The sequence below is a fragment of the Hydrogenophaga sp. LT287 genome, assembly GCF_055702805.1.
On record NZ_JBVPZC010000008.1, the window covers coordinates 55923 to 112427 of the forward strand.

General features: G+C 65.7%; 50 protein-coding genes (2 of these 50 running past the window's edge). 16 read left to right on the forward strand and 34 right to left on the reverse strand.

Annotated features, from left to right (window positions below; genetic code table 11):
* Both AC0GNR_RS08695 and AC0GNR_RS08700 read right to left on the reverse strand, forming a co-directional pair.
* Window positions 1-728: the 5' portion of a branched-chain amino acid ABC transporter permease gene (locus tag AC0GNR_RS08695; protein WP_304749072.1), read on the reverse strand. The gene continues 175 nt to the left of window position 1, outside the view; only the first 728 of its 903 coding nucleotides appear in the window; the start codon lies at window positions 726-728; its stop codon lies off the left edge, out of view.
* Window positions 729-852: 124 nt separating this feature from the next.
* Complete coding sequence (locus tag AC0GNR_RS08700; RefSeq protein ID WP_304833843.1) at window positions 853-2052, reverse strand: amino acid ABC transporter substrate-binding protein; 1200 nt, start codon at window positions 2050-2052, stop codon at window positions 853-855.
* A 198-nt stretch (window positions 2053-2250) separates the two neighbouring features.
* Here AC0GNR_RS08700 and AC0GNR_RS08705 point away from each other — a divergent pair, with 198 nt between their 5' ends.
* Window positions 2251-3219, forward strand: a complete 969-nt coding sequence (locus AC0GNR_RS08705) for an AraC-like ligand-binding domain-containing protein (RefSeq protein WP_472900566.1) — start codon at window positions 2251-2253, stop codon at window positions 3217-3219.
* 1 nt (window position 3220) lies between these two features.
* On the opposite strand, the gene holA is transcribed toward AC0GNR_RS08705, so the two are convergent.
* The 7 genes from holA to AC0GNR_RS08740 form a co-directional block, all read right to left on the reverse strand.
* Complete coding sequence (gene holA, locus AC0GNR_RS08710; protein ID WP_472900567.1) at window positions 3221-4273, reverse strand: DNA polymerase III subunit delta; 1053 nt, start codon at window positions 4271-4273, stop codon at window positions 3221-3223.
* A 20-nt stretch (window positions 4274-4293) separates the two neighbouring features.
* Entirely contained in the window at window positions 4294-4833 is a 540-nt protein-coding gene (locus tag AC0GNR_RS08715; protein WP_472900568.1) for an LPS-assembly lipoprotein LptE, read from the reverse strand.
* A gap of 11 nt (window positions 4834-4844) precedes the next feature.
* On the reverse strand, window positions 4845-7532 hold the full coding sequence (gene leuS, locus AC0GNR_RS08720) for a leucine--tRNA ligase (protein WP_472900569.1): 2688 nt from the start codon (window positions 7530-7532) through the stop codon (window positions 4845-4847).
* A 138-nt stretch (window positions 7533-7670) separates the two neighbouring features.
* Entirely contained in the window at window positions 7671-8126 is a 456-nt protein-coding gene (locus tag AC0GNR_RS08725) for an ExbD/TolR family protein (protein ID WP_472900570.1), read from the reverse strand.
* Window positions 8127-8131: 5 nt separating this feature from the next.
* Entirely contained in the window at window positions 8132-8803 is a 672-nt protein-coding gene (locus tag AC0GNR_RS08730) for a MotA/TolQ/ExbB proton channel family protein (protein WP_439114839.1), read from the reverse strand.
* Window positions 8804-8816: 13 nt separating this feature from the next.
* Window positions 8817-9638: a 4-hydroxy-tetrahydrodipicolinate reductase gene (gene dapB / locus AC0GNR_RS08735; protein ID WP_472900571.1), complete on the reverse strand. Its 822-nt coding sequence runs from the start codon at window positions 9636-9638 to the stop codon at window positions 8817-8819.
* Complete coding sequence (locus tag AC0GNR_RS08740; RefSeq protein ID WP_472900572.1) at window positions 9635-10234, reverse strand: outer membrane protein assembly factor BamE; 600 nt, start codon at window positions 10232-10234, stop codon at window positions 9635-9637. The genes dapB and AC0GNR_RS08740 overlap by 4 nt, the downstream gene beginning before the upstream one ends.
* A 191-nt stretch (window positions 10235-10425) precedes the next feature.
* Between AC0GNR_RS08740 and fur the strand changes: the two genes are divergently transcribed.
* Window positions 10426-10860, forward strand: a complete 435-nt coding sequence (gene fur / locus AC0GNR_RS08745) for a ferric iron uptake transcriptional regulator (RefSeq protein WP_439114842.1) — start codon at window positions 10426-10428, stop codon at window positions 10858-10860.
* A gap of 300 nt (window positions 10861-11160) precedes the next feature.
* On the opposite strand, the gene hprK is transcribed toward fur, so the two are convergent.
* The 4 genes from hprK to AC0GNR_RS08765 form a co-directional block, all read right to left on the reverse strand.
* A complete protein-coding gene (hprK, locus tag AC0GNR_RS08750; RefSeq protein WP_439114843.1) occupies window positions 11161-12111 on the reverse strand; it encodes an HPr(Ser) kinase/phosphatase in 951 nt (316 codons plus the stop codon).
* Window positions 12112-12275: 164 nt separating this feature from the next.
* Window positions 12276-12746 (reverse strand): PTS sugar transporter subunit IIA, encoded by a 471-nt coding sequence (locus AC0GNR_RS08755; RefSeq protein ID WP_322305180.1) that lies wholly within the window; start codon window positions 12744-12746, stop codon window positions 12276-12278.
* A gap of 136 nt (window positions 12747-12882) precedes the next feature.
* Window positions 12883-13212, reverse strand: coding sequence for a ribosome hibernation-promoting factor, HPF/YfiA family (gene hpf, locus AC0GNR_RS08760; RefSeq protein ID WP_304833866.1), 330 nt, complete (start codon window positions 13210-13212; stop codon window positions 12883-12885).
* Between the two features lie 152 nt (window positions 13213-13364).
* Window positions 13365-14588: an MFS transporter gene (locus AC0GNR_RS08765; RefSeq protein WP_472900573.1), complete on the reverse strand. Its 1224-nt coding sequence runs from the start codon at window positions 14586-14588 to the stop codon at window positions 13365-13367.
* 94 nt (window positions 14589-14682) lie between these two features.
* Here AC0GNR_RS08765 and AC0GNR_RS08770 point away from each other — a divergent pair, with 94 nt between their 5' ends.
* The gene (locus AC0GNR_RS08770) at window positions 14683-15921 is read left to right on the forward strand and encodes a patatin-like phospholipase family protein (RefSeq protein ID WP_472900574.1); all 1239 of its coding nucleotides are present in this window, start codon (window positions 14683-14685) and stop codon (window positions 15919-15921) included.
* Window positions 15922-16129: 208 nt separating this feature from the next.
* Complete coding sequence (gene corA, locus AC0GNR_RS08775; RefSeq protein ID WP_472900575.1) at window positions 16130-17116, forward strand: magnesium/cobalt transporter CorA; 987 nt, start codon at window positions 16130-16132, stop codon at window positions 17114-17116.
* A gap of 120 nt (window positions 17117-17236) precedes the next feature.
* On the opposite strand, the gene AC0GNR_RS08780 is transcribed toward corA, so the two are convergent.
* The 4 genes from AC0GNR_RS08780 to AC0GNR_RS08795 form a co-directional block, all read right to left on the reverse strand.
* Window positions 17237-17989, reverse strand: a complete 753-nt coding sequence (locus tag AC0GNR_RS08780; protein ID WP_472900576.1) for a 5'-methylthioadenosine/adenosylhomocysteine nucleosidase — start codon at window positions 17987-17989, stop codon at window positions 17237-17239.
* Window positions 17990-18053: 64 nt separating this feature from the next.
* The gene (locus AC0GNR_RS08785; protein ID WP_472900577.1) at window positions 18054-19742 is read right to left on the reverse strand and encodes a long-chain-fatty-acid--CoA ligase; all 1689 of its coding nucleotides are present in this window, start codon (window positions 19740-19742) and stop codon (window positions 18054-18056) included.
* Between the two features lie 225 nt (window positions 19743-19967).
* Window positions 19968-21389 (reverse strand): Re/Si-specific NAD(P)(+) transhydrogenase subunit beta, encoded by a 1422-nt coding sequence (pntB, locus tag AC0GNR_RS08790; RefSeq protein WP_472900578.1) that lies wholly within the window; start codon window positions 21387-21389, stop codon window positions 19968-19970.
* Window positions 21390-21446: 57 nt separating this feature from the next.
* The gene (locus tag AC0GNR_RS08795; RefSeq protein ID WP_472900579.1) at window positions 21447-23078 is read right to left on the reverse strand and encodes a Re/Si-specific NAD(P)(+) transhydrogenase subunit alpha; all 1632 of its coding nucleotides are present in this window, start codon (window positions 23076-23078) and stop codon (window positions 21447-21449) included.
* 487 nt (window positions 23079-23565) lie between these two features.
* Between AC0GNR_RS08795 and AC0GNR_RS08800 the strand changes: the two genes are divergently transcribed.
* Window positions 23566-24051, forward strand: coding sequence for an NUDIX hydrolase (locus AC0GNR_RS08800; protein WP_472900580.1), 486 nt, complete (start codon window positions 23566-23568; stop codon window positions 24049-24051).
* 10 nt (window positions 24052-24061) lie between these two features.
* On the opposite strand, the gene arfB is transcribed toward AC0GNR_RS08800, so the two are convergent.
* Window positions 24062-24475: an alternative ribosome rescue aminoacyl-tRNA hydrolase ArfB gene (gene arfB, locus AC0GNR_RS08805; protein ID WP_472900581.1), complete on the reverse strand. Its 414-nt coding sequence runs from the start codon at window positions 24473-24475 to the stop codon at window positions 24062-24064.
* Between the two features lie 195 nt (window positions 24476-24670).
* Between arfB and AC0GNR_RS08810 the strand changes: the two genes are divergently transcribed.
* Together AC0GNR_RS08810 and mnmA are read left to right on the forward strand one after the other, a co-directional pair.
* The gene (locus AC0GNR_RS08810) at window positions 24671-25930 is read left to right on the forward strand and encodes an FAD-dependent oxidoreductase (RefSeq protein ID WP_472900582.1); all 1260 of its coding nucleotides are present in this window, start codon (window positions 24671-24673) and stop codon (window positions 25928-25930) included.
* 64 nt (window positions 25931-25994) lie between these two features.
* On the forward strand, window positions 25995-27113 hold the full coding sequence (gene mnmA / locus AC0GNR_RS08815; RefSeq protein WP_472900583.1) for a tRNA 2-thiouridine(34) synthase MnmA: 1119 nt from the start codon (window positions 25995-25997) through the stop codon (window positions 27111-27113).
* A gap of 25 nt (window positions 27114-27138) precedes the next feature.
* On the opposite strand, the gene AC0GNR_RS08820 is transcribed toward mnmA, so the two are convergent.
* The 3 genes from AC0GNR_RS08820 to ssb all read right to left on the reverse strand — a co-directional run bounded on the left by AC0GNR_RS08820 (window position 27139) and on the right by ssb (window position 29724).
* Window positions 27139-28482: a DUF3422 family protein gene (locus AC0GNR_RS08820; RefSeq protein WP_472900584.1), complete on the reverse strand. Its 1344-nt coding sequence runs from the start codon at window positions 28480-28482 to the stop codon at window positions 27139-27141.
* 170 nt (window positions 28483-28652) lie between these two features.
* Window positions 28653-29009, reverse strand: a complete 357-nt coding sequence (locus AC0GNR_RS08825) for an HPF/RaiA family ribosome-associated protein (RefSeq protein ID WP_472900585.1) — start codon at window positions 29007-29009, stop codon at window positions 28653-28655.
* A gap of 211 nt (window positions 29010-29220) precedes the next feature.
* Entirely contained in the window at window positions 29221-29724 is a 504-nt protein-coding gene (gene ssb / locus AC0GNR_RS08830) for a single-stranded DNA-binding protein (protein WP_472900586.1), read from the reverse strand.
* 146 nt (window positions 29725-29870) lie between these two features.
* Here ssb and AC0GNR_RS08835 point away from each other — a divergent pair, with 146 nt between their 5' ends.
* Window positions 29871-31256 carry a chloride channel protein gene (locus AC0GNR_RS08835; RefSeq protein ID WP_472900587.1) on the forward strand — a complete coding sequence of 462 codons (1386 nt, stop codon included), beginning with the start codon at window positions 29871-29873 and terminating at the stop codon, window positions 31254-31256.
* Here the strand turns inward: AC0GNR_RS08835 and AC0GNR_RS08840 are convergent.
* A complete protein-coding gene (locus tag AC0GNR_RS08840; RefSeq protein WP_472900631.1) occupies window positions 31242-32456 on the reverse strand; it encodes an MFS transporter in 1215 nt (404 codons plus the stop codon). The genes AC0GNR_RS08835 and AC0GNR_RS08840 overlap by 15 nt on opposite strands.
* 511 nt (window positions 32457-32967) lie before the next feature.
* On the opposite strand from AC0GNR_RS08840, the gene AC0GNR_RS08845 reads away from it, so the two are divergent.
* The 3 genes from AC0GNR_RS08845 to uvrA all read left to right on the forward strand — a co-directional run bounded on the left by AC0GNR_RS08845 (window position 32968) and on the right by uvrA (window position 37507).
* The gene (locus AC0GNR_RS08845; RefSeq protein WP_472900588.1) at window positions 32968-33369 is read left to right on the forward strand and encodes a GreA/GreB family elongation factor; all 402 of its coding nucleotides are present in this window, start codon (window positions 32968-32970) and stop codon (window positions 33367-33369) included.
* The gene (locus AC0GNR_RS08850; RefSeq protein WP_472900589.1) at window positions 33353-34270 is read left to right on the forward strand and encodes a universal stress protein; all 918 of its coding nucleotides are present in this window, start codon (window positions 33353-33355) and stop codon (window positions 34268-34270) included. The genes AC0GNR_RS08845 and AC0GNR_RS08850 overlap by 17 nt, the downstream gene beginning before the upstream one ends.
* Window positions 34271-34525: 255 nt before the next feature.
* Window positions 34526-37507, forward strand: a complete 2982-nt coding sequence (gene uvrA, locus AC0GNR_RS08855) for an excinuclease ABC subunit UvrA (protein ID WP_472900632.1) — start codon at window positions 34526-34528, stop codon at window positions 37505-37507.
* Window positions 37508-37972: 465 nt separating this feature from the next.
* On the opposite strand, the gene AC0GNR_RS08860 is transcribed toward uvrA, so the two are convergent.
* From AC0GNR_RS08860 to AC0GNR_RS08880, 5 genes are all read right to left on the reverse strand, one after another.
* On the reverse strand, window positions 37973-38785 hold the full coding sequence (locus AC0GNR_RS08860; protein ID WP_472900590.1) for a DUF3800 domain-containing protein: 813 nt from the start codon (window positions 38783-38785) through the stop codon (window positions 37973-37975).
* On the reverse strand, window positions 38782-41850 hold the full coding sequence (locus AC0GNR_RS08865) for a type ISP restriction/modification enzyme (RefSeq protein WP_472900591.1): 3069 nt from the start codon (window positions 41848-41850) through the stop codon (window positions 38782-38784). Before AC0GNR_RS08865 ends, AC0GNR_RS08860 begins: the two co-directional genes overlap by 4 nt.
* Window positions 41851-41959: 109 nt before the next feature.
* Window positions 41960-42778: a MipA/OmpV family protein gene (locus tag AC0GNR_RS08870; RefSeq protein ID WP_472900592.1), complete on the reverse strand. Its 819-nt coding sequence runs from the start codon at window positions 42776-42778 to the stop codon at window positions 41960-41962.
* 55 nt (window positions 42779-42833) lie between these two features.
* The gene (locus tag AC0GNR_RS08875) at window positions 42834-43358 is read right to left on the reverse strand and encodes a hypothetical protein (RefSeq protein ID WP_472900593.1); all 525 of its coding nucleotides are present in this window, start codon (window positions 43356-43358) and stop codon (window positions 42834-42836) included.
* A 13-nt stretch (window positions 43359-43371) separates the two neighbouring features.
* Complete coding sequence (locus AC0GNR_RS08880; protein ID WP_472900594.1) at window positions 43372-44544, reverse strand: DUF4382 domain-containing protein; 1173 nt, start codon at window positions 44542-44544, stop codon at window positions 43372-43374.
* Between the two features lie 140 nt (window positions 44545-44684).
* On the opposite strand from AC0GNR_RS08880, the gene AC0GNR_RS08885 reads away from it, so the two are divergent.
* Both AC0GNR_RS08885 and AC0GNR_RS08890 read left to right on the forward strand, forming a co-directional pair.
* On the forward strand, window positions 44685-45737 hold the full coding sequence (locus tag AC0GNR_RS08885; protein WP_472900595.1) for a CYTH domain-containing protein: 1053 nt from the start codon (window positions 44685-44687) through the stop codon (window positions 45735-45737).
* Between the two features lie 87 nt (window positions 45738-45824).
* Window positions 45825-46271 carry an acyl-CoA thioesterase gene (locus AC0GNR_RS08890; RefSeq protein WP_472900596.1) on the forward strand — a complete coding sequence of 149 codons (447 nt, stop codon included), beginning with the start codon at window positions 45825-45827 and terminating at the stop codon, window positions 46269-46271.
* A gap of 28 nt (window positions 46272-46299) precedes the next feature.
* Here AC0GNR_RS08890 and AC0GNR_RS08895 read toward each other — a convergent pair whose 3' ends face one another.
* Both AC0GNR_RS08895 and pyrF read right to left on the reverse strand, forming a co-directional pair.
* Window positions 46300-46917 (reverse strand): glutathione S-transferase family protein, encoded by a 618-nt coding sequence (locus AC0GNR_RS08895; protein ID WP_472900597.1) that lies wholly within the window; start codon window positions 46915-46917, stop codon window positions 46300-46302.
* Between the two features lie 178 nt (window positions 46918-47095).
* A complete protein-coding gene (gene pyrF, locus AC0GNR_RS08900; RefSeq protein ID WP_472900598.1) occupies window positions 47096-47935 on the reverse strand; it encodes an orotidine-5'-phosphate decarboxylase in 840 nt (279 codons plus the stop codon).
* 88 nt (window positions 47936-48023) lie between these two features.
* Between pyrF and AC0GNR_RS08905 the strand changes: the two genes are divergently transcribed.
* Window positions 48024-48902, forward strand: coding sequence for a DMT family transporter (locus AC0GNR_RS08905; protein ID WP_472900599.1), 879 nt, complete (start codon window positions 48024-48026; stop codon window positions 48900-48902).
* Window positions 48903-49009: 107 nt separating this feature from the next.
* On the opposite strand, the gene AC0GNR_RS08910 is transcribed toward AC0GNR_RS08905, so the two are convergent.
* From AC0GNR_RS08910 to tsaB, 3 genes are all read right to left on the reverse strand, one after another.
* Window positions 49010-49834 (reverse strand): uracil-DNA glycosylase, encoded by an 825-nt coding sequence (locus tag AC0GNR_RS08910; protein ID WP_472900633.1) that lies wholly within the window; start codon window positions 49832-49834, stop codon window positions 49010-49012.
* 104 nt (window positions 49835-49938) lie between these two features.
* Window positions 49939-50445, reverse strand: a complete 507-nt coding sequence (gene rimI, locus AC0GNR_RS08915) for a ribosomal protein S18-alanine N-acetyltransferase (RefSeq protein WP_472900634.1) — start codon at window positions 50443-50445, stop codon at window positions 49939-49941.
* Window positions 50446-50594: 149 nt separating this feature from the next.
* Window positions 50595-51389: a tRNA (adenosine(37)-N6)-threonylcarbamoyltransferase complex dimerization subunit type 1 TsaB gene (gene tsaB, locus AC0GNR_RS08920; RefSeq protein WP_472900635.1), complete on the reverse strand. Its 795-nt coding sequence runs from the start codon at window positions 51387-51389 to the stop codon at window positions 50595-50597.
* A gap of 182 nt (window positions 51390-51571) precedes the next feature.
* Here tsaB and dacB point away from each other — a divergent pair, with 182 nt between their 5' ends.
* Together dacB and AC0GNR_RS08930 are read left to right on the forward strand one after the other, a co-directional pair.
* The gene (gene dacB / locus AC0GNR_RS08925; protein WP_472900600.1) at window positions 51572-53080 is read left to right on the forward strand and encodes a D-alanyl-D-alanine carboxypeptidase/D-alanyl-D-alanine endopeptidase; all 1509 of its coding nucleotides are present in this window, start codon (window positions 51572-51574) and stop codon (window positions 53078-53080) included.
* Between the two features lie 229 nt (window positions 53081-53309).
* Window positions 53310-54446, forward strand: coding sequence for an SGNH/GDSL hydrolase family protein (locus AC0GNR_RS08930; protein WP_472900601.1), 1137 nt, complete (start codon window positions 53310-53312; stop codon window positions 54444-54446).
* Window positions 54447-54458: 12 nt separating this feature from the next.
* On the opposite strand, the gene AC0GNR_RS08935 is transcribed toward AC0GNR_RS08930, so the two are convergent.
* Window positions 54459-55466, reverse strand: coding sequence for an L-threonylcarbamoyladenylate synthase (locus AC0GNR_RS08935; RefSeq protein ID WP_472900636.1), 1008 nt, complete (start codon window positions 55464-55466; stop codon window positions 54459-54461).
* A gap of 19 nt (window positions 55467-55485) precedes the next feature.
* Window positions 55486-56505: the 3' portion of a 5-(carboxyamino)imidazole ribonucleotide synthase gene (locus AC0GNR_RS08940; RefSeq protein ID WP_472900602.1), read on the reverse strand. The gene runs 222 nt beyond the window's last position; only the last 1020 of its 1242 coding nucleotides appear in the window; its start codon lies beyond the right edge, outside the window; the stop codon is at window positions 55486-55488.

Sequence of the window (56505 nt, forward strand, 5' to 3'; positions counted from 1 at the left end):
CCGCCGAGCGTAATGACGATGAGCGCGGTAACGGTGTAGGGCTCGCCCATGGACGGGCTGATGGTGTAAGACATGGACAACAGCGCACCGGCCACGCCCGACAGGCCCAGGCCGATACCGAACATGAGCGGGTGCAGCCGCTGCGTGTTGATGCCCATGAGCTGCGCGCCGGTGGGCGACTGCATGAGCGCGCGCACGCCCTTGCCCAGCAGCGTGGTGCGCATGAGCACGATGAGTGCGCCCGAAAACAGCAGGGCCAGCGCAAACACCAGCAGCTTGTTGCCGGCGAACTGCGCCGTGCCATCGGGCAGGGGAATTTGCACCGGCTCGGTCAGGAAGTCGTAGCCGCGCAGGTCGCCGCCCCACATCCACGACGCGAAGTTTTGCACCAGGAACATGAGACCAAAGGCCACCATGAGCCCGCGCGCTTCAAAGATGTCGAGATTGGGCGACGTGACGGTGAGGCGGCGGAAGCACAGGCGGTGGATCAACCAGCCCAGCACAAACAGCATGCCGAACGACACCGGCACCATGAAGAGCGGATTCAGCCCGAGCGAGGTCTGCGCCATCCAGGTGAGGTAAGCCCCCACCATGAGGAACTCGCCGTGCGCGATGTTGAGGATGCGCATCAGCCCGTACTGCAGGTTCAGCCCGAGCGCGACGAGCGCGTAGATGCCACCGGTGATGAGGCCGGAGGCGAGGAGTTCGAGCCAGGCGGAGAAGGACATGGGATTTGGAGGGCCGGAAACACAACCCCGTTCGCCCTGAGCCTGTCGAAGGGCTCACGCGAACGGTGTGGGGATGGGCTTCGACAGGCTCAGCCCGAACGGATGTACGTGTAAACGAAGGCTCTTATTTCCAAACAGGCTTGCTGGGGTTGAGAGCAGCGGTCGCCACCGACTTCGGCCACACCACCTCAAACTCCCCGTTTTGCCACTGCCCCACGGTGCCGGGCGTGCCCACGTTTTCGCTGCCGTTGAACTTCACATCGCCAATGATGGTTTTGTGCGTGGTGTTGGCCACGTAATCGCGGATCGCTTTGCGGTCCAGGCCCTGGGCCTTCACGGCGTTGGTCAAAATCTCCAGACCGGCCCAGCAGGCGCCGCTGGCCCAGCGGTCGGGTTCCTTGCCGGCGAACTTCTTGGTGTGTGCATCGAAGTAGGCTTTGGCGCCCGGGCTGGTCTTGCCGTTCCACGAGCCCATGCCCAGCACGCCTTCGGCGCCGGCGGGGGTCATCACGTTGCGGTAGAGCTGGAAAGCGGTACCCACCGACGCGTAGAAGAACTTCGGGTTGAAGCCCACTTCCTTGGCCTGGCGGCTGGCCAGAATGGTGTCGGGCGGGTAGGTGAAACCCACAAACGCGTCGGGGTTCTTGTCCTTCATGGAGCGCAGCACCGGCGAGAGGTCCTTCACGCCGCCGGGGTAGCTCTTGTCTTCCACCATGGTGATGCCGCTGCCCTGCAGCGCCACCTTGAAGGCGGCGTAGTTTTCCAGGCCGAACAGGTCGTCCACATAAATCAGCGCCACGGTCTTCACGCCGTTGGCCTTGAGCATGTCGACCAGCGCGTTGGTCATGGGCGCGGGCTGCTGCAGCAGCAAGAAGAAATACGGCAGGCGCATCTCCACCAGACGGCGCGAGAGCGCGGTGGGCGCCAGGAACGGGTATTGAAAACGGTTGGCCAGCGGGGCCACGGCGAAGTTGGCGTTGGAGCCCCAGGGCGGCAGCACCAGGTCGACCTTGTCGCTGCCCATGAGTTTTTCGTAGGTCCGCACCACGGTTTCGGTATCGCTGCGGTCGTCGCTGCTGATCAGCTCAATACGGCGCTTCACACCCTTCACATCCAGACCACCCGCCGCGTTTTGCTGCTCGGCCCAGAGCAGGTAATTGGGCTCCTGGCTCACCTGCGCGCCGCCCGTCCAGGGGCCGGTGCGCGACATCGAATAGCCGATGCGCACCGGCGCCGACTGCGCCATGAGCTGGGGAGCGAACGACATGGCGCCCACCGCAGCGGCGGCGCTCTTGATGACCAGACGGCGATTGGCTTGAACCATGGTTTGTCTCCTGTGGTGTTCGAGAAATACGGACCACTGAATACTAGGCAGGCCCTGCCCCGGGCGCTTTGCTGGCTGCGCACAAGCGGGTTGTCTGAGCGTGCACACGGATGCGGGATAACCCTCAACCATCCACCCCCCAAGGGCTCAACAGACCACCCATAATTTGCGTTCCGCACCCCAGAGCCAGAACCCACCATGAAATCCGCGCCCCTGATGACCACCGACGCTGTCGCCCCGGGCGAGCGCGCTGCGGCTTGGCGCGACTGGGTGTGGACGCACTTCGGCGGACTGGAATCCGATCTGTACGGCGACACCGGTTTTGACGGCCACATGAGCGCGTCGCAGGCGGGTGACGTGGTGCTGACCAAGCTGGAAGCCAACCGACACCGCGTGCTGCGCAGCCCCCGCCTGGCACGCGCCAGCGACACCAGTTACCTGAAGATCGTCGCGCCTTGGCAAGGCAGTGCGGCGGTGGAACAGCAAGGCCGCCAGGCCTGGGTGAAGCCCGGTGGCTGGGCCATTTACGACACCGCGGGCAGTTATGAAATTGCCAACCCGGAGCGGGTGGAACACCTCATCGTGATGCTGCCCAGAGAACAACTGGCCGAGCGCGGCCTGCGGCTGGAGCCTCTGATGGCGCGCCACGTGGGCGGCGCCAGCGGCATTTCACGCGTGGCGCTCGAAGCCATGCGCAGTACCTTTCAGGAGCTGCCCGCCATGAACGCCACAACCGCGCGCGGCGCGGGTGCCATGATCATCGAACTGGTGCGGCTGTCGTTGCAGGAACTGGCCGGGCGCGAGAGCGCCACCACCCAGCTCGAAGCGTTTCGCGACCGCATCCGCGAGCACATCGGCCAGCACCTGCGCGACCCCGGTTTGTCCATCGACCGCATCGCGCAGTCGCTCAATTGCAGCAAGCGCCACCTGCACAACGCCTTCAGCGCCGAAGACGACACGCTGGCGCATTACATCTTGCGCCGGCGGCTGCAGGCCTGCATGCGCGAGCTGAAAAACCCGGCCCAGGCACAGCGCACCATCACCGACATCGCGTTTTCCTGGGGTTTCAACAACGGCGCCCATTTCAGCCGCGTGTTCCGGGAGCACGCCGGTCTGTCGCCCAGCGACTTCCGGGAAACGGCGCTGCGCCAGTCAGCCGCTGTTTGATTCAGCGCAGCGCGCAGCCTTGCGACACGCGCAGGGCCAATTGCTGCAGCGCCACCCACGGGTCGGCTGGCCAGTCGGGCTGTTTGAGGCCTTTGACGATGCCGTCCACCGTGTGCGCGTCGCGCAGCCAGCGCGTGAGGGTGGGCGTGGTCAGCTGCGGCAGCACACGTTCCATGAGCTTTTCTTTGGCGCCCCACACCCGGTTTTCACGCAAGGCCATGGGCAGCGGGCGGCCCCCGTCCATGGCCCGGCGAATGCGGTTGAGCGTGCGGATGTCCTCACTCAGCGCCCAGTGCACCAGCACCGCTGCCTCGCCCTCGGCCTGCAGGCCGTCCAGCATGCGCTGCACGCGCAGGCTCTGCCCACCCAGCACCGCTTCGGCGAGCTTGAAGGCGTCGTAACGCGCCACATTCAGCACCGCCGCTTCGACCTGGTCAAAACCCAGCTCACCGGCGGGGTGCAGCAGCGCCAGCTTCTGAATTTCCTGGTGAGCGGCCAGCAGGTTGCCTTCCACCCGGTCGGCAAAAAACTGCAGCGTGCGCTGGCCTTCTTCGCCCGCGGCCACGCGCTGGCCTTGCTGCTGCAGGCGCTGGGCAATCCACTGCGGCAGGGCTTTGCGGTCCACCGGGTCCACGCGCACGGTCACGCCAAAACTGTCCAGCGCAGCGAACCAGGCACCTTTTTGCGTGGCGGCGTCCAGGCGCGGCAAGATCACCAGCGTGAGCATGCTGTCGCTGCCTTGCGAAGCCTGCGCCAGTTGCTGCAGCACCTGCGAGCCGTCTTTGCCGGGCTTGCCCGACGGGATGCGGATTTCGATCAGCTGCTTGTCGGCAAACAGGCTGAGCGAGCCGCCGCTGGCCAGCACCTCGCTCCAGTCAAAGTGCGCACCGGCCACGGTGTGCACCGTGCGCTCGGTGTAGCCCTGCTGGCGCGCCACGGCGCGCAAGGCATCGGCGGCTTCCTGGATCAGCAGCGGCTCGTCGCCGTGCAGCGTGTACAGGCTTTTCAGGCCACGTTGCAGCTGGGCATCGAGTTGGGGGGCAGCGACTTGCATGGGCAGGGATCAGACCGTGCTCAAAGCACTTGCACGGCGGCCAGGCGGCGCATGACCTGCTGCACGATGTCGCTTTGCATGTCGCGGTACAGCAGCGCTTCTTCGGCCTCTTTGGCCAGCACGGCGGTTTCGGTGAAGCTGATGTCGCGCTCCAGCAGCAACTCGGTGTTGTCGAGCAAGCTTTTTCCGGCCGCCGTGGCCAGGCGAAACGCGAAGCGGGTGCGCAACTGCATTTCACGCACCTGGCCGGCAGCGGTCTGTCCCACCACGGTTTTCTCGCGCTGGTCGCTGACCACGGTCATCACCACCTGGCCGGTGTCGCCCTCTGGGCTGGCGGGAGTGTCTGAGGTGAACACGCGCAGTCCCGCGCTTTCAAGCGCCCGGCGCAGTTCGCGCGCCACGGGCGTGGCTTCGCTGCCCTGCAAGCGCACGGACTCAAACGCGAACTTCGGCGCACCACGCAAGGCAAAGCCACAGCCCGAAAGCACCGCGGTGCACGCCCCGGCCAAGGCACCAAGCCACACGGTGCGGCGGGACAAAACGGGGCGGTTGCCATGCATGGTGTGGGGCCTCAAATCACGATGTTGACCAGCCGACCGGGCACCACCACCACCTTTTTCGGGGTGGCGCCATTGGCCTGCTTGATGAAGGCTTCGCTGGCCAGCGCGGCGGCCTCAATGGCGGCCTTGTCGGCGCTGGCGGGCACGGTCACGCTGCCGCGCAGCTTGCCGTTGATCTGCAACACCAGCTCCAGCTCGTCCTGCACCAGGGCTGACTCGTCAACCAGCGGCCACGGGGCGTCGAGCAACTCGCCAGCGGCGGCGGAAAAACCCAGTTCAACCCAGGCCGCATGGGCCATGTGCGGGCATGCGGGGTAGAGCATGCGCAGCAGCAGCGACATGCCCTCGCAGCGCAGGGCGTTGTCGCCCACGCTGCCGTCGAAAGCGAAATCTTCCAGCGCGTTGAGCAGCTTCATGCAACCCGACACCACGGTGTTGTATTGCATGCGCTCGTAGTCGTAGCTCACCTGCTTGAGCACCAGGTGCATCTCGCGGCGCAGCTTTTTCGCCTCGGGGCGCAAAGCGGCGCTGGACAGGTTGCTGGCCGTGGCGAGGCGCAGCGCGTCGGCATGTTTGGCGCCAAAGCCCCACACGCGTTTCAAGAAGCGGTAGCTGCCCTCCACCGCCGCGTCGTTCCACTCCAGCGTGGCCTCGGGTGGCGCGGTGAACATGGTGTACAGGCGGGCCGTGTCAGCGCCGTACTTTTCGATCAGGTCCTGCGGGTCCACCCCGTTGTTCTTGGACTTGGACATGGTGCCCACGCCCTCGTAGTCAATGGCCGTGCCCACGGGCAACATGCCGTCGCCGCTGGTGGCCGGGTTCTTCAGCTGGGCGCCCACCACCTTGCCGGCTTCGTCGAGTACATGCTCCACGTCGTGCGGCCAAAAATAGTCTTTGCCGCCCTTGGCGGTGCGCCGGCTGTAAATATGGTTGAGCACCATGCCCTGCGTGAGCAGCTGGGTGAAGGGCTCGTCCACCTTCACCAGGCCCAGGTCGCGCATCACCTTGGTCCAGAAGCGCGCGTACAGCAGGTGCAGGATCGCGTGCTCGATACCGCCAATGTACTGGTCCATCGGCATCCAGTAGTCCGCGCCTTCGGCCACCATTTTCTCGGTGTTGGCCGGGTCGCAGTAGCGCATGAAATACCAGGACGAATCCACAAAGGTGTCCATGGTGTCGGTCTCGCGCCGCGCGGGTTTGCCACAAACGGGGCAGACCACACCGGCGTGGAAACCTTCGTGCTTGTGCAGCGGGTTGCCCGAGCCGTCGGGGATGCAGTCTTGCGGCAGCACCACCGGCAGGTCCTTTTCAGGCACGGGCACCGCGCCGTGTTCATCGCAGTGGATGATGGGAATCGGCGTGCCCCAGTAGCGCTGGCGGCTCACACCCCAGTCGCGCAGGCGCCAGGTGGTTTTTTTCTCGCCGAGGCCCTTGGCGGACAGCAGTTCGGCCACCCGGTCGACCGCGCCCTTCTGATTCATGCCATCGAGATCGCCTGAGTTCACGCACACGCCGCTCTGCTTGTCGCCGTACCACTCTTGCCAGGCACTGTCGTCAAACGACTTGCCTTCAACCGCCACCACCTGGCGGATCGGCAGCGCGTACTTGAGCGCAAACGCAAAATCCCGCTCGTCGTGCGCGGGCACACCCATCACCGCGCCGTCGCCATACGACATCAACACATAGTTGCCCACCCACACAGCCACCTGCGCGCCAGTGAGCGGGTGCGTGACGAACAGGCCGGTGGCCATGCCCTTTTTTTCTTGCGTGGCCAGCTCGGCTTCGGTGGTGCCGCCGCTCTTGCACTCTTCAATGAACGCCGCCAGCGCCGGGTTGCTCTCAGCCGCATGCTGCGCCAGGGGATGCTCGGGCGCCACGGCGCAGAAGGTCACGCCCATGATGGTGTCGGCGCGCGTGGTGAACACGTACATCTTGCCCTCACCGATCAGCGCACCGTCGGCACCCGCGATGGTGTGCGGGAACGCAAAGCGCACGCCCTGGCTCTTGCCGATCCAGTTTTCCTGCATCAGCCGCACCTTGTCGGGCCAGCCGTTGAGCGTGGCCTTGGGGTTGCCGATCTGCACATGGTCCAGCAGCTCTTCGGCGTAGGACGTGATGTTCAGGTAGTAGCCCGGAATTTCGCGCTTTTCCACCACCGCACCCGTGCGCCAGCCCTTGCCGTCGATCACCTGTTCGTTGGCCAGCACGGTCTGGTCCACCGGGTCCCAGTTCACCACCTGCGTCTTGCGGTAAGCAATGCCCTTTTCCAGCATCTTCAAAAACAGCCACTGGTTCCACTTGTAGTAGCTGGGGTCGCAGGTGGCCACCTCACGGCTCCAGTCGATGGCCAGGCCCATGGCCTGCATCTGCTGCTTCATGTAGGCGATGTTTTCATACGTCCACTTGGCGGGCGGCACACCATTTTTCAGCGCGGCATTTTCAGCCGGCAGGCCAAACGCGTCCCAGCCCATGGGCATGAGCACGTTGAAGCCCTTCATGCGCAGGTGGCGCGTGAGCATGTCGTTGATGGTGTAGTTGCGCACATGGCCCATGTGCAGCTTGCCGCTGGGGTACGGCAGCATGGAGCAGGCGTAAAACTTCTGCTTGCCCGCGTCTTCGGTCACGCGGTAGGCGTCGGTGGCGTTCCAGTGGGCGTGCGCGGCGCGCTCGACTTCCTTGTGGGCGTATTTTTCTTGCATGAAGCGGGGACCGGGCGAGCGGTAAGGAGGACTGTCGGGAAAGAGGGTTCGGGGACGGGGTTGGGCACACAGCGATCGGCCCGCAACCGCCCAAGACGGTAACCCACAATTTTAGGCCTTGGGAACCCCCGGCGAAATTCAGCGGGCTGGCACGGGCACCGAGGCGGCCACCGTCGATGGATCGGCCACAAAACCGATGCGCGACAGACCCGCCGCCTGGGCCAACGCAATCAACGCCACCACGCGGCCATAGGGCACGGCGGTGTCGGCGCGCAGCTGCAGTTCGGTGGCCGGGTCGCGCTCGGCGGTGGCTTGCAGACGCTGGCGCAAGGCGTCAGCGTTCAGGGGCTGGTCATCCCAGTAAACCTGGCCTTGCGCGTCCACGCTCAGGGTCACGAAAGCGGCGGGTGCGTCCGGGACCTCTGTGCCGGCCGCTTCGACCTGGGGCAGCTCCAGCGCCAGTCGGCTGGCCATGAGGGGTGCAGCCAAAATGAAGATCACCAGCAGCACCAGCATCACGTCCACCAGCGGGGTCACGTTGATGTCGCTCATGGGCCGGTGGCCGGCGGGTTTTTCCAGTCTGCCGAAGGCCATGGTGCTCAGGCCGTGGGCGCTGGCTGTGTGCCCGTGTGGCACAGCAGTTCGCGCAGGTCGCGCGCAAAACCTTCCAGCTCGGCCTCAATCTCGGCCACCTTGCGGCCTAGCACGTTGTAGGCCAGTACCGCCGGAATGGCCACGGCCAGGCCGGCCGCGGTCATGACGAGGGCCTCGCCCACCGGGCCCGACACCTGCTCGATGCGAAAACCGCCGTCGAGCCCGATGCTGGTGAGCGCGTGGTAGATGCCCCAGACCGTGCCCAACAGCCCCACGAAAGGCGCCGTAGAGCCCACCGTGGCCAACAGCACCTGGCCGTATTGCAGCCGGGCCAGGACGCGGTGCAAAGCGTCGCGCAGCACGCGGGTGAGTTGCTGCGAGCGGTCGCCGGCGGCGGCCAGCGTGTGGGCCGGGGCGCCGCCAAGGCCGCGGGCGGCGCGCAGCAGCGGCAGCAGCAACTGGCGGGCGTCAAAGGCTGCGAGCCGCTTGTCGGCGTCGTCCAGGTCGCTGGCCTGCCAGAAGGCGGCGGTGCTCAGCCGCACGTCGTGGGCTGCGCGGTGCAGCAGCCAGCTCTTCCACACAATCACCACCCAGCTGGCCACCGACATGGCCAGCAACAGCAGGGCCACGGCGCGACCGAGGGCGTCGGCTTGCGCCAGCGTGTCCAGAATGCCCATGGGTGCAGACCGCTCAGCGCAAGCCGAGCACGTCGAACATGTCGTACAGGCCCGCGGGCTTGCCCGCCAGGAAGCGCACCGCGCGCAGGCTGCCCTGGGCGTAGGTGGCGCGGCTGCTCGACTTGTGCGTGACTTCAACGCGCTCGCCGGTGCCGGCAAACAGCACCGTGTGGTCGCCCACGATGTCGCCACCGCGGATGGTGGCGAAACCGATGCTGGACGGATCGCGCTCACCGGTCACGCCCTCACGGGCGTACACGGCGCAGTCTTTCAGGTCGCGCCCCAAAGCGTCGGCAATCACCTCGCCCATTTTCAGGGCCGTGCCGCTGGGCGCGTCGACCTTGTAGCGGTGGTGCGCTTCGATGATTTCGATGTCGTAGCCAGTGGACAGCGCCTTGGCCGCCATCTCCAGCAGCTTGAGCGTCACGTTCACGCCCACGCTCATGTTGGGCGCCATGACGATGGCGATGGACTTCGCGGCCTCGGCAATTTCGGCTTTTTGCTCGTCGCTGAAACCGGTGGTGCCGATGACGGCGTTCACGCCGTGCTTCACGCACGCACGCAGGTGAACCAGCGTGCCCTCGGGTCGGGTGAAGTCGATCAGGCACTGGCTACCGGCCAGCCCCAGGTCCAGATCGGCGGTGATGTTCACGCCGGTGGACTGACCGCCAAAGGCACCCGCGTCCTGGCCCAGGGCTGGGCTGGAGGCGATGTCGAGCGCGCCCGACAGCGCGCAGTCGCCGCTGGCACGCACCGCGTCCACCAGCATCTGGCCCATGCGGCCACTGGCGCCGGCCACACAAATGCGCAGCGGGCTTGAAGTGGTGGCGCTCATCGGGCAGCTCCCGGGGTTTCCAGGGGCGGGTAGCTGGTGCCGGGCGCCACGGTGGGCGGCGTGGGTGGGGTTTGCGCGGTCTTGGCGTTGCGTTCCTGAAACGCTTGCAGCTGCGCTTCGGTGGCCTGCAACACAGGCGGCTTGTCGGACTTGCGGCGCACGTCCAGCGAGGCCACAAACTCGGCCTCGGTGGGCAGCTCGTCGCCTTCAAAACGCTCCATCACCTCGCCCTTGAAAAACACCGCCAGCTTGCGCTGCTGCGGCGGCTGGCCTTGGCGCTTGAAGGTGAACACGTAGTCCCAGCGGTCGGCGTGGAACACGCTGGTGAGCAGCGGCGAACCCAGAATATCGCGCACTTGCAGGCGCGACATGCCAGGCTGCAGCGCCTGGGCCTGCTCGCGCGTGACCACGTTGCCTTGCTGAATGTCGATCTTGTAGGGCGTCACCAGGCTGCCAATGCTGGGCATGCGGTCACCGAGGCTGGAACAGGCGGTGAGCGCCAGCACGGCGCTCAGGGCGCACAGCACACGGCCCGGGCGACTGAGACGCGGCAGGCGCTCATATAAAGAAGAGCGAGGAGGTGTGAGGTGATGCATGTGGGCAAACCGTGAAAGGCGCGTGGTACAGCCACCAGCAGTATGGCCATGCTGCACATCGCGCGCGCTGGCGATATGATCCAAACATTGTAGCCCCGGGGTACAGCAGCCCGCAGGCCCGGCCCCCACACGCCGGCAGCCCGGCGGCCCTGCCGCTGGCGGCCACCCCACCCCTTGCACCCTGCCCTCCCATGACCAACATCGAAGAACTCAAAAGCACGGGGCTCAAGGCCACGCTTCCGCGACTGAAGATTCTGGAGGTGTTTCAAAACGCCAAGCAGCGCCACATGACCGCCGAGGATGTGTTTCGCGTGCTGCTGGAAGACCGCTCCGACATCGGGTTGGCCACCGTGTACCGCGTGCTGATGCAGTTTGAACAGGCGGGTCTGCTCACCCGCAGCAACTTCGAGTCGGGCAAGGCCGTGTTTGAACTCAACGAAGGCCAGCACCACGACCACCTGGTGTGCCTGGACTGCGGCCGCGTGGAAGAGTTTTTCGACGAAGAGATCGAGAAACGCCAGCACCTGGTGGCCAAGACGCGTGGCTTTGTGCTGCAAGAGCACGCGCTCTCGCTTTACGCCAACTGCACCAAGACCGACTGCCAGCACCGCACCAAAAGGGCCTGAGAGAGCAGCGAACCACGGGAAGCGGGCAGCCCGGGGGCAGCAGTCCTCAGCGCCGGGCCGCCCCAAGCAAGGCCAGCCCCCCTCGGAGGGCAGCGAACCGCACGCAGTGGGGAGCGTGGGGGCAGCAGGCCGCAGCGCCGGGCCGCCCCAAGCAAGGCCAGTCCCCTCGGGGGGCAGCGAACCGCACGCAGTGGGGAGCGTGGGGGCAGCAGGCCGCAGCGCCGGGCCGCCCCAAGCAAGGCCAGCCCCCTCGGGGGGCAGCGAACCGCACGCAGTGGGGAGCGTGGGGGCAGCTGCTCCTCACTCTCCCCGCGACATGGCCGCGCGGTGGCGCGAAACGAACTCCTGGTAGGTGTCAATGCCACGCAACTGCAAAATGGTGTTGCGCACCGCCGCTTCCACCAGCACCGCGATGTTGCGCCCGGCCACCACCTGAATCACCGCCTTGCGCACGGGAACGCCCAGCACGTCCTGGTACAGCGGCTCGTGCGGCATGCGCTCGTAGTCGCGCTCCATGGTCTCCTTGCGCACCAGGTGCACGATCAGCGAGAGGCGCATTTTGCGGCGCACGGCGGTTTCGCCAAAGATGGCCTTGATGTCGAGCAGACCAATGCCGCGCACTTCCAGCAGGTTTTGCAGCAACTCGGGGCAACGGCCTTCGATGCTGGTCTGGTTGATACGGTACAGGTCCACCGCGTCGTCGGCCACCAAGCCGTGGCCGCGTGAAATCAGCTCCAGCCCGAGTTCGCTTTTGCCCAGACCCGACTCGCCCGTGATCAGCACACCCATGCCCAGAATGTCCATGAACACGCCGTGCATGGAAGCGCGGTCGGCAAAGTGGCGCGAGAGGTAGGCGCGCAACACATCGATGACAAAGGCCGCCGATTCGGTGGTGGAAAACATCGGGATTTGAGCCCGTTCGCACATGGCCAGCAGCGCATCGGGTGCGGTCTGGCCGTCGGCCACCACCAGCACCGGCGGCTCCAGCGTCACGATGCGCGAAACCCGGCGGCGGTTGTCGTCGTCGTTGGCGCTCGTGAGGTAAGCCACCTCGCGCTCACCAAACACCTGCACCCGGTAGGGATGGATGTAGTTGAGGTAGCCCACCAGGTCGGCACCCGAGCGGGCCTCGCGAATGGCCACCTCATCAAAGCGCCGCTCAGAGGCGCCCAAGCCAGCCACCCACTGCCACTTCAGGGCTTCGCGGTGGTCTTCAAACAGGACGTCTGCGCTGACGACGGTGGGTTTCATGTCAGATCACTTTCACTCAAGGGCAGACAGTTACCGCCAGCGTGTTGAGCTTGCGCGGTGCCGCACAAGGCAAAACAGCCCCATGCAGGGGCTGTTGGTGTGGATTCGGCACGCCAGCCGGCTTCGCGCGCGGCCTTGCAGCACGCAGCAGCGAAGCGCCACGTTCAGGCGGCGGCGTGTGCCGACTGCCAGGACGTGATGAGACCGTGCAACGCCGCTGCTTCGCCAGACGTTTTCATCTGCTCGCGCAGGGCGCTGTCGCTCAACAGCTCGGCAATTTCGGACAGGATCTCCAGGTGTTTCTGGGTGGCCGCTTCGGGCACCAGCAAGAAGATCATCAGCTGCACGGGCTGCTCGTCGGGCGCGTCAAACCCGATGGGGCTGCCCAGCTGGAACACCGCAGCCAACGGCTGCTTAAGACCCTTGATGCGGCCGTGGGGAATGGCAACGCCGTGGCCCAGACCGGTGGAGCCCAGGCGCTCGCGCGCAAACAGGCTGTCGGTGATCAGGGCGCGGTTCAGGCCGTGCAGGGTTTCAAACAGCAAGCCCGCTTCTTCAAACGCACGTTTCTTGCTGGTCGCGTCGACGCTCACAAGCACTTGCGCGGCGGGCAATATGGCAGATAGTCGGTTCATGTGGGCCTCTTGGACCGCAAATTATGCCGAGTTGAGCGGCGTTGGCTAGACTCTGGCAACAAAAAAGCCGCTTGACTTTTCAAGCGGCTTGCTGCAGTGCAACATAAGAGCCGCTTCTAGCGGCCCTTCGCGGGGTTTACATCAGGCGCTTGGCGGCCTCGTGGTGGTGGTCTTGCGCCTTGTCCTTGTAGCGCAGCACCTGGCGGTCCAGCTTGTCGGCCAAGTCGTCCACGGCGGCGTACAGATCGGCGTGGGCACTTTCAGCGAACAGGTCTTTGCCCTTGACGTGGATGTTGCACTCGGCGCGCTGGCGCAGGTCTTTTTCTTTGAGGTTGTCTACCGTGAGCAGCACCTTGATATCGACCACCTGGTCAAAGTGTCGGGATATGCGTTCGAGTTTGCTGGTGACATAACCGCGCAAGGCGGGGGTGACTTCGAGGTGGTGACCGCTGATCGTCAGGTTCATACATGAGCCTCCTTATGCTCCGGGTTGACACAAGCCGCCGGGTGGGCAGACCTCCCGGCGGCGACGGGGATGCCTTGAATCCACTATGCCCATGAACGGGGTGCAGCGCAAGCTTGCAGTGCAACAAAGCGTGAAAATGCGAACCTTGTCATTCAGCTAGGGGCATTGGGCGTGCTGTGCACCTTGAGGCGGCGCGACATGACCACCGCCGCCAGACTGGCGCACACGCCAAGCAAGCCCGCCACCCAGTAGTACTGCACCAGGCCATTGGCATCGCGGCTGATGATGAGACCGCCCAGAAACGACGCCAGGCCCATGGCCGCAGACTGCACCGATGCATTGAGCGCCATGAAGGTACCGCGCAAGGCCGGTGTGGCCGCACCGGTGACCAGCGCCATACCGGGAATCATGCGGCCGCTGAGCAACACAAACAGCCCCGTGGACGCGGCCAGCACCGCCCACAGCGGCAGGGCGGGCATGAGCGTGATGGCCATGATAGGCACGGTGACCGCCAGGGCCAGCCAGCGAAACAGCCGCACCTTGCCCATGCGATCGGTCAGGCGGCCAAACACCCGCGCCGTGATCAGCGTGGCCGCCCCACCACACAGATAAATGTACGGAACCTGATCGGGGCGCACACCCACATTGGTCTCCATGTAAATGGTGATGAAGGGAATGATGGTGAAGCCGGTGAACATGAGCAGCGCCGAAAACGCAAACGCCCGCTGGTGGTTGCGCTCGCTCAGCACCATACCGATGCCGCGCCAGATGGACGGCCGACCTTTCACCAGCAGGTGCTGGTTCAGCCTGGGCAGGGTCAACGCGGCACCCACGGCCAACACGCCACTGAGCGCAGCGATACCGATAAACGGCGCTTGCCAACCCAGGCGCGAGGCGAGAAACAAGCCAATGGGCACACCGGCCACCGTGGAGAACGAGAACGACGACATGACGATGCCCATGGCGCGACCGCGGCGCTCGAACGGCACCACGTCGGCCACGATGGTTTGTGAGAGTGCCGACAACACGCCGCCAAACATGCCCGCCGCCACGCGCGCCACCATCAGGAACCCATACCCCGGCGCCAACCCGCAGGCCAGCGTGGCCAGCGCAAACAGGACGTACAGCGTGAGCAGCAGGCGCTTGCGGTCAAACCGGTCCACGTAGGTGGCGGCCGCCAGGCCTGAAATACCCGCCGACAAGGTGTAGGCCGAGACCAGCAAGCCAAACTGCGCGTCGGTGATGCCAAACAGCCGCGTGAATTGCGGCCCGAGCGGCATCATGATCATGAAGTCGAGGATGTGGGTGAACTGGATGCCGGCAATGGTCAGCAACAGCCAGCGTTCGCGGCCAGGGGTGAGATGAGAATGTGTCATGATTTTGGGTAACAACCCAATGTATCCGAGGCGCCGCTGGCGCCGGGTCACCAGGCCAACCACGTTGTCACTCGATACCCTGATCTCACGCAACATGTTGGCAACCGAACAGCCCGGCTTGCAGGTCGACGGCTGTGCGCTGGTGCTCATGGGTGGTGGCGCCCGCACGGCGTACCAGGCGGGTGTGTTGAAGGCGCTGGCCGCCATGCTGGGTACCACCACACCCAGCCATGCTGGCGCTGTAGCGCCGTTTCCATTTCGGTGCTTGTTTGGCACCTCGGCGGGTGCGCTCAATGCCGCCTACCTGGGTAGCCACGCCGCGCTGGGCCTGGCAGCGCTGCCGCAGCTGGCAGGCTTCTGGCGCGGCCTGCGCTCCGAACAGGTGTACCGGCTGGACGCACCAGGCTGGGTGCGTGCCAACCGCCTGGTGGCCGGCTGGACGCTGGCGCGCCAAGTGCGCCGCCACCGCGCCCTGCTGGACACCCTGCCCCTGGTGAACACGCTGCACCAGGCCATCAACCTCCAAGCACTGGAACAGGCGCTGGAGCAGCGGCACATCGACGTGCTCGGCGTCACCGCCTCCAGCTACACGTCAGGCGAACACTGGACCTTTTGCCAAACCCGCACGGACAGCCCGGTGCAACCCTGGCACCGCCCGGGCCGGCGCGCCGACTTTCAACCTATCACCATCGAACACCTGATGGCGTCCAGCGCCATCCCCTTCCTGTTTCCGGCCGTACCACTGTGGGTGGACGGGCACAAAGAACACTTTGGCGACGGCTCCATGCGCCAGCTGTCTCCGCTGTCACCCGCCATTCACTTTGGTGCCCGGCGGGTGCTGGTGATCGGCGTGGGCCAACCCACGCGCTCGGGCATGGCCGCCCGGGTCAGTAACGAACCCACCGCCGGCACCATTGCGGGCCACGCCATGGCCAGCGTGTTTCACGACACGCTGCAGTCTGACGTGGAGCAAACCCAGCGGGTCAGCCAGACGCTGGCCCGGCTGCCGCCCCACCTGGCGGCGGCGCTGCCCTACCGCCCGGTCGAGGTGCTGGCGCTGCAGCCCAGCTTTTCGCTGGACGAACTGGCCCACAAATACATGGGCTCGCTGCCCCGGCCCACGCGCAACACCCTGGTGGGGCTGGGTGCGCTGGACACCGGGCGGGGCGCTGCCGGCAGCGCCGCTGCGCTGGCGAGCTACCTGCTGTTTGAGCCCGACTTCGTCACCGCCCTGATCGAACTTGGTGAGGGTGACGCCTGGCGGCGCAAAGACGAATTGATGCTGTTTCTGAACGCACCGCCGAGCCACAACCAGCGGCCTGCAGTGCCATAATCGACGGCAGTTTTCAACCCAGCGACACCCCATGGACAGCACACCTCCCAGTTGTGTGCTTTCAGCTCCACCCGCTCCCGTCTGAGCCCCGCCCAACGCGCGGACGCTGAGGTCAGGCGAACGGCCGGCTGAAAGCGCCACCCCACCCGCCCCGGGGGCGCACGAGCGCCCCGCTTCCCTCAGACCCTCTCACGCCGGGAGCGCCCACATGCTCAACGTATTTACCCTGGCCAACGGCCGCCTGTTTCAGGAAGAAATCGAGTCGCTCGAAGAACTGGCGCAGTTCAAGCCCATCTGGGTCGACCTGGAAGCCCCCACCCCCGAAGAGCGGCGCTGGGTGAAACAGCACTTTGGCCTGTCGATTCCCGAAGACGCGATGGACGAGGACATCGAGGAGTCGGCCCGCTTCTTTGAAGAAGACAACGGCGAACTGCATGTGCGCAGCGACTTCTTGATCGACGATGAAGAAGACCCACGCGCCATCCGCGTGGCGTTCATCTTGAACGAGCACAACGACTCGCTCAAGAGCAAAGGCGTGCTGTTTTCCATCCACGACGAAGACGTGCCGGTGTTTCGGCTGCTGCGCATGCGCGCACGCCGCATGCCCGGCCTGATCGAAGACGCCAAAGACGTGCTGCTGATGCTGTTTGACGCCGACGCCGAATACTGCGCCGACACGCTGGAAGACATTTACGACGAGATCGAGACGGTGAGCAAAAAGGTGCTCAACAGCAACGCCTCGGACAACCTGCTCAGCGAAGCCCTGTCGGCCATCGCGCGCAACGAGGACATGTCGGGTCGCATCCGCCGCAACGTGATGGACACCCGGCGCGCCGTGAGCTTCATGATGCGCAGCCGCCTGCTGAGCGCCGAGCAGTTTGAAGACGCACGGCAGATTTTGCGCGACCTTGACTCGCTGGACAGCCACACCGCTTTTCTGTTCGACAAGATCAACTTCTTGATGGACGCCACGGTCGGTTTCATCAACATCAACCAGAACAAGATCATCAAGATTTTCTCGGTGGCCAGTGTGTCGCTGCTGCCGCCCACGCTGGTGGCCAGCAGCTACGGCATGAATTTTCGTTTCATGCCCGAGCTGGACTGGGCTTATGGCTACCCGCTGGCCATTGGGCTCATGGTGTTGTCGGCCATCGTGCCCATGGTGTATTTCCGCAAGCGGGGCTGGTTGCGGTGAGACCACCCCCATCGCTGGTTCACTTCGTGTCACCGGCTCCGCCCCTCAAGGGGCAACGCAGTGCGCCCCGGCAAAGCCGGTTGCGCCGCGTTCTGGCTGGGGGCATCGCGCGCCGGTCAATCAACGGTCGCTGAACAAGGCCTCGGTCACCGCGCCGCTGTAGCGGCTGGCCACTTCGCGCAAGAACTTCGGAAAGTCCACATGCGCGGTGTCGTCGGCACGGTCTGAAATGGTGCGCACCACCGCCAGGGGCACACCGAAGTCGTGACACACCTGCGCAAAGGCCGCGCCCTCCATTTCCACCGCCAGCGCGTCGGGCAGTTCGCGCTGCAGCGCCTGGCTCTCGGCGGTGGTGGCCACAAAGCGGTCGCCGCTGATGAGCAGGCCCTGGTGCAAGCGCGGTGCTTTCAGGCCGAAGGCCGCCACGGCCTCGGCACCCAGTTGCGGCGGCAGCGTGTGCAGCATGCGCTCGCAAGCCAGCTCCAGCGCGTCGGTCAGCGGCGCATCGGCCTCGAAACGCGCTCGGCCATAGCCCGGTACCTCGTGGCGCGGGAACAGCGGCGACGCGTCCATGTCGTGCTGCAAAAAGCTGCGTGCCAGCACCATATCGCCCACCTGCACGTCCGCGCCCAGGCCGCCGGCCACACCGGTGAACACGATGCGTTGCACACCGAAGTGCTGGATCAACAATGTGGCGGTGGTGGCCGCAGCCACCTTGCCGATGCCACTGAGCACCGCGACCACGTCTTGCCCGTGTAGGTGCCCGACCCAGAATTCGCGCCCACCCACCACCTGCTTGTGTTCGTCGGGCATCAGCGCGAGCACGCTGGCGAGTTCGTCGTGCAAGGCGGCAACAACAGCGGTACGGGTCATTCGGGGGCTCCTGAAAAGACGGAGGCGGCCGAAGCCGCCCTGTCATGGTGTCGCAGTGGCTGCGTCACTTCTTGTCGCGCAATTCGCGGCGGAGGATCTTGCCCACCGGTGTCTTGGGCAGCTCGGTGCGGAACTCCACCACCTTGGGTTGCTTGTAACCGGTGAGATTGGCTTTGCAGAAATCGCGCACCTGGGTTTCGCTCAGGGCCGGATCCTTTTTCACAATCACCAGCTTCACGGCCTCACCCGACTTGTCGTCGGGCACACCCACCACGGCGCACTCCATCACCCCGGCCAGCTGGGCCACCACGTCTTCCACCTCGTTGGGGTAGACGTTGAAGCCGCTCACCAGCACCATGTCTTTCTTGCGATCCACAATTTTGAAATAGCCGCGCGCGTCCATCACGCCCACGTCGCCGCTCTTGAAGAAACCATCGGGCGTCATGACCTTGGCGGTCTCGTCGGGCCGCTGCCAGTAGCCGGCCATCACCTGTGGTCCTTTGATGGCGATCTCGCCAGGCTGCCCCAGCGGCACTTCCATGCCATCGTCGTCCAGGCATTTCATCCAGGTGTTGGGCAGCGGCACACCAATGGTGCCGCTGTATTCGGTGCTGGTGGTGGGGTTGCAGCTGGCCGACGGGCTGGTCTCTGACAGGCCATAGCCCTCGCAAATCGGGCAACCGGTCTTGTCCAGCCAAAGCTTGGCTACCGCCCCCTGCACGGCCATGCCACCGCCCACCGAAACCTTCAGGTTGCCCCAATTGACGGTGTTGAAGTCGGGGTGGTTGGCGAGGCCGTTGAACAAGGTGTTGACGGCCGGAAAGCTGTGGAAGGTGTGCTTGCTCAGTTCTTTGAGCACGGCGGGCAGGTCGCGCGGGTTGGGAATCAGAATGGTTTTGCCGCCGGTGCGCATGGACAGCATCATGTTCACCGTGAAGGCGAAGATGTGGTACAGCGGCAAGGCGCACACGCTGGTGGGCTGCTCGGTGGCGGGCACCTGCTTCATCACCGGCTGGTTCCAGGCTTCGGACTGCAGCACGTTGGCAATCACGTTGCGGTGCAGCAGCACCGCGCCCTTGCTCACACCGGTGGTACCACCGGTGTACTGCAGCACCGCCACATCGTCGGGCTTGATGTCCGGGCGCTTGAAGGTGCCGCGCGTGCCCCGGGCAATGGCTTCGTTGAAACGCACCGCCTGCGGCAGGCTGAAGGCCGGCACCATTTTCTTGACGTTGCGCACCACGTAGTTCACCACGCCGCCCTTGAGCAGGCCCAGCATGTCGCCCATGGCGGCCAGCACCACGTGCTTGACCGGTGTGTTGGCCACGCATTGCTCCAGCGCGGTGGCAAAGTTCTCCACGATCACGATGGCCTTGGTCCCAGCGTCTTTGAGCTGGTGCTCCAGCTCGCGCGGGGTGTAGAGCGGGTTCACGTTCACCACCACCAGGCCAGCACGCAAGATGCCAGCCACCACCACCGGGTACTGCGGCACGTTGGGCATCATGATGGCCACTCGGTCGCCCTTGACCAGCCCCAGGCCCTGCAAATAGGCGGCAAACGCCTGCGAAAAACTGTCGGTCTGCCCAAACGTGAGCTCTTTGCCCATGAAACTGTAGGCGGGCCGACTGGCGTACTTCTGGAAGCTTTCTTCCATCAGATGCACCAGCGACGGGTACTGGGCCACATCGATGTCGGCGGGCACACCCACGGGGTAGGCGCCCAGCCAGGGACGGTCGGCCGTCGGTTCGGTCATGCGGTATCTCCAGATCTTTTGTGGGTTTTCGACAACTGCGCATTGTCTTTCGCCACGAGGCCGCTGGGCATCGTGTTTTTCCCTTACGAACGACTGACAGGCCAGGTTAACCCCTTGGTTGCTCGCGCTGGCGTGCTATGAAAAACAGTACCCGAAGCCTTTCTTGACGCGACGCAAAAAAGGGGCCCAAAGGCCCCCGTCTTGTGAAACAGATCGAGTGTGCGTTCAGCTCTTCAAAGCCACCAGCACTTCGTCCAGCATCTTCTTGGCGTCGCCAAACAACATGCGGTTGTTGTCCTTGTAGAACAGCGGGTTGTCCACGCCGGCGTAGCCGCTCGCCATGCTGCGCTTCATCACGATGGAGGTGCGCGCCTTCCACACTTCCAGCACCGGCATGCCGGCGATCGGGCTGGTCGGGTCGTCTTGCGCGGCCGGGTTCACGATGTCGTTGGCACCGATGACGATGGCCACGTCGGTGTCGGGGAAGTCGTCGTTGAGTTCGTCCATCTCAAACACGATGTCGTAGGGCACCCGGGCTTCGGCGAGCAGTACGTTCATGTGGCCGGGCATGCGGCCCGCCACCGGGTGAATACCAAAACGCACGTTCACGCCCTTTTCACGCAGGTGCTTGGTGATTTCAAACACCGTGTGCTGCGCCTGCGCCACGGCCATGCCGTAGCCGGGGACGATAATCACATTCTTGGCTTCGCGCAGCATCTCGGCGGTCTCGGCGGCCAGGATGGGGTTCACCTCACCCACCGGCTCGGCCGCTGCACCACCCGCCGGCTTGGGCGCGGCGGCGGTGGTGCCGAATCCGCCGGCGATCACGCTGATGAAGCTGCGGTTCATGGCGTTGCACATGATGTAAGACAGGATGGCGCCACTGGAGCCCACAAGCGCACCGGTGACGATCAGCAGGTCGTTGCTCAGCATGAAGCCGGTGGCCGCGGCGGCCCAGCCCGAATAGCTGTTGAGCATGGACACCACCACCGGCATGTCGGCGCCGCCGATGGCCATCACCATGTGGATACCGAACAGCAGCGCAATGGCGCTCATGACGAACAGCGGGAACATGCCTGCTTCGATGGTCTCGGCCTGCAGGAACATGCGGCCGAAATAGATCACCGCGAGCAGACCGGCCAGGTTCAGCCAATGCCGCCCAGGCAGCAGCAGGGGGCTGCCACCGATGCGGCCCGACAGTTTGCCAAAGGCAGCGACCGAGCCCGAGAAGGTGACCGCACCGATGAAGATGCCAATGTAGATTTCCATCGCGTGGATGGCGTGGGCTGCGCTGTCCAGGTTTTTCGATGCTTCGGGGTCAACATAGGTGGCATAACCCACCAGCACCGCGGCCATGCCGACCATGCTGTGCATGAGCGCCACCAGCTCGGGCATTTGCGTCATTTGCACTTTGCGTGCAGCAGTCAGGCCGATGGCCCCGCCGACCACCATGGCGCCAACGATCCAGGGCACACCGGCCATGGTGACCTGCGGGCCGAACACCGTGGCCAGCACAGCCAGCGCCATGCCGACCATGCCGTAGAGGTTGCCGCGGCGCGCGGTTTCCTGGTTGGACAGGCCGCCCAGGCTGAGGATGAAGAGGATGGTCGCGCCGATGTAGGAGACCGTGGCCAGACTTGCAGACATGAATATCTCTTTTCTTAATCAGTCGGGGACAGAGCTGAAGATCTGCCCCCGAAGTCATTACTTTCGGAACATCGCCAGCATGCGCTGGGTGACTGCAAAGCCGCCGAACATGTTGATGGCGGTCAGCACCAGGGCCAGCGCGGACAGGCCGATGATGAGCGTGTTGGGCCGTTCGGCTGAGGTGGCAATCGGCGAGATCTGCACCAGCGCACCGATGGCGATGATGGAGCTGATGGCGTTGGTCACGCTCATGAGCGGCGTGTGCAGCGCGGGCTTCACGTTCCACACCACCATGTAACCCACAAAACACGCCAACACGAACACCGTGAAGTGCGACAGGAACGCGGCCGGGGCATAAGCACCCACCAGTGCAAACAGCACCGCCGTGACGCCGGCGACGATGGCCAGCTTGCCCGCTGGCATGGGGCCAGACGCTTCGCCGTGGCCGTGGCCTTTCTTGGCAGCCACCGCAGCTGCGGGCTTGGGCGCTGGCTTGGGTGCGGCCACGATGGGCGGCGCAGGCCAGGTGATTTCGCCATTTTTGATGACGGTCAAACCGCGGATCGCGTCGTCTTCCATGTTGACGTTGATCACGCCGTCCTTGGTCTTGCACAGCTCTTCCGTCAGGCGGAACAGGTTGGTGCCGTACAGCGTGGACGACTGGCGCGCCATGCGCGAGGCCAGGTCGGTGAAGCCGACGATGGTCACGCCGTGGCGCACCACCGCCTCGCCGGGCACGGTGAGCTCGCAGTTGCCGCCTTGCTCAGCGGCCATGTCCACGATCACACTGCCCGGCTTCATGCTCTGCACCATGTCGGCGGTGATCAGCTTGGGCGCCGGTTTACCGGGAATCAGCGCGGTGGTGATGATGATGTCCACCTCGCGCGCCTGTTTAGCGTACATCTCGCGCTGGGCCAGCTGGAAACCTTCGCTCATGACCTTGGCGTAGCCGCCACCGCCCGAGCCTTCTTCCTCGTAGTCGACCTTGACGAACTCGCCGCCGAGCGAGACCACCTGGTCGGCCACCTCGGCGCGCGTGTCGTTGGCGCGCACGATGGCGCCCAGGCTGGCGGCCGCGCCAATGGCGGCCAGACCGGCCACGCCGGCGCCAGCGATGAACACCTTGGCCGGCGGCACCTTGCCCGCGGCGGTGATCTGGCCGTTGAAGAAGCGGCCGAAGGCGTTGGCCGCCTCGACCACGGCGCGGTAGCCGCTGACACCGGCCATCGAGGTCAGCGCGTCCATCTTCTGCGCGCGGCTCAGCGTGCGTGGCAGTGCGTCAATCGACAGCGCCGTGACCTGTTTCGCGGCCATTTGCTGCATCAGCTCGGGGTTCTGCGCTGGCCAGAGGAAGCCGATCAGCGTCTGGCCTGCGTGCATCAGCGCCACTTCGTCGGGCGTGGGAGCGCGTACCTTGAAGACGATGTCGCTGCCGCTCCACAGCGCCGCGGCGTTGGGCGCAATGCTGGCGCCGGCTTGCACGTAGTCGGCATCGCTGAGCTGGGCTAGCTCGCCCGCGCCGCTTTCCACCACCACGGCAAAACCCAGCTTGACCAGCTTGGCCACGGCCTCGGGCACGGTGGCCACGCGTTTTTCACCGGGGGAAATTTCACGCGGTACGCCGATGCGCTGCGGTGTGGGTGCGGCCGCGCTGGCTGCGGCTGTTTCGGTCGATGCGCCAGAAGTCATAAGGAAGGTCCTTGATGCAGGGATATCAGAAGGGGGTCGGGAAAAACGGGGCAGGCGTCAGCCCAGCGCGACAAGGCCAGGCCGAAGGGCATGCGCAGCCGGCTCGCCGGCCCAAGCGATTTCAGTCAGCGGCCAAACCGGCGTGAGCCCGTACTGGCGCGGTACGGCCATGGGATCGGGGTAGCCTGGCTGCCTGGGGTGCGACGGCCGTGGGGGCCTCGCCCTCCAGGGTCTCGGCGGGTACGCCAATCAACATAAATGTCTCCTCACTCGCGCGGTTGAAATGTAATTTGGCGCAGCTTAACTGAAAGCTGTTCGAAGCCGCTCAGGGTTCTTCCCCGCTGCGGCTTGAAATCTTCGGCGCCAGCGCATGAAATCTCATTTTGAAACAATGCTCTTCTGTTTATAAGTCATTACTGATATTTTGCAAAGATCCAGCGTGACAGGGCTTCAGCACGGCGTGGGTAGGCCGGTCGATAATCCGCCCATGAACAACCGTTGGAAACCCAGCGCCACCGTGGCCGCCATCATTGAACGCGACGGCCGCTACCTGCTGGTGGAAGAACACACCCCCGAGGGGCTTCGGCTGAACAACCCGGCCGGCCACCTGGACCCCGGCGAAAGCCCCGCCCAGGGCGTGGCACGCGAAGCCCTGGAAGAAACTGCGCACCGGTTCACGCCCACCGCCCTGGTGGGCGTGTACCTGTCGCGTTTCCAGCGCGAAGCCACCGGCGAAGACATCACCTACCTGCGCTTCGCCTTTTGCGGCGAACTGGGTGCCTTTGAACCAGAACGCCCCCTGGACCACGGCATCGTGCGCACCCTCTGGATGACGCCCGACGAACTGCGCGCCAGCGCCGCGCGCCACCGCAGCCCCCTGGTGTTGCAGTGCATGGAAGACCACCTGGCTGGCCGGCGCTACCCGCTGGATGTGGTGACCACCGACGCCTCGGTGCTGAGCGGCTTGCGCTGAAGCCGCCCAGTCAATCGCTGCCCGAAACCCGTCCCCGCAACTGCTTCACCTGCGAACGCGTGGCCTTGCCGGCCAGGCGGCGTTGTTTCGAGCCAAAGGTGGGTTTGGTGGCCTTGCGCGCCTTGGGCACCGTGGCCACGCTGTCAACGAGCGCCTGCAGCCGCTCCAGCGCGTCGGCCTTGTTGTGCTCCAGGCTGCGGCTGGTCTGGGCCTTGATCACCACCACGCCTTCGGTGGTGATGCGCTGGTCGCTCAGTGCCAACAAACGCTCCTGGACGGCGACCGGCAACGGCGAGCCGTGGATGGCAAAGCGCAGATGCACCGCGTTGGACACCTTGTTCACGTTTTGACCACCCGCGCCTTGCGCGCGGATCGCGGTGAATTCCACGTCGGCAAAAGTCAGGAGGCAATTGAGCGGGGTCATGGGGAATACCTGTGGGGGACGGTACAAGGGTAGCGTAGGGGGCACCGGCGGTGACGAGGCAAGCACCGCCCACCAAGGCTGTGGCCGCACGCCACCGCCGAAGCAGGGTTTACCCCTTTGAGCAACAAGGTTTCTTTACCTAGCATGAACCCTACCTAGCAGGGTATTTATTACACACAACCTCAGGAGAGTGCCATGCACACCACCACACCAACCCGCCGCCGTCAGTTCCTGCAAGCCACCGCCTTGGGCGCCGCGGCGCTGGCCACCGGTTGCGCTGCCGTGTCCACTGCAGCCAAGCCCCGCGTGGTGGTGGTCGGTGGCGGCTGGGGTGGCCTGGGTGCGGTGCGCGGGCTGCTGGCCAGTGGCGCCGCTGACGTGACGCTGATCGAACCCAACGAGGCCTTCATGTCATGCCCATTGAGCGCACACTTCATTGCGGGCCACCAGCCTGCGAGCGACTTCCAGCGCAGCTATGCGCGGGTGGACCAGCTGGGCGCGCGCCGCTTGCGCGAGCGGGTGCTGGAGATCGACCGCACCCAGCGCGTGGTGGTCACAGGCACACAACGCGTGCCGTACGACTTTTTGGTGCTCTCGCTGGGCGTGGACTACATGGAAGAAAGCATCCAGGGCTACGCCGCAGCCCGCGCCCAGCTGCCGGTGGGTTTCCGGGCGTTTGAGCAGATGGCGGTGCGCCAGCAGGTCGACGAATTCCTTGAGAAGGGCGGCAATTTCGTCATCAGCGCACCCAAGCCACCCTACCGCTGCCCGCCTGCACCGTACGAGCGCGCCTTTCTGATCGCCGAGCAGATGAAGCAGCGCGGCACCAAGGGCAAGATCATTCTGCTGGATGCCAACCCGGCCCCGATGCCGGCACCGATTGCCAAGCCCATCCTGAACGGGATGAAAAGCCTGTACGCCAGCCAGATCGAGTACCTGCCCGACACCGACATCCGCGCGGTGGACATGGGCAAGCGCCAGCTCGCCACCTCGGCGGGCGACATCCCTTTCGCGCACGCCAACCTGATCCTGCCGATGCGGGCGCCGGCGCTGATCCGCCAGGCCGGCCTGGGCGAGCGCTGGGCCGCGATCAAGCTGCCCAGCTTTCAGAGCCAGGCCGACGAACGGGTCTACGTGATCGGCGATGCCCAGGGTTCCCCCCTGCCCAAGAGCGGCCATGTGGCTTTTGGCAGCGGCCAGCAGGTGGCCGAAGCCATTGCCGAGCGCATCGCTGGCAAGACACCCACCGCCGCCAACGGCCCCACCGAGCTGCCGCTGGGCATCTGCTGGGCCAACGTGACGCACAAAGAAGCGATCAACATCAACGTGTCGTCCACCGTGGCGCCGGGCGAAGCGCCCAAACTCAAGTTCAGCGTGGACCCGGAACACAACGCCCGCTCGGGCGCGGCAGCGGTGGCCTGGGGCAACGGCATGTGGAAAGCCATGCTGGGCTGATAGCCCCGCGCACTGGCCCCGGCCTGCGCGGTGCTCTGGCAGCGCCGCGGGGATAATCCCCTTCATGGCAAACAAACAGCGTGTGGTGGTCGGTTTAAGCGGCGGTGTGGACTCTGCGGTGAGCGCGTACCTGCTCAAACAGCAGGGTTACGAGGTCATCGGCATCTTCATGAAAAACTGGGAAGACGACGACAACAGCGAGTTTTGCTCGTCCAACATCGACTTCGTGGACGCGGCCAGCGTGGCCGACGTGCTGGGCATTGAAATTGAGCACGTCAACTTCGCCGCCGAATACAAAGACCGCGTGTTCGCCGAGTTTTTGCGCGAATACTCGGCCGGGCGCACGCCCAACCCCGACATCCTGTGCAACGCCGAGATCAAGTTCAAGGCCTTTCTGGACCATGCCATGCGCCTGGGCGCCGAGAAGATTGCCACGGGACACTACGCCCGCGTGCGCGAACGCAACGGCGCGTTTGAACTGCTCAAGGGCCTGGACCCGCTGAAAGACCAGAGCTATTTTTTGCACCGCCTGAACCAGGCGCAACTGAGCAAAACCCTGTTCCCGGTGGGCGAGCTGCCCAAAACCGAGGTGCGCCGCATCGCGACTGAAATTGGGCTGCCCAACGCCAAAAAGAAAGACAGCACCGGCATCTGCTTCATCGGCGAGCGGCCGTTTCGCGACTTTCTAAACCGCTACATCGCCAAAGAGCCCGGCCCCATCAAGGACGAAAAAGGCCGGGTGCTGGGCCGGCACGTAGGGCTGAGCTTTTACACCCTGGGCCAGCGCCAGGGCCTGGGCATTGGCGGTGTGCGCGAAAAGGGCGCGCAAAAAGGGGGCAACGAACACGCGCCCTGGTTTGTGGCGCGCAAAGACATGGAAAAAAACACCCTGTGGGTGGTGCAAGGCCACGACCACCCGTGGCTGCTGTCCCCCGCGCTGCGCGCGCAAGACGCGAGCTGGGTGGCGGGCCACCCACCCGCAGCGGGTGCGCTGGCTGCCAAAACCCGCTACCGCCAGGCCGACGCGCCGTGCCAGTTTGAAGCCCAGGGCGAGACCGGCTTTGCGCTGCGCTTCACCGAACCCCAATGGGCCGTGACACCCGGCCAAAGCGCCGTGGTGTACGACGGTGACATTTGCCTGGGTGGCGGCGTGATCACCACCGACGCGGCCACCGCCGTCTGAGCCAAGCCAGGCGGCGGCCTGCCGCTCAGTGCGGCGCGTGCAGCTTGGCGTGGATCTTCTTGGTGGTGCGCCACACGCCCCACAGCACCAGCGGAATCATGGTGCCCGCGAGCATTTCGGGGTGGATCGGCAGGCCTGCTGCCTTGCCCGCCTTGCCCAGGTACAGCACCAAACTCACCACGTAATACGAGATGGCCGCGATCGACAGGCCTTCCACCGTGCTTTGCAGGCGCAGCTGCAGCTCTTGCCCTTTGGTGAGCTTTTCCAGCAGCTGCTGGTTTTGCGCTTCGGTGACGATGTCCACCCGCGTGCGCAGCAAGGCGCTGGTGCGCGACACGCGTTCGGACAACGAGGCCAGGCGCTGCCCCGTGGCCGCCACGGTGGCCATGGCCGGCGAAAGCCGGCGCTGCATGAACTCACCCAGGGTCTGCGTGCCGGGAATCGGTTTTTCGCGGAGTTCGCTGATGCGCTGGGTGACCAGCGTGTCGTAAGCCCGCGTGGCGGCAAAGCGGTAGTTGTTTTCGGCGGTGGCGCGCTCCACCTTGGCCGCCAGCGACACCAGCTGGTCCAGCAGCGCCTGCTCAGAGGTTGACTTGTTTTCCAGCTGCGCGGTGATGGTGGCCAACTGGGCTTCCGCGTCGGCCAGCATGGGCGACAGCGCCTTGGCCACCGGCAAGCCCCGCAGCGCCATGAGGCGGTAGGTTTCCAGCTCCAGCAGGCGCTGCGAAATGCGCCCGGCGCGGGTCTCGGTGGTGCCGGGTGGCGCCAGCACCAGCATGCGCTCAAAGCCCGAGGGGCGCAGGGCAAAGTCGGTCAGCGCCCACGAATGCCCGCCCCCCAGCTGCGAGGCCACCACCGCGCGGTCGCCAAACCACTGCTGCGCCGGGTCCATGAGCGCAGCTTGCGCTGCGGGCGTTTGTTCGGGGAGGTCGGCGTGCAGCATCACCAGCTTGATGGCTGCCACCGTGCGCCCAGGAATGTCGCGCAGCCAGCCGGGCGGCGTCACCAGCGCGTCCAGCAGCGCCGGGTCGGTGCTGCCCAGGCCCGCATCCTCGGGCAGTTCCTGCACGATGGAATAGCGGGTGAACTCGGTGTGGCGCTCCCACTTGAGCGTGTGCTCTTCAAAGCGCAGCCGCAGAAAATTGCCCTGCAAACGCTCCTGCGGCAGCTGCGCCAGGCCCGGCAGGCGGCGCAGGTGATCGCCCTCTTGCTCGCGCGTCACGCCGTCGTTGAGCACGGCCACAAACACAATCAGGGCCGGCAGCCGGATGCGTGCCGACGGGCGCGCGTGTACCTCGTTGTGCAGCAGCTCGCGCTGGGGGTCGTTGTCGGGCAGCAGGCCGGGTTCAGGGGTGGAAGATGTGTCCATGGGCAGCATTGTGCCGACAGTTCGTTGCCCGCCCACCCCGGACCCGGCAACCGATTTTCATCTTGCCCAGTCCGCTGATGGGGGATGGCACAAACACACACGGGGTGCGACCGCCCAAAAAAATGCCCGGCAGCGCCTGACAGCGCTCCGGGCCGCTGCGGCTTGGGTGCTCAGTCGCCCTGGTCGGCCGCGTTGCGAATGGTGTCGCGACCGTTGCGGTCTTTCACACGGCCCAGGTCGGTGTCCAGCGCCCGAATCAGCTTGTCCACCGCGTCCATGAAGGCGGTGGCCATTTTGTCGCCATCGGCCGTGACGCTGACCGGCTGGCGGCTGGCCACACGGGCTTCAAGGCGGCAGCGTTTGTCCTTCACGCCCGACTTGCTGCCATCCAGATCGGTAAGAAACACCTCCAGGCGGGTGATGTGGTCGCGGAACCGGCTCAGGCGGCTGAGGGCTTCGTCATTGACCCATTGGGCCAGGGACTCGCCACCGTGGATGTGATCGTCGGTATTGACTTGAACTTGCATGCTCTGCCTTTCTGGGGGTGTCCGGCGCTGGCGCCGGGGAAAGAGGGTGCATGGACGAAACCACACACCGGATACCGATGGATCAGCTCCACCCCTGGAGGTTCCTTGCGCAGCCCGTGGGCGGGTTCAGGCATCGCTGGCAAAAGCACACCGGGGCTTCAACCGCGTCTTCGAGCGGTTGAAGCCTGGGAGCCGGTCGGGCTTGTCGGATTTAAAACGGAATGTCGTCGTCCATGTCGTCAAAACCGCTGGACTGGCGGGCCGGTGCGGGCGCTGGCGCTGGCGGACGGGGTGCGGGCGCGGCCTGGCGTGGCGCAGCGGCCGGGCGCGAATAACCGCCACCGCCGCCGCCTTCTTCACCGGCACCGCCCATGCCTTCGCGGCCGCCGAGCAACTGCAATTCGGTGGCAATGATGTCCACCGTGTTTTTTTCCACGCCGGTGGCTTTGTCCACATAGGTGCCGTATTTCAAGCGGCCTTCCACGTAAATCGGACGGCCTTTTTTGACGTATTCGCCGGCGATTTCGGCCAGGCGGTCATAGAACGTGACGCGGTGCCACTGGGTGTCTTCGATGGTCTCGCCGCTGTTTTTGTCTTTGCGGCGGCTGGAGGTGGCCACGCTGACATTGGCCACGGCCTGACCCGAGGGCAGGTAGCGGATTTCGGGATCGCGGCCGCAGTTGCCGACGAGGATGACTTTGTTGACGGATGCCATGGTGTGTTGCCCTGAAGAAAAATGCGGGCGGCGCAGGAAACCCGGGCCGCGATTGGGTCAGACATTGTGCCGCAAGTACCGCAGCCGCCCAATACGCCACCCGCCGACTGCCACCACCCGGCGGGCAGCGCCTACACTTCGCATCCATGAAAGGCGAACCGGACTTCCTGCACAACCTGCGCACCGAAATGGGCGACGGGCGGCAGTGGATGGACCGGGTCGTCGTGATGGCCTACGCGGTGCTGGCCGGCTTGGCGGTGGTGGGCTTCACCTTGCTGGCAGACGCGGCGTTTGGTCTGTACCAGAGCCTGCGCAGCGCCGCCTGGTGGGCGCCTCTGCTCTGGACGCCGCTGCTCACCGCGGCCGTGGTCTGGACCATTCGGCGCTGGGCGCCTGGCGCGGCCGGCTCGGGCGTGCCGCAGTTGCTGACCGCACTGGCGCCCGAAACGCCCTTGCACGAGCGCTCGCGCTTCATCTCACTCAAGCTCAGCATCGCCAAAATTTTGGCGGTGTCGGGCGGGTTGCTGGCAGGCTTGTCCATCGGGCGGCAAGGGCCTTCGGTGCAGGTGGCCGCCGGGGTGATGCTGCACGCCCGGCGCTGGCTGTCGCCGCGTTCGGGCATCAGCGACCGCGAACTGTTGGTGGCCGGTGGCGCCGCGGGCATTGCCGCGGCGTTCAACACCCCGCTGGGCGGCATTGTGTTTGCCATCGAAGAGCTGTCGCGCCGACTGCAAGAGCGCAGCAGCGGCCTGATGCTGGCGGCGATTGTGGTGGCCGGTCTGGTGGCCGTGTCGGCGTTTGGCAACCTGTCGTATTTCGGCCGGGTGCGGGCGGAATCGGTGTCGTGGTGGAGCCTGCTGGCGCCCGGCGCCTTGGTGGCCCTCGGTTGCGGGCTGCTGGGGGGGTTGTTGTCGCGGCTGATGCTGGCCTCGTTCACCGGCCTGCCCGACCGCTTTTGTGCCTACCGCCGCAAGCGCCCGGTCACGTTTGCAGCCCTGTGCGGGTTTGCGGTGGCCGTGATTGCGGTGGTGAGCGACGGCGCCGCCGTGGGCGTAGGGCACCAGCACACACACACCTTGCTGGACCAGGCCGCCGCAGGCGCCGCCGCCGAGACCCACCAGCCGCTGCTGTTCACCGGGTTGAAGTTTGTGGCCTCCTGGCTGTCGGGCTGGGCCGGTGTGCCGGGCGGTATTTTTGGCCCCAGCCTGTCCATCGGTGCCGGCCTGGGTGCTGACGTGGCGTGGCTGCTGGACTCGCCGCACGGCGCAGCCCTGATTGCGCTGGGCATGTGCGGCTTTCTGGCGGCGGTCACGCAAACGCCCATCACCGCCATGATCATCGTGATGGAAATGACCGACGGTCACAGCATGGTACTGAGCCTGATGGCCTGCGCGCTGCTGGCCAGCCTGCTGTCGCGCATGATCAGCCGGCCACTGTACAGCACGATGTCGACCCTCATGATGCGCTCGCTGCAAGGGCACAAAACCCCGCAAGCGTCCGCCGACGCACCCGAAAATTCAGGCGGGCGCTGACCTGCTGGGCTTGGGCGCCGGCACCCGCATGGGCCAGGCCAGCACCAGCCACACCAGCATGGCCGCGCCACACACCGCAAACAGGCCGGTGGCACCGTGCACGCTGGCCAGCCAGCCGCCCACCGCGCCGCCCACAAAGAAACCCACCGACTGCAGCGTGTTGTAAACGCCCAGCGCGGCACCGCGTGCGTGTGCTGGCGCCAGGCGCGAGGCCAGGCTGGGCTGGCTGGCTTCCAGGGTGTTGAAGCCGATGAAAAACACGAACATCAGCAAGCCCAGCGTCCACAGACCCGGTGCAGCTCCGCCGCCGCCCGAGGCCACCCACCACAGACCCAGCTGCACCAGCGCAATCAGGCCAATGGCCGTCAGAAACACGCCGCGCAGCTTGCCGCGCCGCTCCATGGGAAACAGCACACCGCCCATGACCACCAGCGAAGCCACCACAGCGGGTAAATACACCTGCCAGTGATTCACCTTGGCCAGCCCGGCCTGCACCAGCAGCGCGGGCACCGCCATCCACATGGCGAGCTGCACGGCATGCAGCACAAAAACGCCCAGGTTCAGGCGCAGCAAACCGGGGTGGCGCAGCGCTTCGCCCAGACCACTGCGCACCTGGCGCATGTCGGACGGCTTGTGCACCACCGGCTCGGGCGGTGCCACCCAGATCACCACCGCGATGCCGACCAGCGCCAGCGCACCTGTGAGCGTGAAAATACCGGCCAAACCAATGCCGGCGGCCAGCAGCGGCGCCAACACCAGCGAGAGCGCAAACATGAGCGCAATGCTGGCACCCACCATGGCCATGGCCTTGGTGCGCACACCGTCGCGCGTCACGTCGGCCAAAAACGCGGTGACCGCAGCAGAAATGGCGCCGGCGCCCTGCACGGCTCGCCCAATGGTCAGCCAGGTGAGATCGGGCGCCCAGGCCGCAATACCGCTGCCCAGGGCAAACAGCAGCAGGCCGGCCACGATGGTGGGCTTGCGCCCGAAGCGGTCAGACGCCAAGCCAAACGGAATCTGCAAAAACGCCTGCGTGAGACCGTACATGCCCATGGCCAGGCCCACACGGGCGGCGTCGTCGCCACCGGGCAGGCGCGAAGCTTCCAGCGCAAACACCGGCAACACCAGAAACAGCCCCAGCATGCGCAACGCAAAAATGGCCGCCAGCGAGGCGCTGGCGCGCCGCTCGGCCCCCGTCATGCGGGTGGCTGCGTCATCGGCCGGAGCGGGAGAATCGGGGGAATGAGCGGCGGGCGAAAGCGACACGGTGTGAAGGCCGGCGACCCGCAGGCAATGCCTGGGCCATACCGGGGGGTGTTTGGCAAAGACCAATATTGTGCGCCAAGGCGGCGCAGCTGGCGCTCCGCCCGGTGTCTACAGGCGCCCCGGCAGGCCAAGGGCCAACCATCTCCGCTGGACACCGCGGTGGCCACGCACGGCCGGTGCCCAGAAGCCGTACACTGCGGCCATGCATTCCCAGCCAAACACCTGTATTGGCTTCCTGACGACCCTGGCTGAGGCCCGGGCACACCACGTCAGGAAGGGCGCAGCCATGCGCCCGCACGGCTTGCATAAGCCGGCCGCACATTCCTAAGCCCGGCGATACACCTCCTTCCCTTTTGCGCACAACCGCTATCGCCGGGCACCTGCCCAGCGCTGTTGCGGCCGTTCCTTTTTGATGGTGGAGCGGCCGCGTTTGATGGAGTGCTTTATGCCTGCAGTCAAAGGTGGGGGGCGCACGCTCACCCAATTGGATTTCACCCGGCTGTGCAAGCTCAACGGCGGTCTGCTGCCCGATGCGCTGGACGACCACCTGCCGGTCGCAGACCTGGTCAACGCGCGCGAGGTGCCCGGTGATGTGATCACCATGTACTCGCAAGTGGAAATTTGCATGCGGGGAACCGGTCTGCGCCGCCAGCTCACACCGGTGTACCCGGCCGACGCCGAACCGGTGTCGGGTTTTGTTTCGGTGCTCTCGCCGGTGGGCGCGGGCCTGCTGGGCCTGCGCGTGGGCGACACCGCGTCCTGGTGCACGCCCAACGGTGACGTCTGCGAGGCCGACATCGTCAGCATCCTGTTTCAGCCGGAGGCCAGTGGTGACTTCACAACCTGAACACCCCTCGCCCATGGCGCTGGCGGGTGACACGACCACCGAGCCGGCGGCGCTGGGCTTGATCGTCGCCATCACAGACTTGTCCGTGGAATCCGAACGGGCGCTGTCGCGGGCGGCGCTGCTGGCCGCCCAGCACCGCGCACCGCTGCGCCTGGTGTACTTTGCGGGTGGCGGCAAAAGCCATTACCCCGATCCCCAGGCCCGCCTGGTGCAGCGCTGCCGGGCCTTGGGCCGCCAGCACAACATCGTGATTGAACCCGCCGACAACGCAGACGCCACGCTGAAAAGCGTGAAGGCGGCGGCCGTGGGTGCGGACCTGCTGGTGATGCACCACAGCCTGTGCGGCAAGCTGGACGGGTTGGTCAAGCGTTCGGTCATCGATCAACTGCTGCGTGCGAGCCGCTGCCCGGTGCTGGTGGTCAAGGGGCCCGCCACCGAACCTTACCGCCACACCCTGGTGGCGCTCGACCTGAAAGCGGGATCAGAACACCTGCTGACCTGGGGGCTGCTGGGAGGGCAAAGCACCAGAATGTCCGTCTTTCACGCCCTGGACAACCAGGTGATGCGCCCCAGCGCAGCCACGGACCGCGCACAACCGGCGCTGTCGTTGGACGAGCGACGTGCCGCCGAACGCCAGCTCGCGCAGGTCTATCTGCGCGAGGTGATCGACCAACACGTGCCCCCCGGACAGGCCGCCGACATTTTTGTGGCCTATGGAGAGCCGGCCCGCGAGCTGGTGTCCCTTCAAAGCGCGCGGGGGATCAACCTGACGGTCATCGGCAAGCGAGACGCCTCGCTCATGCGGGACGTCCTGCAACGCTCCAAGGGCCAGCGGGTTTTGAACCAGTCGGCGGGTGACGTGTTGGTCTCGACGCTGCACCACGCCGCCGCCACGGGCTGAAAGCAGCCCACAAGGCGCCCGCGGCGCCCACAGGCGCGGCCTAAACGCGGCACTGGCGGCGGGAAAGGCTCGTGCGGCACAGCGCGAAGGCCCGCGAGCCCTGTGAAAAAGCGCATGGCGCCTTATCATGTCGGGTTGCCTTTTTGACGCCAGAACCCGCGCTGGTGCACCGCTTTGAACCAGATTCTGCCCCCCTCGCTCTTGGACACGCCGTCAGCGGCACCGCCGGTGCCGTCGCCCGCCCACGCAGCGGCCATGCGCTCGGCCGCGCTGCTGTCGGTGCGCGGTGCGCGCACGCACAACCTGAAAAACATCGACCTCGACATCCCCAAGCACGCGCTGGTGGTGATCACCGGGCTCTCCGGGTCGGGCAAGTCCAGCCTGGCGTTTGACACGCTGTACGCCGAGGGCCAGCGCCGCTATGTGGAAAGCCTGAGCGCTTACGCTCGGCAGTTTTTGCAGCTGATGGACAAGCCCGACGTGGACCTGATCGAAGGCCTGTCGCCGGCCATTGCCATCGAGCAGAAGGCCACCAGCCACAACCCGCGCTCCACCGTGGGCACGGTGACCGAGATCCACGACTACCTGCGCCTGCTGTATGCCCGCGCCGGCACGCCCTACTGCCCGGAGCACGACCTGCCGCTGGCGGCGCAAAGCGTGGCGCAGATGGTGGACACGGTGCTGGCCCTGCCCGAAGGCACACGGCTGATGATTCTGGCGCCGGTGGCACGCGAGAAAAAAGGTGAATTCACCGAACTCTTTGCCGACATGCAGGCCCAGGGCTATGTGCGTTTTCGGCTCAACGGCGCCGTGGTGGAGGCCGAAGCCCTGCCCGCGCTGAAGAAGACCGAGAAGCACAACATCGACGTGGTGATCGACCGCATCAAGGTGCGTTCGGCAGAAGAAGAAACCACCAACCCACAACGCCAGCGCCTGGCCGAAAGCTTTGAAGCGGCGCTGCGCCTGGCCGACGGCAAGGCCATTGCGCTGGAAATGGACGGCGGCGCGGAGCACGGTTTTTCGGCCAAGTTCGCCTGCCCGGTGTGCAGCTACACCGTGGGCGAGCTGGAGCCGCGCCTGTTTTCCTTCAACTCGCCCATGGGCGCCTGCCCCACCTGCGACGGCCTGGGCCACACCGAGGTGTTTGACCCGACCCGCGTGGTGGCCTTCCCCACGCTGAGCCTGGCCAGTGGCGCCATCAAGGGCTGGGACCGGCGCAACGGTTACTACTTCGCCATGATCGAGAGCCTGGCGGCGCACTACGGCTTTGACGCCGAGGCGGCCTGGGAGAGCTTGCCCGAAGCGGTACAGCAGGTGCTGTTGTATGGCTCTGGACTGGACGAGATCAAGTTCAGCTACGCGCTGGAGTCGGGCGAAAAAGCCGGCAGGAAGATCAGCAAAAAGCACCCGTTCGAAGGCATCATCCGCAACTTTGAGCGGCGCTACCGTGAAACCGACAGCCCCGCCGTGCGCGAAGAACTGTCGCGCTACCGCGCCACCCAGCCCTGCCCCGACTGCGGCGGCTCGCGCCTGCGCAAAGAAGCGCGCCACGTGTTCGTGGGCGAAGGCGAGCTCAAGCAGCCCATCTACAAAATCAGCCACATCACGCTGGGCGAGTCGCTGGCGTACTTTCAAAAGCTGCACCTGCCCGGCGCCAAGGGCGACATTGCGGCGCGGGTGATCAACGAGATCCGCCAGCGGCTGAAGTTTTTGAACGACGTGGGCCTGAACTACCTGAGCCTGGACCGCAGCGCCGACACGCTGAGCGGCGGTGAGGCCCAGCGCATCCGCCTGGCGAGCCAGATCGGCAGCGGCCTGACCGGGGTGATGTATGTGCTGGACGAGCCCAGCATTGGCCTGCACCAGCGCGACAACGACCGCCTGATTGCCACCCTGCAACACCTGCGAGACCTGGGCAACACGGTGCTGGTGGTGGAACACGACGAAGACATGATGCACGCCGCCGACCATGTGATCGACATGGGGCCGGGCGCGGGCGTGCACGGTGGGCGCGTGATGGCGCAAGGCACCTGCGCTGAAGTGATGGCCACGCCGGGCTCGCTCACCGGCCAGTACCTCAGCGGCGCGCGCGCCATTGCCGTGCCCGCCCAGCGCACGCCCTGGCTGCCGGTGGTGAAAACCAAAGTGGCAGCGCCGATCAAGTCACGCTTTCCCATGAGCCCCGCAGCCGAACGCCGCAGCGCGCGCGAGGCCGCACACATCGCTTCCCTGGGCGACCTGCAAGAAATTCGCGTGATCAACGCCACCGGTCACAACCTCAAGGGCGTGAGTGTGGCGTTCCCCGTGGGCCTGCTCACCTGCGTCACCGGCGTGTCCGGTTCGGGCAAGTCCACGCTGGTGAACGACACGCTATTTGCGGCCGTCTCGCGCACGCTGTACCGCTCCCATGAGGAGCCCGCCGCCCACGAAGCCATTGAAGGCATTGAGCATTTCGACAAGGTCATCAACGTCGACCAAAGCCCCATTGGCCGCACGCCGCGCAGCAACCCGGCTACCTACACGGGCTTGTTCACCGGCATCCGCGAACTCATGGCCGAGGTGCCCACCGCCCGCGAACGCGGCTACGGCCCGGGCCGCTTCAGTTTCAACGTGGCCGGGGGCCGATGCGAAGCCTGCCAGGGCGACGGTGTGGTGAAAGTGGAAATGCACTTTTTGCCCGACGTGTATGTGCCCTGCGAGGTCTGCCACGGCAAGCGCTACAACCGCGAAACGCTGGACGTGCAGTACAAGGGCAAAAACATTGCCCAAATTCTGGACATGACGGTGGAGCAGGCCCACGCCTTCTTTGGCGCCGTGCCCACGCTGCACCGCAAGCTGCAAACCCTGATGGACGTGGGCCTGACCTACATCCAGCTCGGCCAGAGCGCGACCACCCTCAGCGGCGGCGAGGCGCAGCGCGTCAAGCTGGCGCTGGAGCTGAGCAAACGCGACACCGGGCGCACGCTGTACATCCTGGACGAGCCCACCACCGGCCTGCACTTTGCCGACATTGAACTGCTGCTGAAAGTGCTGCACCAGCTGCGCGATGCGGGTAACACCATTGTGGTGATCGAGCACAACCTGGACGTGATCAAGACCGCCGACTGGCTGATCGACATGGGGCCCGAGGGCGGCTCGGGCGGTGGCATGGTGCTGGCGCAGGGTACACCGGAAGACATTGCCGCGCATGAGGGCAGCTACACCGGGCGGTATCTGGCGCGGTTGCTGGGGCGCTGAGCTCCAGCGCACTCGCTTTGGATTGGATTGGATTGGATTGGCTGAAAGATCGGCTTTTCGACACCAATATCCAATTCGAACCTTTGTTTTACAACGACTTTTTTGTTTTGAATTGTCTGGATATTGTCTGAACCTGATCCCACACGACAGCTGTTGACGCCGTTCTCAAAATGGCTTCATTTGGAGCTTATTTGAGAACAAAGTTGCACACCCACTGTGCTGCGGCTTCTCTTGCTCAAACAGTCCACGCAAGCACAGGCCTCATACCGACAGCTTAGGCGTTCAGGTACTGCTGCTAGCCCCAAGGACAGCTGAAGGCTTCATTCGTGGGACCGTAATGTGAACAACCTGTTGATATCAGGTACTTTGCCTGTGTACAATTATGTCTGTTCGGGGGCGAAATTCGGCTCCATGCCGTGTGTGATTCAGGCCTAGGTGCCTGACACCTATACCCCCGACGCCCATTCAGCCGCTGACCTTGGTCAGCGGCTTTTTCTTGGTGTAGTACACGCCGTACGGCGCCACATCGGTTTCGTCCACAGCGTGAACGAGCCCGACCTTGGACCACACCGAATCCAGGTAACGCGACTCCTGGCGCTCGTAGTGGCGTTGAAGTGCCCACAGAAAATAGTCCGCCGCCTGCAGCGGCACATCGCGCGCAGGAGATGACTCTCGGGCTCGTATCACAGTCTGCGTGCTGCGCTGCCACTTCGCATTGAAGCGCTGCCGGGCGGTTTCAAGCGCCGCCGCCAATGCAGCGCTGCGGTCCGACTTGCCACGCTCCGCAAAACACACATTCACCTCGGGCGTCAGATGTAGCCGGTCCTTGAAAAGCCTCGAAACCATCGAGTCGTACAACTCGTTCGGGCGATACCGGTAAGCCACATCGTTGCGATTGCGCTGGCGCACATAGTCCAGCACACGGGCCTTGTCCCGGACCACGGCAAAGAAACGCACCTCGTGCGCCATCAGCACCCGAAACACCTCTCGCCGTACCTCGGGCAGGTCGTCCTTGGCATGAAACGCCCACGCGGTCTTTCTGCGTTCCGGCTGCATGGATGGCACGCCATGGAAATACGGGTCCGCCAGCAGCTGCGCTCGCAATGCCTCCAACTCTGCAGCCAGCGAAACCGGGTCCGGTACGTCCAGTACGCCCAGAATGAAATTTTTGGAACAGCCATCCTGCCCCGGCATGGCGTTTCCACGAGCATCGAACAGCACGGGGTCACCGGCCTCGTCCACAAAGTAGTGACGCTGGGTCGGTTCTGCCTCGCTCACCGCGCCACCGCCTTCATCGCTTCGGTGATCTTCAACGTCTCCACGCTCACGGTGGTCACGCGGGCCAGCAGGTCCACCACCTTTTCCTTGTGGTCGGCGAAGCGGTAGGTGTTGAAGCGTTCACGGATGGTCGGGTCTTTCGGTTTCTTTTCTTTGTGCTGGTCGAGCACCCAGTCGATGGCGCAGCGGTTGCCGAGTTTGTAGGCCCAGGCTTGCGGTGGCACGCCGCGCAGGGTGGTTTCGCTGTCCAGCGCGATGCTGCCTGCGGCCGGGTCGGACTTAAGCAGAGCTTTCGGGGCCTGGCCGGCTGCGCGGGCTCGTGCGTCGGGTTCGTCGTGCCGGGTCAGGGCGAAGGGCGCCACCGCTTCATAGCCGATGTGCAGCGCCATGAGCTGCTCGCCCCACGCGGCCCACTGCCAGAAGCCCGCGTAGAAGGGGATGCGCGGAAATTCGCGCTTGAGGTTCTGGGCGTACTTCTCGCGGTACAGCGGGTCGTGCAAGACCGCGTAGCAGTAGTGAAAGATGGCTTCTTTGGTGATCTTGCGGGCGCCCTTGCCTTTGCCGGTTTCGGCGGCGTAGTGGGTGGCGAACTGTTTGAGTGCCCAGTCGGTGATGTTGTCTGCTCTGTCTGTCGCAGAGGCGCCCACGGTGAGAGGAACGTAATATGTTCCCCCATTGCCCCGCTTCAATAGATTCAGGTCGGGAATTTCTGTATGGGCGAGAGCGCACAACTCGTTGTGCGATGAGATGCCATGAAAGGCAATGTATTCAGTCCCGCGCCCAAGGGGAAAAATGTCAGGCGCAGCACCACGTTCATCCACCAAAACACCTGAGTCATAGAACCATTCCCGCAGAAACGGGCGCCGATACATTGGTCGAATTCGGGCGGTGTCGAAGTCCTCCGTCCGCCCCTGCAATACACGCCTCTTCAAATTTCTCGACCACTTGATTGCGTTCTTTGAAACGTCCGTATTCAAGCGAGACAACAGAGCCTCTACCTTCTTCCCAAGACTGACATTCGATAGATCAGTGACCCACTCATCCCGGTTCGTAGAAACTCCAAGCGAGAAGGTTCTGAAAATCGCCCGCTCCTTCGCCGCCGTCTTTGCCGCCTTGGTCTCCTTGCTCGTCAGCGGCAGCAGCGTTTCAAAGTCGTTGTTTGTCAAGTTCACCCAGTTGGCGTTCTTGTCGGGCGACACCTCGTCAAACGGCAGCGCGCGCATGGGGTGGCTGGCGATGAAGGCGAGCTTTTCTTCGGCGGTTTCCAGCTCGGGGCGGCGCACGTAGTACACGCGGGCGGGCCGCTTCTCTTTGGTGGCGGCCAGGCGCTTGACCATGAAGCTGATGGCCACGCCGGTCTGGATGCCGAAGACGTTGTGTTTGGTGCCGCTGAGCTTGGGGTTGGCCCGCACATCGCCACCCAGGTCCACCACGTAGATGTCGCTGAACTCGGCGGCCACCGTCTTGCGGAAACCATCAAAGGTGCGGCTCTCAATAAAACTGCGGTTGGTCACAAAAGCGAGGATGCCGTTCGCGTCGAGCCGGTCGCTGGCCCAGCGGAAGAAGCGGGCGTACATGTCGTAGAGCTTGGTCTTCTGCGCGGTGCTCTCGGCGATGTAGGTGGCTTTGATGCGGCGGTCGATGTCCGGGTATTCGCGGTTCTTGTTGTTGTCGTTTTCGTTGGCCTGGTTGGCGTTGTACGGCGGGTTGCCGATGACGACGCTGATGCGGCGGCTGTTTTGCCGCTTGATGCGGGCCACGTTTTCTTCACTCACGCTGCCAAACAGGTCTTGCACGCTGCCGCGTTGGGCGGTGTGCAGGCCCACGTTGTCCAGCGTGTCCACGAAACACAGGTTGGGGAACTCGGCGTACTGGCCGGTGATGGCGGCGTAGGTGGCTTCGATGTTGAGGTTGGCCACGTAGTACGGGAGGATGGCGACCTCGTTGGCGTGCAGCTCGTGTTTGTACTTCTGCTCCAGCTTTTTGGGCTGGCCGCGAAAGTGCTCGAGCAGTTCGCAGATGTAGGTGCCCGTGCCGGTGGCGGGGTCGAGGATGTCGACGTCCTTGTCAATGAGGTTTTTGCCGAAGTGTTGCTCACACAACCAATCGGCACCGTCGATCATGAAGCGCACGATTTCATTGGGTGTGTAGACCACGCCCAGGCGGTCGGCGGCCTTGGTGTTGTAGACCTTGTAGAAGTTTTCGTAGATAACTTTGAGAAAGGTCTGCTTCTCGCCGTGGCTGCCAATTTGCGCAGCGGCGGCGCGGATGGCGGCGTAGTATGACTCCAGGCCCTTGAGCGTCTGGCGCTTGAGCGCGCCGGTGAAGAACGCGCCCTCCAGCGCATAGAGCTCACGGGCCACGTTGTTGTGCTGGTGGAAGTCGCTGTCGTCAAACACCTTGGCGAAGATTTCTTCGGTCAGGATGTGCTGGATCAGCATCTCGCGCACGTCGGCGTCCGTCAACGCGGGGTTGATGGCCTCTTGCGCGTGCACGAGGAATTTTTCTTCCGCCGTGCGGAAGCTCGGGTTGCTGTCGTGCGCGGCTTCGATCATCTGGCGCAGCGCGTCGAGCACGGCAGGCAGGTCGGTTTTGAACTGTTCCACCGCAGCGCGGAAACCGGCGATTTCGGGACGCTCGAAGCTGAAGAAGAGCTTGAGCAGTTTTTCCAGCGCGGCGGTGTCGGCCACGTCGCAGCGCATCACCTCTTGCCGGTGCTGGATGAGCACGAAGGTGGTGTCGTCGCTGAAGACGATGTTGTCTTGCGGGTAACCTTTTTTGAATTTTTTGGCGATCTCTTCGGTGAGGTCGTCGTCAGCGTCTTTGGCTTCCCAGTAGCCCAGCGGCATGCGCAGTTCGTGGAGCAACGCTCCGTCCACCGCGATGTTGGTTTTGGTGGCGGTCTTGACGGGGTATTCGGCCAGGAACACCAGATCGTGTTGCCGGCCCCAGGCCTTGAGCAAATCCTTGAACGCTTCGCGCACGATGGTCTCGCGCTGGCTGCCGCTGACCTTCTTGATGAGATCGAGCTGCTTGAGGTAGTCGTTGATGAGGAGCTGGCTCATGGGTTCCCTGGGTTGGCCTTGCGCTGCGGTGGCGTGGGCTTGCCCGGATTATGCGGGGCGCTCATTTGAGCTTCTGTGCCAGCTCGGCGGCGGGCTTGCGCCTGCCGCATCAATTGTTGCGGTAAGCCAGGCCCAGCGTGGCGCCGTACACCGTTTTGCGGCCCACCAGCGGGCTGCGCGCGGTAGCGCCCTGCAACTGCGACAGGCTCAGGCCGCCAAAGGCGACCCAGCGCCGGTTGAGCGCGGTGGTCATGCTCACACCCAATGACAAGCGCTCCCAGCCAGCGCCCAAAGCATAGGCGGTGCGGCCCGTGGCCAGGGCGGCGGCTGGCGATATGCCGTAGTGCGTTTGGCGGTAGGTGTCGGTGCCCCACACTGCGCCCAGGCCCAGGTCCCAGTAGGTTTGTTCGGACACGGGGTAGCGGTAGTTCACCCCGGTGTTGAGGTAGAAACCGCCGTCGCGGCCCAGCAGATCTTGTGAGCCGCTGACGGACCCGCTCCAGCGCGGCCCCAGGGCCAGGCTGGCAGAGGCGCGGCCGCGCAGGGTGTCGCACACGTCGGGCAGGCCCGCCAGCAGCGGGTCGGTGCCCGACTCGCGGCCCTCGTCATACTGCAGTGAGGTGCTGAGGCGCCAGCCGTTGGCGGTGGTCAGCACGGTGCTGAGACCAGGGTCCACAGTTTCGCGGCCCACGCTCAGCAAGCTGCTGGCGCGCGCCGTGGCAAAGCGGAAGCGACCGAGCTGAAACGCCCACAGGGGCCGCAGGCTCAGGCGCTGCTCGGTTTCGCCAAGGTGTCCAGCCGACGAGGCGAGCGAGGCACCTACCAGGTAGTCGCGGCTGGCATCGAGCGCCACAGGGTCTGCGGCCTGCACCGAGGCGCCGGCCCACAGGGCCAACGGCAGGCAAAGGGTCAAGCGGGCATGGGACATGGCCACATGATACGGGCCGAGCCCCGCGCAAGGTACCCGGTCGCCCGCAGCCGCCTTACAAACCGTTCAGGTCTTCGATGGCGTCGATCACCATGCCGGTGCCGATGGCGATGAGCAGGATGTCGGCTGCTACGCGCACGTATTTGTGGCCTGCGGGAGGCAAACCGATCTGCACCGAAATACCGCTGGGCAAGGGGTGGTAGATCACATCGGACGGCAGCGGGCGGCCCACGCGCCATTTTTTTGCCTGGCCTGGCGGCATGCAGCCGTTGCCTTTTTTGGCCAGCCCGGGTGGGCACTTGCCGGCCTTGAAACGCGGTTGGTAATAGTCGCGCACCGCCTGGCGCTGGGGTTCGCCAAAGTAGCCGCCGATCTGCACGTTGACGGAAATGCCCGACGACGAGGCCGCCAGGCGCGGGGCTTGGCTCACCTGGCGCTGGGTGTCTGGCTTACCGCCATGGCCGGGTTTGCCAGCCCATTCGGGCTTTTCAGCGGCGGCAGAAAACGCAAGAGAAGCCAGCAGCACACCCAGGCCCAGGGCACGGCGCGCGGCACGCGAAGAAAAATTCACAGGGGTCACGGTGCGGATTCTTTCAAGGGAAAACAAAGTTGGTGGTCGCGGTTGCATCATCGCCCAGAACCACCGCTTCCACGGCCTGGGTCTGGCCAGCGGCCGTGGCCTCCAGCGTGAACGGGCCGGCGGCCGCGCCGACCGGGGCAAACGCCAGCGCCGCGCCGCCCGCGTGCACCGCCAGCTCGGGTGCGGCGGTGGACAAGCGGTAGCGGTACTGGCCGGTGTCGCCGTCCACCGGGCGGTTGATGAGCTCAACCACCGCCGCAGGCAACGGCTGCAGCACACGCACCGAAGCGTCTACCGGCGACAGCGCCGTGGTGACGGTGCCGGTGAGCGTGCCGCTGCGGGTTGAGATGGCGGGGTCCAACGGGGTGGCCGCGGGGTGGATGCGCACAACAGTGCCCTCGGCCACCGCCACGCCGCTCACCACCGCAACCGCCCGCCCCGGTGCGGTCAGCACCAGGGTGTAGGTGCCCGGCAGCACCGGCTGCAACAGGAAGGAGCCTGAGAGCGAAGGGGTGGTGGAACGCAGGGTGACGCCGCCTTGCTGCAGGGCCACCGTGGTGCTGCCATTGGCCAGCGAAGTAGCCACTTCACCGGCCACGCCGGTGGCGGTGCGGGGAAACGCGGTGATGACCGGCTTAAGCAGGAACTGGCCCGAGCCCCCGGCTTTCACCACCGACTTGCAGGCATCGAAGTCGAGCACGACGTCGGCCAGCTGGTCGGTAGCCACATCCATACCAACGCGAATTTTCAAACCGGACTGCTGCGCGCTGGGTGTTTTCAGCGCCACCTCGGTGCCGCCGGTGGGAACCACCGAATTGGCCATCGGGTTCAGCACCGTGTTGTCGGCCAGCACCAGGCGCAGCTGGCGGTAGGTGCCTGCGGTCAGGCGGGTCTGGCCCAGCTCCATCAGCAGGCCGTTGGTGAGGGTGAGCAGGTCCACGCGCTGGGGTGGGTCTTGCACCAGGTCCACCCAGCCGCCATCGCTGTCGGCAGCGGTCGAACTCTGGTGCACGCGCACGCGCTCCACCGTCACGTTGACCTCGTCGTAACCGCACGACGGCGCGTCGGTCAGGGCCAGGCGCAGCGTGCCGCTGCCTGAAGCCTCACCCCCGCCGCCACCGCAGGCAGCCAACACGCCAAGCAACAGCATGGCAAACAGCAGGCGAAACCGGGTCAAAATGTTCATGTCAATGTCTCCTGAAGCAACAGCAAGCCGCCATTTTCAAGACGCTGCACCGGGCGCAGGGTTACCAGGTGTAAGTCCTGATGGACCCCACGCAACCGGACCCGCGATCCCCGCGCCTGCACACCACCACAAGGCCGCCCATGCCACAAGAAACCGAGCTCAAGCTCGCGCTGCACCCGCACGACCTGCCGCGCCTGCTGGCCCACCCGCTGCTGGTGGCCCAGGCGCCCCGGCGCGAGCGCCTGCGCAACACCTATTTCGACACCGCCGCGCTCACGCTGATGCAGCAGCGCCTGGCGGTGCGCGAACGGCAAGTGGGCCGGCGCACCCTGCTGACCGTGAAAACCGCCGGGCACAGCGTGGGCGGACTGAGCCAGCGCGGCGAATGGGAAGCCCCCACCCAGCCCGGACGGTTTGACTTTGCCGCTCTGGTGAACGACACAACGCTGGCCAAGCAACTCACCGCGCTGGCACCGCAACTGGTGCCGGTGTTTCGCACCGACTTCACCCGCCACAGCTGGCTGCTGCACCACGGTGGCGCGCAGGTGGAGGCGGCACTGGACCAAGGCTTCGTGGCCACCCGCAACGCCCAGGGCGCCCGGCGCGAGCCGCTGCTGGAACTGGAGCTGGAGCTGAAAACCGGGCCGGTGGACGCCCTGCTGGACCTGGCCCACACCCTCGCGCTGGGCCCCCAAGGACACGCCGCGCAAGGCATCTGGCTGCACCCGAGCGACCGCAGCAAGGCCGAACGCGGGCTGGCCTTGTATTTGAACCAGCCGCCCGGCCCGGTGAGAGCCGAGCCCGCCAAACCCGCACCCCAGGGCTCGCCCTTGATGGCGTTTCGCGCCGTGGCGCTGGGCAGCCTGGTGCACTTGCAGGCCAATGTGTCGGGCTGGCTGCAGGCAGAGGCAGCGCCCGCAAATCAGCCCAACCCCGAGTTCATGCACCAGGCGCGCCTGGCGCTGCGGCAGCTGCTCAAAGCCTTGAAGCGGTTTGGCCCGGTGCTGCCACGCCGGTTTGTGGCCCACTGGCGCGGGCAGTGGCAGGCCACAGAGCGCGCCCTGGCCAGCGCGAACAACCGGGAACGGCGAGCGGCGCTCAGCGCCCCCGCCCACGCACTGAACCTGCTCGCCTTCACCCGCGCCGTGCTGGCGCTGCAAGACCCGCCGCGCCCCACAAAGCGCGCGCGCTGAGCGACCGCCTGGCCCGCAAAGCGCTTGGCAAAACCCCGGCCAGCGCCCCACAATGGCCCCCACGTACACCACCGGGAGGACTCTGCCGTGTCAGCCATTACCTTGCGTTTTCTGGTCGAACCCGGGGCGGTCGGCCCGGGTGGTCATGTGCACAGCGGCACGGTGATGAAGTGGATCGACGAGGCCGGCTACGCCAGCGCCACCACCTGGGCGCGGGGGCCTTGCCGGGCGGTGTACATGAGCAGCATCCGGTTTTTGCGCGTGGTGAAACTGGGCGACCTGGTGGAGGTGCGGGCCCGGCTGGCCTTCACCGGCGAGACCCACATGAACATTGCGGTGGCGGTGCACAGCGGCGACCTGGCCACCCGCAAGCTGGAAAAAACCGCCGAATGCTTGGCGGTGTATGTGTCGCTGGACGCCGATGGCCAGCCCATGCGGGTGGACAGCTGGACGCCCGAAACGCCTGGTGAAATGGCGCTGGCCAGCAGCGCGCGGGCCCAGTTCGACGGCACGCGGCCCGCCCCCCTGGAATAGCGGGCGACCGGGCTTTTTCAGGTGCCGCTTAAACGAGGGCGCTGGGCCGCGCAGCCACCTTGTCGCGCCACGCCTGCAGCGCGGCAAAGCCTTCGTCGGCGGGCTTGAAGCGCATCAACCGCCCAAACTCGACGGCGCAAAACGCGGTGATGTCGGCGATGGTGAAACGCTCACCCGCCACCCAGGGCTGGCGCTGCAATTCGGCGTCGAGCCAGGCGGCGGTTTCACGGGCCTTGCCCGCCTGCGACTGGCCAAAGTCGGGAAACTGCGGTTGTTCCAGCGCCGCCAGCCCGGGGTGGGTGTGGCGAATGGCGTTGGCCAGCGGCAGCATGAAGGACCACTCCACGCGCCGGTCGGCCATTTCAATGAAGGCGCGCTCTTCAGACGTGCGCCCCATCAGGTTGGGCTCGGGCACGCGGCCTTCCATGTAGGTGCAAATAGCGCGGGTTTCGGTCAGCACGCGACCGTCGTCCAGCTCCAGTGCGGGCACCCGGGCCAGCGGGCTTTTGGCGCGGTACTGCTCGGTTTTGTGTTCCTGGGCGTTCAGGTCGATGTTGACCAGCTCCAGCCCATTGATATTTTTTTCAACCAGAAACATGAGCACGCGCCGGGGGTTGGGCGCGCGCGGGGAAACGAACAGCTTCATGGGGGGCCGCCTTTCCAACAAGGGGGTGTTTCAACGCGGGCTGGTTCGCTGGAGCGTTCGGCGGCGGTGTAGAAATTGATCATGCGCTGCGGCACCTCCATGGCCGTCGCGCATGGTAGTGGGCGGGCGGGTTTCTGTCGCGCCCGGGCTGTCGCGTGCGCGAAGCCTTCAGCGGGGCTCAGCCCTTGGCGGCTTCGAGCAGGTCGCGGGTGCGCAGCGCCTCGCGGCGGGCGGCGGCGGCAAAGTCTTCGCCGCTGGACGCGTACAGAATGGCGCGCGACGAATTGACGATGACCGGGCCGGTGGTGGCACCGCCTTGCGTGCGGTAGCCCGCGCGGATGGTGGCTACGGCGTCGCCGCCCTGTGCGCCCACGCCGGGAATGAGCAGCGGCAGGGTGGGCGCGAGCTCGCGCACGCGCTGAATTTCAGCCGGGTAGGTGGCGCCCACCACCAGGCCCAGCTGGCCGTTCAGGTTCCAGGGGCCTTGCGCCAGACGCGCCACGTGTTCGTACAGCAAAGGCTGGCCGTCCACCGAGGCCAGGCGCTGGTTTTGCAGGTCGTCGCCACCGGGGTTGGAGGTGCGGCAGAGCAAAAAAGCGCCCTTGCCGTGGTACTTCAAATAGGGCTGCACCGAGTCAAAACCCATGAAGGGCGAGAGCGTGACGGCGTCGGCGCCGTAGCGTTCAAACGCTTCGATGGCGTACTGCTCGGCGGTGCTGCCGATGTCGCCGCGCTTGGCGTCCAGAATCACCGGCACCTGCGGCGCCACGGCGCGCATGTGGGCCATCAGCTTTTCCAGCTGGTCTTCGGCGCGGTGCGCGGCGAAGTAGGCAATTTGCGGCTTGAAGGCGATGGCGGTGTCGGCCGTGGCTTCGACGATGGCGGCACAAAAGTCGTAAATGCGGCTGGCGTCACCCTTCAGGTGGGCGGGGAATTTGGCCGGGTCCGGGTCCAGGCCCACGCACAACAGGGAACGGTTCTGGCGCTCGGCGCCTTGCAGCATGTCGATGAAGGTCATGGCGTGATTTTACGGTTCGGCAACCAGCGCGACAGCGCAGCAGACGCCGCCAGCGCACCCGGCCACAAAGCCCCCTAAGATCGCGGCCATGCACGCCCTGTCTCGCCAACAACTGATCCTGCTCGTCCTGCTCACCCTGGTGTGGGGCGTCAACTGGCCGATCATGAAATTTGGTGTGACCGGTTTCCCGCCACTCACGTTTCGCACCATCTGCATGTGGATCGGGCTGCCGGTGCTGGGCGCGGTGCTGTTGTGGCGGCGGGTGCCGTTTCAGGTGGGCCGCGCGCACTGGCGCGAGCTGGCGCTGCTCACCGTGTTCAACATGTTCTTCTGGCACACGCTGGCCATCTTGGCCATTCAGACGCTGTCCAGCGGGCGCGCGGCCATTCTGGGCTACACCATGCCGGTGTTTTCAGCGCTGGTGGGCGCCTGGTGGTTTGGCCAGCGGCTGCAAAGCCGGGCCTGGGGTGGCGTGGCGGCGGCGGCGCTGGGCGTGGTGTTGCTGCTGTGGCACGAAATCACCAGCCTCTCAGGCAAGCCGCTGGGCGTGGCGATGATGCTGGTGGCCGCGGCCACCTGGGCGGTGGGCACGCAGCTGATGCGCCGCACCCGCATACCGCACCCCACGCTGGCGCTGTCGTTTTGGATGACGCTGTTCACCGCCTTGTGGATGACGCTGCTGGCGGTGGTGTTTGAACGCGACGCCTGGGTCTGGCCCACACCGGCCATTCAGGCGGCCATTGTGTACAACGCCATCGGCGTGTTTGCCTTTGCGCAAGTGGCCTGGCTGATGCTGGCGCGCGACCTGCCACCCATCGCGTCCACGCTGTCGGTCATGTTCATTCCGGTGCTGGGCGTGTTCAGCGGCGCATGGTGGCTGGGCGAGGTGCTGCACTGGCAAGACTGGGCCGCCGTGGCCCTGGTGATGGTGGCGATTGCCACGGTGTTGTTGCCGGCGCGGCGCTGACGCATGGAGCGCACCTTCGCAGGCACCCACGGAACCGGCTTTGCCGGGCCGTAGGGTGCGTCCCCCCTCCCAGCGCCACAGGCGCGCCAGAGAGGGGGGAAGACGCGTCAGCGACGCAGGGGGGTGTTCGCTGTCTCCATGGCCAGGCACAGGTCGGCCCAGGCCTTGCCCTTGTCGCTGGGGGTGCGCAGCAAATAGGCCGGGTGGTAGGTGACGATGACCGGCACGCCCTGGTAGCGGTGCACCTGCCCGCGCAGCTTGCCGATGGGCTCGTTGCTTTGCAGCAAAGACTGCACGGCAAAGCGCCCCATGGCGATGATGACCTTGGGTTGCACCAGCGCCACCTGGCGCGCCAAGTAGGGCGCGCACTGCGCCACCTCGGCGGGCCGGGGGTTGCGGTTGGCAGGCGGGCGGCACTTGAGCACGTTGGTGATGTAGGCGCCCTGAGCGCCCTCGCCGGTGCGGCTCAAACCCACGGCGCGCAGCATGTTGTCGAGCAGCTGACCCGCAGCGCCCACAAAAGGCTCGCCCTGCAAGTCTTCGTTTTCACCGGGTGCTTCGCCCACGATGAGCCAGTCGGCCTGCGTGCTGCCGGTGCCAAACACGGTGTGCTTGCGCCCTTCGCACAGGCCGCAGGCCTGGCAACTCGCCACGGCTTCGCGCAGCGCAGGCCAGTCCATCAGCTCGATACCCGCCGGGAGCGGTGCGAGAGCTGCTGGCGCAACCGGCGTTGGTGCTGTGGCATGGGCCGGGGTGGCTAGACGGGCGCTGGCGGTGACCGGTGGGCGGGCTGCCGCGGGTGCGGGCGCAGCGGGCGCCTGTGCAGCAAGCGGTGCTGCCGCAGGGCGGGCCACGGGCCGCTCGGGCTCGGGCGATGCCACGGGCGGTTTCACGGGCGCCGCCGGCTTGGGCGCCCACACGCGCACACCCATTTCGGCCAGCATGGCGCGCTGGCGCGCATCAAGCTGCGGCACGAACGAGGTGTCTGGCGCGTCGGTGTCAGCCGTTTCGGCGGCGGGTGTGGGCAGGTCTGTGCTCATGGCGTTTTTTCTTGGGCGGCCTGGGCTTGCGCCACCACCAGGTTCAGGCTCATCACCACGGCGTCTTCGCGCTCGCGCTGGCCTGCGGGGTAGTAGCCCCGGCGCAGGCCCACCTGGGCAAAACCGTAGCGTTCGTACAAAGCCCGCGCCGGCGTGTTGCTGTGGCGCACTTCCAGCCAGAGCCACTGCGCGCGCTGCCCGCGCGACCACAGCACCAGCGCGTCGAGCATGAAGCGCGCCCAGCCCTGGCGCTGCTGCGCCGGGGCCACGGTGATGTTGAGCAGGTGCACCTCGTCCACGCCGGGCATGGCCACCAGGTAGCCGAGCAGCACGCGGCCATCGGGCCGCCCAGGGTGGGCCACTTCGCCCGGCAGCGGCTCGCCCAGCAGCAGCACCGCCGGGTAGCCCGACTGCAGCGAATCGCTGAAATGCTTGCGCGACCAAGGGTGCGTGTAGGCGGTTTTTTCCACCTCGACCACGGCATCCAGGTCCGCCTCGGTCATGGGCACAAACGCAATGCGGCGCTGGCTGTGGGTGAGCGCGGGGCCGGGGCTTTCAGAGGTGGCCAGCGCGGGCCAGTCGCGCTGGGCCCAGGCAGGGGCTGGTGCCACGGCGCCGGGGGGCAGGGCTTGAGCGGAAGGGGCCATGAATCTCAGGCAGCGGTGGACGTGGCCGCTGGGGACACGGCCAGGCGCAGGGCATCGCGTTCGGCGGTGGTTTGCGCCACCTTGTCGCGCACATACAGCGGCAGCGCGTCGCGGGCCGCCGTGGCGACCCCGGCGGCCAGCAGGCCGGGCGCCAGCCGGAGCAAGGCGCTGGCGCTGGGCAAGGCCAGCAGGCGCTGGCCGGGCACATGGGCCAGCCGTTCGGCGTAAGCCGCAAACACGTTGCCCGCCAGCAGGCAACGCCCTTCGGCCAGGCCCGCATCGGCCGGCAGGCACTGCGCCAGATAGGCACCCAGATCTTGCGGCGCGCACAGGCGCGGCGGCGCCAGCGGGCTCAGGCCCTGGGCGGTTTGGGCGTAGGGCGCCACATACAGCTCGTCCATGCGCGCATCGAGCAAGGCCACGATCACGCCCGGCTGTTGCGGTGCCTCTGGCAGCGCCTGGCGCGCGGCGTCGGCCAGCGCCAGCAGCGTGTCCACCGCCAGCACCGGCAGGCCATCGGGCTGGCTGGGGCTTTGCACGCCATAAGCCAGGCCCTGCGCCACGGCACAGGCGGTGCGCAGCCCCGTGAACGAGCCTGGGCCACGGCCAAACACCACAGCGTCCAGGCTGTGCAGCGTCCAGCCGGCCTGGGTCAGCAGCGTTTGCACCAGAGGCAGCAGCGTGGCCGAAGCCTGGGCGCCGCCGGGGCCGGTGTGTTCCCACACCGGATCGCCGGGCACACCGCTGCCCAGCGCCACCGACAAGGTGTCGGTGCTGGTTTCAAGGGCCAGCAGGCGCAGAGCGGCCGGGGGCTTGGCAGACAAATCGGTGGCAACAACGGGCATCCGGGCATTATCGGCCACCCAGGCGCCGGCTGGCCGGTGAGCGCCGCCGCCCCATCCCGCCCGCCCATGCACAAATTCCGCCCTTTACACGGCTGGGGTACAGGGGACCCCGATCGCCGCCACATAATGAAAACACCATGTTTTCATCTGTTTTCCGCTCCTTTGTGACCCTGCCACTGCTGCTTGCCACCTTGGCTGGCTTGGCCTTGCCGGTGGCTGCGCAGCCTGCGGCCCCTGCAGGCGCGCTGCCGCCGGGCGTGTCGGCTGCGCTGGCGCGCGCGGGCGTGCCGGCCAGCGCGTTTTCGGCCCTGGTGGTGTCGCTGGACGCCAGCGCCCAGGAGCGGCTGCGCTACCGCGCCAGCACCTCGGTCAACCCGGCTTCGGTGATGAAGTTGGTGACCACTTACGCGGCCATCGACCTGCTGGGCCCCGACTTCACCTGGAATACCCGCTTTTACAGAGACGGCGAAGTCAGCCAGGGCGTGCTGCGCGGCAACCTGTATGTGCGTGGTGGCGGTGACCCAAAACTGGTGCTCGAACGCATCCAGGCCGCTTTCATGAACCTGCAAGACCAGGGCGTGCGCGTGATTTTGGGCGACCTGGTGCTCGACCACAGCGCGTTTGAACTGCCGGCCATGGACCCCGGCGCCTTTGACGGCGAAGCCCTGCGCCCCTACAACGCGTCACCCGACGCCCTGCTCGTCAACTTCAAGTCGGTGGTGCTGACGTTTCAGCCCGACACCACCGCCGGTGTGGCCCGCGTGACCAGCGAGCCGCCCATGGCCGGCCTCGACATCGACGCCACCGTGCCCTTGTCGCGCACCGGCTGCGGCGACTGGCGCGGCAGCTTGCAAGCCCGCTTCAACGACGCCAACACCATCCGGTTTGAAGGCCGCTACCCCGGCAGCTGCGGCGAACGCGTGTGGCCTGTGGCCTACCAAGACCCGGCCAGCTACGCAGCCCGCTCGCTCGAAGGCCTGTGGCGCGCCACCGGTGGCGCCATCACCGGCGAGGTGCGCGCCGGCCTCACGCCGCCGGGCGCCCGGCTGCTGCATGAGGCCCGCTCGCTGCCGCTCTCAGACATCATCACCGACGTGAACCAGTGGAGCAACAACGTGATGGCGCAGCAGGTGTTCCTCACGCTCGGTCAGCTGTCGCCCACGCGCGTGCTCACCGAAAGCAGCCTGGCCGACCGGCTCGCGCCCGTGCGCACCGCCCGCTTTGAGCGCTCGCGCGAGGTGGTGGCGAGCTGGTGGAAGCGCACCTTTGGCCTGCGCTACACCGCCCCCGTGATGGACAACGGCGCCGGCCTGTCCCGCATTGAACGCATCACCCCCGAAGCCCTGGTGGGCCTGCTGCGCCACGCCGCCGTGCACCCCAAAGGTGAGCAGTTTGTGCAGTCCCTGTCCATCGCAGGGGTCAGCGGCACCACCGCCCGCATGGCCCGCGGCGCCAACAGCGCCGCCCGCGGCAACGCCTGGCTCAAAACCGGCACCCTGCGCGACGTGACCGGCATCGCCGGCTACGTCAACGCAGCCAACGGCGCACGCTACGCTGTGGTGGGCTTCATCAACCACCCCAACGCACCAGCCGCGCGGCCGGCACTGGAAGCCTTGGTGGAATGGACGGCTGGGCAACCGGACTGAGGACGGGACCCCTGCCTTGACAGACGACCTGTGCCCGCGGCATGCACAGCCTGTCGCACCCACTGAACCACAAGTACAGCCAGAAAAAACGGCATGCGCGTCGACCGAAGACACCGCGCAAGCGCATCCTGCCCCCTCGTAAACCCTCTGTTGCCAGCTTCACGTAACAAGTAGCATAAAAATAGAACGATCGTTCTTTTATTGCACACAGGTTTTCAGGAGACCTCCCATGTTTTTGCGTACCAGTCTGGCCGCTGCGGCAGCGGCTCTTGTTCTCGTGGCTTGCGGCGGCGGCGATGACCCCGCGCCCATTCGAACCACGTCCGTCAAAGTCGTGGGCGACAGCCTGAATGACAGCGGTACCTTTGGTATCAAATTTACAGTGCAGGGAACGAACAGCGAACCCAGTCTGATCTGGATAGATCGTGTCACTGCTGCGGTTGGAGCGCCGGCCCTTTGCCCTAGGTATGTAGCAACCACCGCGACCAACGTCGCACTCAACCCTACAGCAACCTCCTGTACGAGTTATGGCGTCGGCGGTGGACGTGTCAACGTGAGCGGCACCGCCGGCGATGACACGCCTTTCTCCATCATTCAGCAACTTGAAGACGTGGCAGCCACAGGCAGCTATGGTGCCGAAGAACTGTTACTGGTTGACGGCGGCGGCAACGACGCTGCCGATTTGGTGGGTGCCTACCTAGCCGCCAGCTCCGACAATGGTGCCTCGTATGTAGCGTTGCTCAGTGAACTACTGACTCCCCTGGAAGTGCAAACCGCCGTGGGGGGCGGCGCGACAGGGCTAGCCGCAGCAGGCAACACATACATGGCAGCCCTGGCCAATCTGCTAGCCGATACACTGACCACGCAAGCACTGAACAAAGGCGCCCAACGCATCGTGGTCATCACTGCGCCCGATGTGACTGTGACGCCACGCTTTTTGGGCTTGCTGGCCTTGATCGGGCAAAGCAGTCCGGATACGGCAGCCACAGTTAAAGCCCTGGCGAACAGCTGGGTCGTTACTTTCAACACCCAACTTAAGAACCGACTCAACGGTAACAGCAAGGTCGCCGTCGTGGACTTTTACGCTGAACTGAATAAATGGGTATCCGAACCTACAGACTTTGGGTTAACAAACGCCACCACACCGGCCTGTCCCACCACAGGCACAGAGTCGGGCCTTCCCACTTACAGCATCGCCACCTGCACCGCGACTTTGCTGAGCACACCGCCATTCCCCACTGGGGAGACAACGGCGGATTGGTGGACCAGCTATGTGTTTTCAGACAACTTCCATGGCACACCACGAACCAATGAGCTGATGGGCCAACTGGTGACCCAGGCGCTTGACGCGAAAGGCTGGAGGTAAGTCGGATTCAGCTCAAGCCGCAGCCCGCTGCAAGCGGTCCCGCACGCCGTCCCATTCGGGGCTGGCGGGCGGGGTTTCTACCCAGATGAGTTTCACACCCGTGGCGTCGAGTTCGCGCAGGGTGGCAAACAGGGCTTGGGCGGCTTGCGCGGCGTCGTCGGGCATGCGGCGAAGGCTCACACCCCGGGCTGCTTTGAGCGGTGCGCGGGCGTACACCGCGATGTGGCGGGCATCGGGGCCCAGCAGATCCAGTGCGGACTGCAGGGGCTGGGCGGCCATGAGCCGCACTTTGGCGTTGGGCGCGTAGTGTGATTCGAGCGTGCCAGAGGCGCGCGGGGCCGCTTCGTCCCGCCCGCGCAGCGGCTGGCCGCAGGCGGCTTCCAGCTGCGCGGTGGTGACCATGCCGGGCCGCAGCAACACCGGGTGGCCGCGGGTGCAATCCACGATGGTGGACTCAATGCCCACCGGGCAAGCACCGCCGTCCAAAATCAACAGCGCGTCGTCAGGCAACTGCTTGAACTCTTCGGCCACATGCGCGGCGGTGGTGGGGCTGACGCGGCCGAAGCGGTTGGCGCTGGGTGCGGCCACGCCATACACGCCGTGTGCCCGGGCGGCCGCCAACAGCGCCTGCGCCACCGGGTGCGACGGGCAGCGCAGGCCCACCGAGTCTTGCCCACCGGCTGACACGGCGGCCACACCTTCGCGGCGAGGCAAAATCAGCGTGAGCGGGCCCGGCCAAAAGGCCTGCATGAGCGCCTGGGCAAAGGCGGGCACTTCGCGGGCGTAGTGGTCCACCCCGGCGCGCCAGCCTTGCGCTCCGTCACCGGGCGCCAGGTGCACGATGAGCGGGTGGTCGCTGGGGCGGCCTTTGGCTTCAAAAATGCGGTGCACCGCGCTGGCGTTGTCGGCGTCGGCCGCCAGGCCGTACACCGTTTCGGTGGGCATGCCCACCAGCGAGCCCGCGGCCAGCCGCTGCGCAGCCGCCTCAATGGCGGCGGGGTCGGTGGCGCTCAGCAGCAGAGGCATGGGTAACAGACGCTCAAACCCCGTCAAGCGCGGGCAGGCCCAGCAGCACCAGCACTTTCGCCGCGGTTTCGCGCACCTGTTCCACGGTGGGCGCGGTGATGTTCAGGTGGCCCATCTTGCGGCCTGGGCGGGCGCTGAGCTTGCCGTACAGGTGCAGGTGGGTGCCGGGCAACGCCAGCACCTGCGCCCATGGCGGCGACACGGGTTGTTCGCTGGGCTTGGCGCGCACGCCATTGGCATCAAACCACAGGTTGCCCAGCAGGTTGACCATGATGGCCGGGCTGTGCTGGCGCGGCGTGGGCAGCGGCAGGCCAGCCAGGGCCCGCACCTGGGCTTCAAACTGCGACAGGTCGCAGGCGTTTTGCGTGTAGTGGCCGCTGTTGTGCGGGCGCGGTGCCATTTCGTTGACGATCAGGTCGAGCCCGCCCTGGCCGTCGTCCACCAAGAAGTATTCAACGCACAGCACGCCCACGTAGTTCAGGTGGTTGGCAATGGCCACGGTGCTGGCGCGCGCACGCTCGGCCAGCGCCGCGGGCACCGCACCGTCGTAAACAGCGGTCAGCGCCAAAATGCCGTCGTGGTGGGTGTTGGCCTGCACCGGGAAGCTCACGCTCTGGCCGTCAGAGCCGCGCGCCACGATCACCGAGCACTCGGCCTGCAGCGGCATGAGCTTTTCAAGCACGCAGGGCACGCTGCCCAGCTGCGCCCAGGCAGCGGCAAGCTCTTCGGGGGTGCCCACGCGCAGCTGGCCCTTGCCGTCATAGCCCATGCGGGCGGTTTTCAAAATGCCGGGCAACAAATCGGCCGGCACGGCGGCCAGCAGCTCGGCGCTGGTGATGGCTGCGTAAGGCGCGGGGTACACGCCGCTGATGGGCGCGCATTGCACAAAGTGCGATTTTTCTTTGATGCGGTCTTGCGCCACCGCCACGCAAGCGGCCGACGGTACCACCGGCCGGTGGGCGCCCAGCGTGACCAGCGCGGGCGCCGGCACGTTTTCAAATTCGGTGGTGATGGCTTCGCAGCGCTGCATCAG

Bases quoted from the DNA above. Each gene is read 5' to 3' on its own strand.
- hprK (WP_439114843.1), bottom strand. From the start codon at position 12,111: ATGAAACCCACCGTCGTCAGCGCAGACGTCCTGTTTGAAGACCACCGC.
- pntB (WP_472900578.1), bottom strand. From the start codon at position 21,389: ATGTCTGCAAGTCTGGCCACGGTCTCCTACATCGGCGCGACCATCCTC.
- ssb (WP_472900586.1), bottom strand. From the start codon at position 29,724: ATGGCATCCGTCAACAAAGTCATCCTCGTCGGCAACTGCGGCCGCGAT.
- AC0GNR_RS08885 (WP_472900595.1), top strand. From the start codon at position 44,685: ATGCCACAAGAAACCGAGCTCAAGCTCGCGCTGCACCCGCACGACCTG.
- AC0GNR_RS08870 (WP_472900592.1), bottom strand. From the start codon at position 42,778: ATGTCCCATGCCCGCTTGACCCTTTGCCTGCCGTTGGCCCTGTGGGCC.
- AC0GNR_RS08845 (WP_472900588.1), top strand. From the start codon at position 32,968: ATGCCTGCAGTCAAAGGTGGGGGGCGCACGCTCACCCAATTGGATTTC.
- AC0GNR_RS08770 (WP_472900574.1), top strand. From the start codon at position 14,683: ATGTTGGCAACCGAACAGCCCGGCTTGCAGGTCGACGGCTGTGCGCTG.
- dacB (WP_472900600.1), top strand. From the start codon at position 51,572: ATGTTTTCATCTGTTTTCCGCTCCTTTGTGACCCTGCCACTGCTGCTT.
- AC0GNR_RS08810 (WP_472900582.1), top strand. From the start codon at position 24,671: ATGCACACCACCACACCAACCCGCCGCCGTCAGTTCCTGCAAGCCACC.
- AC0GNR_RS08715 (WP_472900568.1), bottom strand. From the start codon at position 4,833: ATGCATGGCAACCGCCCCGTTTTGTCCCGCCGCACCGTGTGGCTTGGT.
- hpf (WP_304833866.1), bottom strand. From the start codon at position 13,212: ATGAACCTGACGATCAGCGGTCACCACCTCGAAGTCACCCCCGCCTTG.
- AC0GNR_RS08705 (WP_472900566.1), top strand. From the start codon at position 2,251: ATGAAATCCGCGCCCCTGATGACCACCGACGCTGTCGCCCCGGGCGAG.
- AC0GNR_RS08780 (WP_472900576.1), bottom strand. From the start codon at position 17,989: ATGACCCGTACCGCTGTTGTTGCCGCCTTGCACGACGAACTCGCCAGC.
- AC0GNR_RS08865 (WP_472900591.1), bottom strand. From the start codon at position 41,850: ATGAGCCAGCTCCTCATCAACGACTACCTCAAGCAGCTCGATCTCATC.
- uvrA (WP_472900632.1), top strand. From the start codon at position 34,526: ATGCGCTCGGCCGCGCTGCTGTCGGTGCGCGGTGCGCGCACGCACAAC.
- corA (WP_472900575.1), top strand. From the start codon at position 16,130: ATGCTCAACGTATTTACCCTGGCCAACGGCCGCCTGTTTCAGGAAGAA.
- AC0GNR_RS08725 (WP_472900570.1), bottom strand. From the start codon at position 8,126: ATGGCCTTCGGCAGACTGGAAAAACCCGCCGGCCACCGGCCCATGAGC.
- AC0GNR_RS08930 (WP_472900601.1), top strand. From the start codon at position 53,310: ATGTTTTTGCGTACCAGTCTGGCCGCTGCGGCAGCGGCTCTTGTTCTC.
- mnmA (WP_472900583.1), top strand. From the start codon at position 25,995: ATGGCAAACAAACAGCGTGTGGTGGTCGGTTTAAGCGGCGGTGTGGAC.
- AC0GNR_RS08825 (WP_472900585.1), bottom strand. From the start codon at position 29,009: ATGCAAGTTCAAGTCAATACCGACGATCACATCCACGGTGGCGAGTCC.
- AC0GNR_RS08740 (WP_472900572.1), bottom strand. From the start codon at position 10,234: ATGCATCACCTCACACCTCCTCGCTCTTCTTTATATGAGCGCCTGCCG.
- AC0GNR_RS08895 (WP_472900597.1), bottom strand. From the start codon at position 46,917: ATGAAGCTGTTCGTTTCCCCGCGCGCGCCCAACCCCCGGCGCGTGCTC.
- AC0GNR_RS08765 (WP_472900573.1), bottom strand. From the start codon at position 14,588: ATGACACATTCTCATCTCACCCCTGGCCGCGAACGCTGGCTGTTGCTG.
- AC0GNR_RS08785 (WP_472900577.1), bottom strand. From the start codon at position 19,742: ATGACCGAACCGACGGCCGACCGTCCCTGGCTGGGCGCCTACCCCGTG.
- AC0GNR_RS08880 (WP_472900594.1), bottom strand. From the start codon at position 44,544: ATGAACATTTTGACCCGGTTTCGCCTGCTGTTTGCCATGCTGTTGCTT.
- AC0GNR_RS08700 (WP_304833843.1), bottom strand. From the start codon at position 2,052: ATGGTTCAAGCCAATCGCCGTCTGGTCATCAAGAGCGCCGCCGCTGCG.
- AC0GNR_RS08800 (WP_472900580.1), top strand. From the start codon at position 23,566: ATGAACAACCGTTGGAAACCCAGCGCCACCGTGGCCGCCATCATTGAA.
- AC0GNR_RS08820 (WP_472900584.1), bottom strand. From the start codon at position 28,482: ATGGACACATCTTCCACCCCTGAACCCGGCCTGCTGCCCGACAACGAC.
- holA (WP_472900567.1), bottom strand. From the start codon at position 4,273: ATGCAAGTCGCTGCCCCCCAACTCGATGCCCAGCTGCAACGTGGCCTG.
- AC0GNR_RS08755 (WP_322305180.1), bottom strand. From the start codon at position 12,746: ATGAACCGACTATCTGCCATATTGCCCGCCGCGCAAGTGCTTGTGAGC.
- AC0GNR_RS08905 (WP_472900599.1), top strand. From the start codon at position 48,024: ATGCACGCCCTGTCTCGCCAACAACTGATCCTGCTCGTCCTGCTCACC.
- AC0GNR_RS08835 (WP_472900587.1), top strand. From the start codon at position 29,871: ATGAAAGGCGAACCGGACTTCCTGCACAACCTGCGCACCGAAATGGGC.
- pyrF (WP_472900598.1), bottom strand. From the start codon at position 47,935: ATGACCTTCATCGACATGCTGCAAGGCGCCGAGCGCCAGAACCGTTCC.
- leuS (WP_472900569.1), bottom strand. From the start codon at position 7,532: ATGCAAGAAAAATACGCCCACAAGGAAGTCGAGCGCGCCGCGCACGCC.
- AC0GNR_RS08840 (WP_472900631.1), bottom strand. From the start codon at position 32,456: ATGACGGGGGCCGAGCGGCGCGCCAGCGCCTCGCTGGCGGCCATTTTT.
- fur (WP_439114842.1), top strand. From the start codon at position 10,426: ATGACCAACATCGAAGAACTCAAAAGCACGGGGCTCAAGGCCACGCTT.
- AC0GNR_RS08910 (WP_472900633.1), bottom strand. From the start codon at position 49,834: ATGGGTGTGCGCGTGTGGGCGCCCAAGCCGGCGGCGCCCGTGAAACCG.
- arfB (WP_472900581.1), bottom strand. From the start codon at position 24,475: ATGACCCCGCTCAATTGCCTCCTGACTTTTGCCGACGTGGAATTCACC.
- rimI (WP_472900634.1), bottom strand. From the start codon at position 50,445: ATGACCGAGGCGGACCTGGATGCCGTGGTCGAGGTGGAAAAAACCGCC.
- AC0GNR_RS08795 (WP_472900579.1), bottom strand. From the start codon at position 23,078: ATGACTTCTGGCGCATCGACCGAAACAGCCGCAGCCAGCGCGGCCGCA.
- dapB (WP_472900571.1), bottom strand. From the start codon at position 9,638: ATGAGCGCCACCACTTCAAGCCCGCTGCGCATTTGTGTGGCCGGCGCC.
- AC0GNR_RS08730 (WP_439114839.1), bottom strand. From the start codon at position 8,803: ATGGGCATTCTGGACACGCTGGCGCAAGCCGACGCCCTCGGTCGCGCC.